Here is a 55,675-nt window from a genome sequence, read left to right as displayed (position 1 = left end):
GACTCCGCGGGGGAGCAGCCCTGCTATTGCCTTCAACGTCATGGACTTTCCCGAGCCAGACTCTCCGACCAGGCCGTATCGCACGCCGGGCCCGACCTCGAAGGAGACGTCACGCACCAAGGTGGCGTGGCCACCACCGCTGCTCGGTATGCCGATGGTCAGATGTTGCACACTCAGCAGCGGTTCGACCGTTCTCGACAGCGCGACGACACTCATCACTTCCTCCGTTCGGGGGACAGCAGATCGGTCAGGCCGTCGCCGATCAGCGAGAGGCCCAGCCCGGTGATGACCACAGCCACGCCGGGCACGACGGCCATCCACCACAGCGTCGTGATGAATTCCTGCGCGTCGGCGATCATTGAGCCCCATTCGGCGGTGGGTGGTGTGATTCCCAGCCCCAGGTACCCCAGGGTGACGATCACCATGATGTCCATGACGATGTCGGACATCGCGTAGGTGATGGCCTGGCTGATCACATTGGGTCCGATGTGCCGACCGAGCACGCGGGCGTTATTCAGCCCGCCGAGCCGCGCCGCCTGCACGTATTCCTGCTGTCTGGCGACGATTACCTCACCGCGCACAATCTTGCAGTAGGACACCCAGGACACCAGCGCGATGGCCAGGTAGATGCTGCTCTCACCGGGCCCGAGGACGAAGACAAGGGCGATCACCAGCAGGAACAGCGGAAACGCGTAGAAAACGTCGACAATCCGCATGATGATGATGTCGAGCCAGCCACCGAAGTAGCCGGCGATCGCACCCAGGATGGTGCCGACGACGAACGGGATGATCACCGCGAGGAAGCCGATCCTCAGATCGACCCGGGCGCCGTAGAGCAGGCGGGACAGAACGTCCCGACCCAGCTTGTCTGTGCCGAGCCAGTGTGCGCCACTCGGTCCCTGCAGCGCTTCGTTCAAATTCTGCTTAATCGGGTTGTAGGGAGCAAGCACCGGTGCCAGGACGGCCAGCAGGACCATGATGCAGACGATGACCAGGCCCGCCACCAGCGACCGGTTCTGATACCAGGGCCGTAGGCGCCGGGCGGCAGGGCGTGCCTCGCGTCGCGACGGACGGAACCGATGGGTCAAGGAGAAGGTCGTCATGCGTTCATCCGCTGTGTGAGGTCCACTCGAGGATCAAGCAGCGTGTAGACCACATCGGTCAGCACGCCGACCAGGACCACGAACACCGCGACGAACAGAGCGACCGCCTGAACGGAGGGGAAGTCGCGGGCGAATATCGATTCGATGAGCATCGATCCCAGCCCGGGTATCGCAAACACCTTCTCGATCACCAGTGTGCCTCCAACCAGATAACCGAGATTGACTCCGACGATGCTGACGGCCGGAATGATCGCATTGCGCAGGACGTGGCCAGCGAACAGCGACCGCCCGCCCGCGCCCTTCGACCTGGCGGTCGCCACGTAGTCGCTCTCCAGAACGTTCAACATCGAGGCGCGAAGGCTGCGAATAATGACCGGAGAGATCGAGATTGCGAGAGTCAGCGCGGGTAGGAACAGGTACCAGAGGTGATCCATCATGGTGTCCCCATATCCACCGACGGGGAACCAACCGGTGCCGACCGCGAAGACGAGCAGGAGCATCACTCCTACCCAGAACTGCGGCATACCCAGTCCGACGAGCGGTATGACGCGCACCGCGTGGTCGCGAACGTGACCTGGCCGGGAGGCGGCGAGCATGGACAGCGGGATGCTGATGATCAGCATCAGGACCACCGAGTACGCCACGAGGAGCAAGGTCACCGGAGCCCGTTGCCATACCAGCGTCAGCACCGGAACCTGGTAGGTGTAGCTCTCCCCAAGGTTGCCGTGCGCCAGGTTGCTTAGAAAGTGCCAGTACTGCTGAACCACGGGCTGATTGAGACCCATCTGATCTGTGAGTGCAGCCACTTTTGCCGGTGTCGCCTGGGCGCCAAGAATGGACTCCGCCGGGTTTCCCGGGATCAGATGAACCATGAAGAAGACCACGAGGGTCACCCCGAACGCGACCGGGACCGCTTGTAGGAGCCGCATCGGCACGAACTTGAGCCTGCTGAGCATGCTGTCGAACCTTCCGCTACCTTGCCGGGCTTCGAATAGGTCTCGGGGCTTCTACTTGCTCTTCCAGACGTCCGTCAACGGATAGTTTCCCAACGGCGTGACATTGAAATTCTGGACCTTGTCGGAGACGCCGTAGGCGTACGGTGCGTAGTAGAGGAAGGCGAACGGCGCATCGTGGGCGACGACGTCCTGCAACTGGTTGTAGAGCTCGGCCCGCGTCGAGTGATCGACCGACTGCTGCGCCTGCCGGTTGAGCTTGATCGCCTCGGCGCTGCGGTAGTTGGTGTAGGCCGACTTCGCTCCACCGTCCGGATCGATCGCGAAGCTCGTCCACTCGTCAGGGTCCGGAATGTCCATCGTCCAGGCCGACAGGCCCATGTCGTACTGCATGTTCTGCTGAGCGTTGTGGTTCGCGGTCGGGTCGAGCTGCTTGATCGTCACCTTGATGTTGTACTGCTGGAGGTCGTTCTGGATGATCTGCGCGGTGGACAGCTTGGATGCGTCACCAGAGGGGATGAGCAACGTGGTGCTGAAGCCCTTCGGCACGCTCGACGCGGCGAGCTCCTTCTTGGCCAGCGCGTCATTCTTCATGATCCCGGGCGTGCTCTTCTGGTAGAAGGGAACACCCGGCATGAGAAGCGAGTTTGCGGGCGTGCCGTTGCCGAAGAGGACGGCCTTGTTGATGGCGGAGCGGTCAATCATGGCCGAGATCGCCCGCCTCACGTGCACGTCCTGGAAGGGCTTCTTCTTCTCGTTGAACGCGAGGTAGTCCAGCTCGGTGGAGGGGAAGGTCTTCGCGATGACGTTGCTACCGGTGCCCAGCGACTTGAAAGTCGACCAGTCCGGGTACTCGTCGATGTCGGCCTGGCCGCCCTGGACCTGCAGCTTACGGGTGTTCGAGTCGGGCACCACGTTCCAGGTCACGGAGTCCAGGTAGGGCTTGCCCTTCTGCCAGTAGCCGGTGTTGGCCACGAGCTTGAGGTACTCCCCGCGCTTCCACTGCCCCCACTTGAAGGGTCCAGTGCCAACCGGTGCCTGGTAGAACTCCGCCATGGTCTTGCCGTCGTAGTTGTTCGGCACGATTGCGTTGGAGAAGAGCGCGAGGTCGGCGATGAGCGGTGCCCAGGCGTGCTTCAGCTTGATGACCACAGTGTATTTGCCGGCCGCCTGGACCTGCTGGATCGCGCTGTTGATGAAGCCCCACCCGGTGGATGCATGCTTCGTATCCTGGTCGATCGAGAACTTCACGTCGGCGGAGGTCATCTCCTTGCCTGTGGAGAACTTCACGCCCTTCCGGAGGTTGATCGTGTAGGTCTTCTTGTCTGCGGAGACCTTGTATCCCGTGGCCAGCAATGGCTTGGTGGCCTTCCCGTCCGCCGTGACGGTGAAGAGCGGTTCCATGATCTGCTCGAAGATGAAGATGGACGAGTTGTCGAAGGTCAGGATGTTGTTCATCGACTTGGCGTCCTGGGCCCGGGCGATCGTCAGGTTGCCACCATGCACCGGAGCGCCGGCGCTCTTCGAGGCGCCACCCGATTTGGTTGAGCTGCTTGCGCATCCGCTCAAGGCTGCTCCACTGACGGCCAGCGCGCCGACCGTGACCATGCTCACCAGTTTACGATTCACGGCTCACCGTTCCTCACCTCAAGACTTGCGTGGCCAACCGACCGGAAGGCTGCGTGCTTTCCAAAGTACGGAGACGGCCACTCAGTGCGCCATGATCGGGGAAGAGCGTTATCGAATCGTTATTACAGATATTTCACTGCAGCACTTTGACTAGCATCCTGTTACTGTTCATTCACGGGAGCTGAAAGCCCCGGGTGTGCGGAGCCTCACTCGGACCTCACGCATACAGAAGGAGAAAGCAGCCATGAACGTTGGCAATTCGTCGGCCGTATCTGCCCGGATTCACGAGCTGATGGACGATCTCAGCGAGGCTGAACGCCGCGTCGCCCGTGGCTTACTCTCCGACTACCCGGCGTCGGGGCTTGGCACCAGCCACTCGCTCGCGGAGGCAGTGGGGGTGAGCGCACCCACGGTGGTCAGGTTTGCGATTCACCTGGGGTTCGACGGATTCAGCGACATGCAACGGCAGCTCCGCACCGAGGTCTCAGCCAGTGCCAGCAGCCCCGTCCTGCGCACTCTCGCGCAGAGCTCCAAGCGCAAACCGTCCACGCCGTTCTCGGCGTCGATGCAGCGCCGGGAGGAGGCGATCCGTGCCACCTTGCAACTGACCCCGTGCTCCGAGCTCACTTCCGCCACGGTCCTCATTGCAGATTCGCCGAGGCAGGTGCTCGTGACGGGCGGCTTCTTCTCATCGTCGGTCGCGCGGATCATGGCGCTGCAGCTCTCCCAGGTCCGCAGCAACGTGCTCTTCGTCGAGGAGCCCCTTCGTCATGACGCCGGCTCGATCCTTGACGCCAAGAAGCGCTCGGTGCTCATCATGTTTGACCTGCGCCGTTATGAGCAATCCGCTCTGGAGCTCGCCAAGCAGGCCAAGGGGCGCGGCATCGACGTTATCCTGATCACCGACCGGTGGATGTCCCCGGTCGCCTCTGTTGCCGATGTGGTGCTCCCGGTCGATGTCGAGGCCGTCCCCTTCGACACCTTCGTCGCGCTGCTTGCGCTGGTCGAGAGCATTGTCGAGTCCGTCATGGCGCGCTGTGGGCCCAAGGGGCTGCGCCGGATGAAGGACTGGGAGGCGCAGGCGGTCGGCCACACCCGGCCCTGGGACGCGGGTCCGTCCACGCCCGCGAGCCCATCGCCGAACCACTAGTCGAACGAGAGGAAGCAGGCGCAAATGCCACGTGCACTGGATGGAAAGACCGCGGTCGTCACCGGGTCGGGAAATGGGATCGGCCGCGCGATCGCCCTGGCGCTGGCCGACGCCGGCGCCGGCGTCGTCGTCTCCGACGTGCTGGTCGACGACGGAAATCGAACGGTCAGCGAGATCACCGATCGTGGCGGTCGCGCGACGTTCGTCGCCGCGGACGTCTCGGACACCACCGAAGTCGAGTCGCTGATCACCTCTGCCGTCGAGGCATTTGGTGGCCTCGACATCCTTGTCAACAATGCGGGGATCGGAGGTGGGAAGGTTCGCCTGCACGAGATCGAGCCCGATGACTTCGACCGGGTGATCAACGTCAACCTCCGCGGCACCTATCTGTGCTCCAAGTTTGCGATCCCGCACTTCCTCGCCCAGCACGATGGCCGGATCATCAATACGGCCTCCACCTACGGACTCATCGGCGCACCGAACGCGGCAGCATACTGCGCATCCAAGGGTGCGATCATCAATCTGACCCGTCAACTGGCGGTCGACTACGGACCCGATGGAATCCGTGTCAATGCAATCTGTCCTGGTTACATCGACACGGGGCTCGGCCGACGTGCTGAACAGCTCACACCCGACGAATTCGATGCAGCCACCGCGGTGCGCGAGAAGGCTGCCGGGATGCAGCCACTGGGACGCCAGGCCCAACCAGTCGAGGTGGCCAACGTGGCACTCTTTCTGGCCACCGATGCCGCCTCGTTCATGACCGGTGCGATCATCCCGGTCGATGGCGGCTGCACGACCACGTTCAACTACGGAGAAGCGAGCAATTAGTCGGGCCCAGGTCCCTCTACACCGGTGGCTCTGGGTCGTACTGTATGTAGCGTCGCACCTCGCGGGCTCGATCTGCACCGGCCAGCCGCCGCACGAGGTGAAGGGCCATGTCGATACCGGCCGAGACACCGGCGGCCGTGATCACATCACCGTCGTCGACGAAGCGTGCGTCGCGGCGTAGGTCGATGCTCGGGTCCAGGTCGGACAGGACATCCAACGACGCCCAGTGCGTCGTGGCCGGACGACCATGCAGCAGACCCGCGGCCGCGTAGACCAGTGATCCCGTGCACACGCTGGTCATCAGCGGCACCCGCTCGCGCTGCGCGCGCACCCAGTCGAGCTGTTGCTCGTCGTCCAACTGCGGCCGAGTGCCCTGACCGCCTGGGTAGAGCAACACGTCGAGCTCAGGTGCATCGGCGTAGGAGTTGGCCGCCTGCACGACCAAACCCTTGGCACACTCGACCGAGCCACCCTCGCGCGACAGCGTTGTCACCGCATACCCGTCGCCCGGGAACTGCCTTGTCCAGAACGCCAGCACCTCCCACGGGCCGATCGCGTCGAGCTCTTCCGTGCCTGGAAACAGCACTATGCCAATAGCCTTGACCATCCGATTCCCTTCGGTGTCTCGCTCACTCGTTCCTGATGCGCCGCCGAAGCACGTTCTTCTGGATCTTGCCGGTAGAGGTGCGCGGCAGCGGCCCGAAGATCACCTGACGTGGAGCCTTGAAGGTGGCGATCTTCGACCGCACGAAATCGGTCAGCTCGGCGGCAGTCACGCGCTGCCCGCTGCGCACCGTCACGTAGGCGATGGGGATCTCGCCCCAGTGCTCGTCGGGGGCGCTGACCACCGCGCTCTCCACCACGGCCGGGTGACTGTCGAGCACCCGCTCGATCTCCAAGGACGCGATGTTCTCGCCGCCGGAGATGATGACGTCCTTGAGCCGATCCCGCACCTCCACATAGCCGTCGGGGTGCATAACCGACAGGTCACCGGTGCGGAACCAGCCGTCGATCTCGGCGGCATCCGTGGCTTCCTGGTCTCGGTAGTAGCCGAGCATCAGGTCGTTGCCCTGCATGACGAGCTCACCGATGGTGATCCCGTCGGCCGGCACGTCCCGGCCGGAGAGATCCACGACGCGTGTCGGGCTCGCAATCACGTTGGCGACCCCCTGCCGCGCCTTGAGCTCGGCGACTTCCGTCTCCGACAGCGAATTCCATTCCGGCTGCCACTCATTGACGACCGCCGGACCGAAAGTCTCGGTCAACCCATAGAGGTGGGTCACATGCATATTGAGCGCATCCATCCGGCGCAGGATCGTCGGCGTCGGCGGTGCCCCACCGGTGGAGACCTCGACCGCGCGTGGGAGTCGCTCACCCCGTGCCTGCGGATGCTCGGCGATCATGGTCAGCACCGTGGGAGCCGCACTGAGATGGGTGACGCCCTCCCTCAGACGCTGCCAGATCTCGCCCGGATCGACCGCGCGCAGGCAGATGTGGGTGCCGCCCGAGGCGGTGACCGCCCAGGGGAAGCACCACCCGTTGCAGTGAAACATCGGCAGGGTCCACAGATATTGCGAGTCCGGCCGGAGGTTGACGTGATAGGCCATCGCGAGCGCCTGCAGGTAGGCGCCCCGGTGGTGATACATGACGCCCTTCGGGCGGCCGGTCGTGCCACTCGTGTAGTTGATGGCAATCATGCTGCGCTCGTCCTCCACCGGCAGGCGGGCGGGCTCGCTCTGCGCCAGCTCGGCCTCATACTCCCGGGTCTCCGCGTGAATGACCGGGATCTTGGCCAACTCACCCAGGCGGGCAGCCAACGCCGAGAACTCGCCGGTGGCCACCAGCACCGTGGCTCCGGAATGCTCCAGCACGTAGTGCAACTCCCCCTCCGACAGCCGGATGTTGAGCGGCACCAGGACCGCTCCACGCATCGGCACACCCTGATGCAGCTCCAGCATGGTGTGACTATTGGTGCACAGTGCGGCAACCCGGTCGCCGGGCAGAATACCGCGGGCGGCCAGCAGCCCGGTCAGCGCCTCCGAGCGCTTTGCAAACTCGGCGTAGGTGAACCGCTGCAAACCGTCGATGATGGCCGTGCGATGCGCAAACACTCTGGCCGAACGGTCCAGGAAGTGCACGGGTGAGAGGGACTCAAAGATCTGCAGCACGATGGCCTCCTGGACGAGTCGCGGGCTACTACCAAACCACCGTAGTGGCCGGACACCTCGTAGGCTGAGGAACACAGTTACGCGTCCGTAAGGAGCTCAGCATGAAGATGGTTCGAGTGGTTTCTCGGTTGCTGACGGGTTCGGCGTTTGCCGTGCTCGGGTTCGACGCCCTGCAGACGCCGGGCGGTCGGGTCGACCAGGCCGCCTCGACACTCGGCGTGCTGCGGAACGTGGTGCCACTACCCGAGAACGACGAGCTGCTCGTTCGTGCGAACGGCGCGGCACAGACCGCCGCCGGCGTTGCGCTCGCACTGGGTCGGTTCCCGCGGCTGTCCGCCCTGACGCTGGCGGGCTCACTCATCCCGACGACGTATGCCGGTCACGCCTTCTGGAAGATCGACGACCCGGCGCAGAGCAAGGCGCAGCGTGTGCAGTTCCTCAAGAACGCAGCGATGCTCGGTGGACTGTTGCTGCTCAGCATCGACGGTGACTGAGACCCGCCACGTCACTCCACGTGATCATGGCACCACTGGGGCCAGGTCAACCGCCCACTCCTGCTCTCCGTCGACGATCCGGCCCGTGACCCGCATACCGAGGTGACGTGAAACGGCTTGCGACGCCTGGTGATCGGGATGGACGTGGGCGATGACGCGGCTGATTCCAGCGTCCCGCAGAGCCATGAGCAGGGTACGTGCGGCCTCCCGGGCATAGCCGCGGCCCTGCCAGCCCGTGCCAATGACCCAGGCGACCTCCGCCTGGTCCGTCTGAACGTCCACGGTTGCCTGCACCGTCCCGACGGTCTCTCCGTCCTGCCGCCGGTGCACGATCCAGTTGCACCAGAGCTGCGCACCATCGGGTGAGCGACCGGCGGACTGCCGCCGATAGCGCTCCCTCAGCTGCGGCAGCGATGGCGGGTCGCCACCCGTGAACTCATACAGTGCTGGATCAGCCAGGACCTCGACCATCCGATCGGCCGCGCCGATGGACAACGGCTCCAGCCTCAGCCGATCGGACTGCAGCGGTGCGTGCAGGGCCTGACCCCCGACGACCCACTCGGGTTGGTAGTACAAACGGGAGCCATGCATCCCGTGTGTACTACCACCCTCAGTCATCTGCGCGGGAGCAGCCGACGAGGAGCATCAGGGTGTCGGTGAGCTCGTCGATCGCACGCGTCCTCGCCCGTCCCGTCAGGCGACCGCACCACGTCGGGGCCTGGGTCATCGCCGCGTGCATGCACTGCAGGGTGACGTCCGTGGAGATGGCGTCGAACTCGCCAGCCCGCACGCCGCTGTCAATCACGTCACGGAAGATCGCATCATGCCGAGTGCGCATCGCCTTGATGGACCGGGCCTGCGATGCCGGCCACTCGCGGGGCACCAAGAAGAGCCGCAGGGCCGCCGGATAGTCGCGCACCGCGATCATGATGTGCTCGTGCAGGAGAGCCCGCAGCCGCCCGACGTCGGACCCATCGTACGCCGCGGACAGCTCCTCCAGCCGCTCCATCCACCCGTTGCCCAGCGTCTCGAGTGCGGCAGTGCAGAGCTCGTCCTTGCCGGCGAAGTAGTAGTACAGCGACCCCTTGGTGACATCGAGCCGCTCGGCGACGTCGTCCAGGCTCACCGCGTCGTATCCCCGCTCGGCGAAGAGATCCGCCGCCGTGCGCACGATCTCCTGCACCCGCTTGTCGCGCTTGCGCTCTATCCGCGGGGACGGCGCACTACTCACCTGCCCTGGCACCCCTGGCCTCCTCTACGTGGTCTCTTCTTGATCGTTCACTTTATCTTTTACGTCAACTATTGACTACGTAGTCAAACTTCTCCATCATAGTCAATGTACCGCATACACGGGTCTAGGAGAGGACATGGACTTCGGGTTCGACCCTGACGAAGAGGCCTACCGCCAGGCACTTCGACAGTTCGCACTCAAGTCATTGGCGCCGCACTACCAGGGCGATGACAAGGCCGCACGACTGCGGCCGGGACTCGTCGCCGACATGGCGCACATGGGCCTCACCGGACTGCGGATACGGGAGGAGTACGGCGGGCAGGAGGCCGGCGCGGTTGTGGCAGGAATTGCCGCTGAGGAGGTCAGCCGCGCCGACTTCAATGCCGCCTACGTCATCGTCATCACGGCGCTGATCAGCGACGTCATCGAGCGCAATGCCAGCACTGCACAGCGTGCCTCCTGGCTGCCCCCCATCGCCTCCGGCGAGACGCTGCCGGCCCTCTGCGTCACCGAACCGGGCCACGGGACGGATGCTGCGCAGCTCGAGATGCGGGCCGTGCGCGACGGGGAGCAGTGGCGACTCGATGGCGAGAAGACCTCCATCACCCTGGGCATGAGCGCCGACACGGCCATCGTCCTGGCCCGGACGGGCGGCGAGGGCGCCCGCGGCGTCAGCGTGTTCTACGTCGACCTGGACGAGCACCACGTCAAACGCACCCAGTTCGACGATCTCGGCGCCCGGTCGATCGGCCGGGCGTCCCTCTACTTCGACGGGCTGCCGGTTCCCGCAGACCGGATGATCGGCGGCATTGGCGAGGGATTCGTCTCGGTCATGGAGGGATTCGACTACTCGCGCGCCATCATCGGCCTTGCCTGCCTCGGCGCGGCGCAGGTTTCACTCGACGAGGCATTGCAGTGGGCCCGCGACCGGCAGGCCTTCGGGCAACCCATCGGCCAGTTCCAGGGAGTGTCATTCCCGCTTGCCGAATACGCGACCTACCTTCGCGGCGCCCGGCACGTCTGTTACGAGGCCCTGTGGCGCAAGGACAAGGGTATGCCGCACAGCACCGAGGCGGCGATGGCCAAGTTCTGGGCGCCGAAGCTTGCCGTCGAGGTGATCCACCAGTGCCTGCTGACCTTCGGGCACCTGGCCTACTCCACAGAGAGTCCGATCGGGCAGAGGTTGCGCGATGTCATCGGCCTCGAGATCGGCGACGGCACTGCCCAGGTGTCCAAGCTGGTGATCAGCCGGCAACTGTTGGGCCGGGAGTTCGCCTCCTGACGAAGGGACTCGGAATGGCACGACTACAAGACAAGATCACCATTGTGACTGGCGCAGGCCAGGGCATCGGCCGCGCCATCGCCGAGAAGATCGCCGCCGAGGGTGGCGTCGTCGTGGTCAGCGACCGCAACGAGGAGACCGCACAGCGGACGGCCGCGGCGCTCGGCGGGAGCGCCATCGGTATACGCACCGATGTGACCGACCGCGCATCCGTCGAGACGATGGTTGCGCAGGTGCGAGATCAGCACGGTCGCATCGACGTGCTGATCAACAATGCCGGCTGGGACAAGGGTCAGCCGTTCCTCGAGTCGAGCCTGGACGACTGGGATCGGGCGATCCAGGTCAACCTCTACGGCGTCCTGCATACCTGTCATACGGTCCTGCCGGTCATGTCCGACCAGGGCGGTGGCGTCGTGGTGAACATCGGGTCCGACGCCGGTCGCGTCGGTTCGTCCGGCGAGGCCGTCTACTCCGCCGCCAAGGGCGGAGTCATCGCCTTCACCAAGACCATCGCCCGCGAGATGGCTCGATACGGGGTCCGCGCCAACTGCGTCTCCCCCGGGCCGGCCGACACCGCGCTCTTCGACACGGTCACCGGGGGCAACCCGAAGTTTCGCGAGGCGCTGATCAAGGCCATCCCGCTCCGCCGGCTGGCACAGCCGGCGGACCTGGCGAATGCCGTGGCGTTCCTGGCCTCCGACGAGGCTGCCTACATCACCGGCCAGACCCTCAGCGTCAGCGGTGGCATGACCATGAGCTGAACCCCACGAAGTTCCCCGCTCGGTCCGGCACAACCACCTGCGAACCCGCCCGCACAGAAGGAGAGTCAGATATGGACCTTGCCGACTACCAGCAGCTGACGTTCGAGCGTCGCGCGAACGGCGTGCTGCTCATCACGCTGAACCGGCCGGAGAAGTACAACGCCACCGACGAGGCGATGCACGGGGAGCTGGCGCGGGTGTGGGCCGATGTCTCGCGTGACGCCGAGACCCGCGTCGCCGTCGTGACAGGTGCCGGCAAGGCGTTCTCCGCCGGCGGTGACCTGGCAATGGTGCAGCGCCTGGCGGGCGACAGCGAGCGGGTCGCGCACATGCTGTCCGAGATGTCGGACATGGTCTACAACATCATCAACTGCGAGAAGCCCATCGTCTCGGCGATCAACGGTGTTGCCGTCGGGGCCGGCACCGTGGTGGCGCTCCTGTCCGACATCTCCATCTGCGCCGAGGATGCCAAGATCGGCGACGGCCATGTCCGACTCGGAGTTGCGGCCGGGGACCACGCGGCGATCCTGTGGCCGCTGCTGTGTGGGATGGCGAAGGCTCGCTACTACCTGCTGACCGGCGAGATGCTGACGGGAGCGGAGGCCGAGCGGATCGGCATGGTCAGCAAGGCGCTGCCGCGTGACCAGGTGCTCGACGAGGCGCTGCGCATTGCCGAGACCCTTGCGACCGGCGCGCAACCCGCGATCCGGTTGACCAAGCGGGCACTGGGCAACTGGCTGAAGATGGCGGGTCCGATCTTCGACCAGTCGGCCGCCTACGAGATGCTCACCTTCATGGGCCCCGACGTCCTCGAAGGCGCCGCCGCCCTCGGCGAGAAGCGCTCGCCCGTCTTCCCGTCCGCGAACCCAGCAAGTGCCTGACCCCACCAGGAAGTGATCGGCATGACCGTCTACGACCCCACCGCATACCGCCAGTACTTCGAGCATGAGTTCACCTACCTGGCCGGATTTCGACGCAACACGCACCGGTATGCCGAGCGGGTCGCCGTGCGGGATCCGGCAACCGGCACCACCCTGACGTATGCCGAGCTCGGCGACCGTGTCGACCGGCTGGCTACCGGACTTGCCGACGCCGGAGTCAAACCGGGCGACTTCGTGGTCTATCAGCTCTACAACAGCGTCGAGTTTGCGATGCTCTACCTCGCCACCCAGGCATGCGGTGCGGTCGGCTCCCCGATCAACTTCCGGCTGGCACCGGGCGAGACCGCATACGTGCTGGATGACAGCAAGCCCGTCGCCTTCATCTTCGACGGGACCCAGTCGGATGAAGCGATGGCTGCGCTACAGCACGCCGATCACCGTCCCGCTGTCATCGCCTCCGTCGGATCGGCCGACCCGCCCTCCGGCGCAGTCCGGTTCAATGAGCTGTTCGCCGACGAGGCCCGCGCACTGCAGCCCGCCGCATCGGTCTACGACGAGACGACCCGGCTCTACACCTCGGGGACCACGGGCATGCCCAAGGGAGTGCCGCTGAGCAGCATGGTCGAGATCTTCTCGGCACACGACGTGATCATGCACTTCCCGATGTCACCCGAGGACCGCACCCTCAACATGACCCCGTGGTTCCACCGCGGCGGCCTCTACTCCGGCGGGCCCAACCCGGTCTTCTACATCGGCGCCTGCGCTGTGCCGCTGCGCGCCTTCGACCCGCGCCGCTGCCTCGACCTGGTCGAGCAGGAAGGACTGACCTTCCTCATCGGCGCCCCGACCAACCTGGCGATGCTGGCCGCCGAGCAGCAGAAGCAGCGCCGGGACCTGACCACGCTACGAGGCGTCGTCACCATGGGTGCCCCACTGGAGCGGGACGCCTGCCTGCGCTATCAGGACCTGCTGAGCGCGCGGATCTTCAATGGTTATGGGACGACCGAGGCGTTCTGGAACACGTTCCTCCGACCAAGCGACCTGCCGGACCATGCGGGGTCGGCCGGGCGCGCCTGCACCGACGACGACGTCGCGGTGGTCAAGGTCTACCCGGACCGGCTTGCCGACCCGACGGACTACGTAGCCAAGGATGGCGCCGACGTGGGCGAGGTTATTGTCCGGTCGCCCAAGTGCGGCATGGTCTATGCGAACTCGCCGGAGCAGCAGGAGGCGAAGTTCCACCAGGGCTGGCTCTACATCGGCGATCTGGCCACCTGGGACGCCGGTGAATACGTCTCGATCGTCGGGCGCAAGGACGACATGATCGTCACCGGCGGCGAGAACGTGCACCCCGTGCAGGTCGAGGAGGCACTCAACGCCCATCCAGGAGTGGCCGACTCGCTGGTGGTCTCGGTCGCGGACGAAACCTGGGGGCAGCGCGTGGTGGCGTTCGTCATCCGCTCGGACGACTCTCTGACCATCGAGCAGCTCGACGCTCACTGTCAACAGCACCCGATGCTGGCCGACTACAAGCGGCCCCGCGCTTACCGCTTCGTCGAGGAGCTGCCGCTTACCGCCACCGGAAAGAAGGTCCACTACCGGGCACGTGAGCAGGCGGTCACCGACCACGCCGCAGGGCGCTTCGAGTCTGTCGGCTGACAGGTTTCGCCGCTGCGCTACGCCGTCCCGCCACGCAGGTTGTCGTCCCGAAACTCGGTTGGTATGCGGTGTCCCGCCTCCTGCTCCTCGCGGTGGCGCAGTTCGACGCGCCGGATCTTGCCCGAGATGGTCTTCGGCAGCTCCGCGAACTCGATTCGTCGGATCCGCAGATACGGCGGCAGGTGGTCGCGGGCGTACGCCAGGATCGACATTGCCGTCTCCTCCGTCGGCTCGTGACCGTCGACGAGCACGACGTAGGCCTTGGGCACGGCCAGCCGCACGTCATCCGGGGCGGGCACGATCGCCGCCTCGGCGACGGCCGGGTGCTCGATGAGGACGCTCTCCAGCTCGAAGGGGCTCACCTTGTAGTCGGAGGCCTTGAAGACGTCGTCGGTGCGACCGATGTAGGTGATGTAGCCCTGCTCGTCTCGCGACGCGACGTCACCGGTGTGGTAGAAACCGCCCGCCATCGCCTGCGAATTGCGCACCTCGTCGTCCTGGTATCCGGTCATCAGCGTCAGCGGGTGCTGAGCCAGGTCGAGGCAGATCTCACCCTCGCCGACCCCGTCGACCTCCTCACCCGTCGTCGGCTCGACGAGCACGACGGGCACGCCGGGCATCGGACGGCCCATCGATCCGGCCTTCACCGGCTGGCCCGGTGAGTTCGCCACGGATGCAGTGGTTTCCGTCTGACCGTATCCATCGCGGATCGTCAGGCCCCAGCGCCGCTCGACCTGCGAGATCACCTCCGGGTTCAACGGTTCACCGGCCCCGATCGCCTCTCTCAGGCTCTCCGGGCGCTGCGCCAGATCGGCGTTGATGAGCATCCGCCACACCGTCGGCGGCGCACAGAACGTCGCCACGTGCTCGCGCTGTAACTGGTCCAGCAGTGCTGCCGGATCGAATCGCGTGTAGTTGTAGAGGAACACGGTGGCCTCGGCCAGCCACGGTGCAAAGAAGTTGGACCAGGCGTGCTTGGCCCACCCCGGTGACGAGATGTTCAGGTGCACGTCCCCGGGCCGCAGCCCGAGCCAGTACATCGTCGACAGGTGACCGACCGGGTAGGACCGGTGCGTGTGCTCGACGAGCTTCGGGCGGCTGGTCGTGCCCGAGGTGAAATACAGCATCATCCGGTCGGTGGTCGCGTTACCGGGGTGCGGCAGCTGCTGTGCCGGCCGGTCGTAGGCCATCGCGTGGTCGAGCCATCCGTGCGCACCGCCGACCGCGAACCGCACGTAGTCACCGGGAACCTCCTCGAACTTAGGAGCGTCCGTGGCATTGCACACCACGGCCTTGGCACGGCCACGCGCCATCCGGTCGACCAGCTCCGCCGGACCGACCGCCGTTGTGGTCGGCATGACCACCGCACCGACCTTGATGACCGCAAGCATCGTCTCCCACAGCTCGACCTGGTTGCCGAGCATGACCACGACACTGTCACCACGGCCTACGCCCTGCGCGATGAGCGCGGCAGCGACCTGATCGGAGCGCGTGACCATCTGGCCGAAGGTGTAGGCCGCTCGGGATCCGTCCTCCTCGACCAGCACCAGGGCGGGCCGGTCGTTGCCGCGCGCCCACGTGTCGAACCAGTCGTGCGCGAAGTTGAACGTGTCGCCGACGTCCGGCCAGTCAAAACTCGCGGCAGCCTCGTCGTACGAGGCGCGCAGGCGCAGCAGCTGGTCCCTCGCCTCACGGAGAGCAACACTGGGTTCGGTCATGATGAAGGGTCCTTCCGGGCATCGGTGAGCGGCTGATCCTCACGCTAGTCCGGACGCTCCGCGAGTGGTGCAGAACGGCAAAGACGGGCGGCCCCAGACCGCGATCGCCGGCAAGTGGCTTTCCTCTACCGACGGTGCACGCCCACGGCGAGTCGCACGTGGCCGCCACGCCGTCCTCACCCACTGCCTGGCCCAGCATCGGCAGGCTCAGCCCGGTGCCGCATCCCACATCCAGCACCCGGTCACCGGGCCGCAGCCCAAGGTGCGAGATCACCTGCGACCTGCCCGTTCGATGAACAAGCCCCTCCATTGACAGCAGGTCATACCACCGAGCTCCGGGGCCGTATCGGCGAGGCCACCGGCGGGCACCCGCGCCACTCATCGCCTACCTCCACCTGCTCACCCCTGCAACCGTAGACCGGGATCGAAACGGCGGAATATCAATCCGCCTCGCCCATCCCTTCCTCGCGATGGCAGAGGTCGACTGGGCGGTGGAATCGGTCACTCCGGTAGTTCACGACACGAGGCGGCGGCATTCATCCGAGTGCTCGACACCCTTGTTGGGCGGCTATCGCCGCACTGACCTCCTTCCACATCCCCACCTGGAACGTTGACGAGTCACCGCAACGCCGGCCGGCTGAGGGGTCGCAAGGCCTACTCGCGTCTCGTGTCAGAGCCGAGGGAACAGCTCTTTACCAACCGCGATCGTAAACGCAAATGGCCCGAGGAGGCCGAGCACGAAGCCCTGAATGCCCGTCCAGCGATCCCGGCAACGGGCGCACTCGCTCCCGACAACCTCAGCGACCTCACGGCACCCTCGGATCGCGAGTCAGTACATCCACGGGGTGGCCGGCCGGAGCACTGCTGCAACCTGCGTCAAAATCGTCGCCCTCTGCGGCACGGGGATGACCTCGTCAGGACCGATGCGAATACCGCGGTCCACCGCGAGATAAAGGGTGCGCAGCGTGTGCAGGGTGTTCGACACCTGCGGCGGCACCGGACCGGGTTCGCCGTCGGACAGCAGACGGGCGACGGGGTCCAGCCACGCTGTGGCCTCCCGTTCGTCCAGGTCTGGCCGCGTCAAGACCTTGCCCATCGCGCAGGCCAAACGATCTGGCTCCTGGTCGTGCCAGACTGCGTCGGTTGGTGCCACCATTCGAGCTGCTGCCAGGTCCAGCATTCGGCCTGGGCCAACGTCCTTTCGCCGACCGGCGTCGCCCAGCAGGTCAGCGCCGTGCGCGACGGCGTGCAACCAACCCAGGCCGGTGTCATGGCCGCGAAGATCCTGCTCCGAGGCATACCACCGCTCGAATGCATCGACCCAGTCCGGTTCACACACTCCCCGGCATGACACGATCACGTCCAGCACGAGTGGTGCGAAGGTTCGCGCCTGCACGCGCCGATCCTGGAATCGCTCCGCCATCTGCGCGCCCAGGTCACGCAGCTGCGCGTCCGTGAGCACCCCGTCGTCGATCCAGGTCGCCACTGCGGAGAAAGCGATCTCATCTCGGATCGTCGGATCCGGCGAGGCGAGCATCTCGACCAGTTCCGCAACCAGATCAGTCACCGACTCCCCACCGGGAACGGCAAAACCGCGATCACGTATCTGCTGCCACTGTGTCATGTCCGCATTGTGCAGGCCTGCGGCCGCCCGGTCGAACTCCTTACTGCAGGATGGACAACTGTGACGGATGCAGGCAACGACATCGACGTCCTGGTCGTTGGTGGCGGCCAGGCGGGTCTGGCCATGGGCTACTACCTGCGGCGCACCGACCTGACCTTCGCCATTCTCGACGACGCTCCACACGCCGGCGGTTCGTGGCAGCACATGTGGGACTCGCTGCATCTCTTCTCCCCCGCCGAGCACTCACCGCTTCCCGGATGGTGGATGCCGCGCCAGACAGGTGAGCCCTACCCCACTGTCGACCACGTGGTGCACTATCTGCACGACTACGAGGAGCGCTACGCCCTGCCCGTCCACCGCCCGGTGCGTGCGCTCGGAGTGCACTCGTGTGAAAACGGATTCACCGTCAAGACCGATTGCGGATCCTGGCACGCCCGCGTCGTGGTCAACGCGACCGGCACGTGGGACTCTCCGCACCTGCCTCACTACCCGGGCGCGCAGGAGTTCCGCGGGTGTCAGCTGCACACGGTCGACTATCAGCGCCCAGAACCGTTCATCGGTCAGGGGGTGGCCGTCGTGGGCGGGGGCAACTCCGCCGCCCAGATCCTGGCGGAGGTGTCGCGCGTCGCCGAGACGACCTGGGTCACAGCCCGTCCGCCACGCTTCATGCCCGACGATGTCGATGGCAGGGTGCTCTTCGACGTGGCCACCAAGAGTCGAGCGGCCGGTGGCCACGGGGTCGGGAATCTCGGGGACATCGTGATGGTGCGCAGTGTCCGTGAGGCGCGAGAGCGTGGAGTGCTGCACGCGCGACCGATGTTCGACCGGATGAATCCGGATGGGATCGCCTGGGACGACGGAGGCCGACTGGCCGTTGACTCCGTCATCTGGTGCACCGGCTTTCGGCCGGCGCTCGACCATCTCGCGCCACTCGACCTGACCTGGGCAGACGACAGACCCGTGACGAACGGCACCGCCTCCGTGGATCATCGGGGACTCTTCCTCGTGGGGTACGGCAGCTGGACCGGTCCCGCGTCCGCGACTCTGATCGGCGTCGGTCGCACCGCCAAGGACACCGTTGCCCAGGTCCGCGCTCACCTCGGACCTGCCGGCCGCTGGCCCGCGACACATTAACCGGAGGTTTCCTCCGTTTTATGGTAGGCTTCGACCGGTCGTGCCGACGCTCGGAGTGAATGTGGCTTCGCGTCCCACGGCACCCACGGACCGCAAAGGAAGCAACGCATGTCACCGGAAGACCGTTCCAACACCAGCACTCAGCCTGCTCCTGGCGGCACCGCCGACCTCGCCGGGAAACCCGTCTCGCGAATCGGCTTCGGCGCGATGCAACTGCCCGGACCGCGCGTATGGGGTCCGCCCAAGGACCGCGAGATCGCGTTGGCCGTGCTCCGGCGCGCCATTGAGCTCGGAGTGAATCACATTGATACCGCTCGATTCTATGGCGACGGCGTTTCGAACGAGCTGATCCACGCCGCGCTGCACCCCTACCCCGATGACCTGGTGATCGTCAGCAAGATCGGCGCTGACCGCGATGCACAGGCTGCATGGATCCCCGCGCAACGGCCGGATCAGCTGCGCGCGGCCACCGAGGCGAACCTTCGCTCGCTCCAGGTGGACCGGATCGACGTCATGAACCTGCGCCTGCACGGGCCGTCGGGAGGTGAACACGACACGGACCAGCACGTCGATCTGGACAGCCAGCTGGCCGAGATGGTCGCGCTGCGCGAGGAGGGCAAGATCGGCGCAATCGGCATCAGCACCGTGACAGCGGAGCAGCTGATACAGGCCCTGCCCGCGGGCATCGCCTGCGTCCAGAACGCCTACAGCCTGCTGGACCGGTCCGGTGAGTCCGTCCTGGAGATCTGCCGGGAGAATGACATCGCCTGGGTGCCGTACTTCCCTCTGGGGTCGGCGTTTCCGGACATTCCCAAGGTGACCGACCACCCGGCGGTGGTCGAAGCCGCGCATGGTCTGGGCGCGACTCCGGCGCAGGTGGGCCTGGCGTGGCTGCTGGCACACGACCCGCACACGCTGCTGATCCCGGGGACCTCCAGCGTGCAGCACCTGGAGGACAACCTGGCCACCGCAGACGTGCACCTGGACGCCGAGACGATGGCCACCCTGGACGCCATCGGCTGACTCGGCGCGGCCAGGTCACCACCCGAGCGGCTGCACCGCATACGCTCACGGTGAAAGGAGTGATCGAGATGGTCTTTGAAGCAGAGAACGTGAGGGACTGGCGCGACCACGACGTCGTGGATGCGTCCGGGGACAAGGTGGGCACGCTGGAGGCGATCTACTTCGACACCGGCACCGACGAACCGGCCTTCGCCAGCGTGACGATCGGCATGCTCGGTCGCAAGCGCCTGGCCTTTGCGCCACTGACGGGCGCGGTGGTCTCGCCCGACTACCTGAAGGTGACGGCGACCAAGAAGCAGATCAAGGACTCACCGTCGATCGACACCGACGGTGAGCTGACCAGCGAGCAGGAGCCGGAGCTCTATCAGCACTACGGGCTCGAGTACCAGCCCGGCGTGGGCGGCGAGCGCCGTCTCGGTCGGCGCTGACCCGGGCCCCCGCGCTTGGTGCAGACGGGTCGGGACCTCAGTCCCGGGCAAGCAGCTGGGCGACCGCCCAGTCCTGCACGGCGACTCCCACCGACTTGAACACCGTGCGCCCGGTCGCTGCGGCGCCCGAGAGGAGCGCCGCGCCGATCTCGGTCAGCTCGCTCTCGGCGAGCGCTCCCGCCGCGATCGCGTGGATGACCTCACCGGACTCCTGCAGGACCGGCTCGACCTCATCGACGTAGACCGTGGCGTCGGCCAGGATCGGGTCCGGCAGCTCCCGCATGGTCGGCCGGTAGGAGCCGATCGCGTTGATATGCACCTCCGGTCGCAGCTGCTCCAGCTCGAAGAGCGGCTCCGTCGACGTCGTTGCACAGCAGACGAGGTCGGCGTCACCGAGCACGTCTCGCACGTCGGTCCCCACCACCACCGAGACCCGTGGCAGCTCCTCGGCAAGCTGATTCGCCAGGGCCTGGGCGCGGCCGGCCGAGCGGCCGACGATCGTGAGCCGCTGCAACGGGCGTACGGCATACATCGCACGTGCCTGGTCCGCGGCCTGCGCACCCGCTCCGATCAGCAGGCAGTGTGACGCGTTGGGGGGTGCGAGCAGATCGGTCGCCACCCCGGATGCGGCTCCGGTGCGCAGCGTGGTCACGGCGGCGGCATCCGCGACGAGGTGATCGGTGCCGGCAAGGTCGCTCCACACCACGGTCCCGTCGATCGCAGGCACCCGACCCTCGAAGTTGAGGCTCAGCGTCTTGACCATGGCCGTCGCGGTCGGCCGGTGGTGCACCGACATCACCAGGAACCGGCCGTCGCACAGCGCCGTGCGGACCGGCACCTCGAAGTCGCCGCGGGCGAGCCCGATGAACCCGTCCCGCACGGCCGCGATCGCCTCCGCCATGCCGATCGATGCGCGGACCTGCTCCGCGGAGTATATGCTCGTGCCCACGTCCTGCTCCCTCGGTCGACGACCCTCCCGAGTGTGCCATTTACGCGGTGCGTCCGAATCAGTCGCAGCCTGCCGATGACTGCACCGGCGACGCGGGAGGGGCTACGGTGGGTCACACAGTCACTCGTGGATCGGAGTGGAAGCCGTGCACCTCATCGCCTCACTGATGAGCCTGCAGAGCGCTCTGCTGCTCGGGCCCGGCCACGACGGTCTGCTCCCGCTGAGTATGTTGGCCGCCGCAGCCGTCACCCTCGCCCTTGCGTCGGTGCTGGCACGCGAGCTCCTCCGCAGGCTGATCCCGTTGGCAGCGCCGATCAGCCCTTCCGCGGCACGTGACCGCAGCGGGCAACACCTGGCGGCGGTCCCGCAACGCGACCCGGACGCACGGGGTCGCACGCGTCCCAGAGCACCGACCTCCGGCCGGCGACAGCCGGTGCCTGGCGAAGCGTTCGCCTCCGCTGCGGCGATACCCGTCGCCTGAGCGCGCCCGGCTGACTCGCCTCCCACGACATACCCATCCCGTCGTGACCCTGGAGGTCCCCCATGTCCCTTCTCGCTGTGCTCGATCCCGCTGTCTCCCTGGCCTTTCACGCTGTCGAAGGCCTTTCCCAAGTCATCCCGACCAGTCTGGCCATCGTGGTCTTCACTGTGATCCTGCGGCTCGCACTGTTTCCCCTGACCCGAGCCGCGACTCGCGGCGAGCGGGCCAGCGCGCAGCTGGCCCCCCGTGTCGCCGAGCTGCAGAAAAGGCACCGGTCCGACCCAGAACGCCAAAGGCAAGAAGTGACCGACCTCTATCGCCGGGAGGGTGCTTCGCCGCTGGCCGGGTGCCTGCCTCGGCTCGTCCAGGCACCGTTCTTCACGGTCATGTATCGACTCTTCACGCTGTCCGTGATCGCCGGGCACGACAACGTGCTGCTCGAGCAGACGGTCTTCGCTGTCCCGCTCGGCGATCACCTGTTCACCGCGGCGACCATGCCGCACCTGCTGGTCTTCATCCTGATCTACCTCGCCATCGGCGGCGTCGCCTACCTCACCTGCCGACAGCTCAGGGCCGGCGGGCCGAGCCCCAGCGCGGCCGGTGCACCAGCTCTCCTGGCCAAGATCGGGCCGCTGCTGCCGTTCGGCACCGTGGTCGTCGCAGCCTTTCTGCCCCTGGCCGGAGCGATCTACCTGTTGACCTCGACCGCCTGGACGTACGCCGAGCGTCGAGTGCTGACCGCCGCGCCGGCGCCTGCCTGAGCGCCGGCCTACCGGGAACCGTCCGGACCGTCGGCGCGCACCTCGTCGACGGCCGTCAGCGCGTCGCGCAGCCGCTGCACCCAGTCGCTCTCGTGCTCGGCGACCAGGCGCACACACCAGCCGAGCGCGTCAGAGCGCGATCGCGCGACACCGGACGCGACCAGGGTTTCCAGGGTGCGCCGCTCCCGCTGCCGCAACCGGGTCATCACCGGCACCGACATCATGGTGAACAACGTGGTCGTCTCACCGCACGACGCTCCCCAGGAGACCTTCCGGCGGAAGAGATCCTGGGCGTCGTCGGCGATCGCCATGCGGTCTCGCCGGGTGTCGCTGCGGAAGCTGTCGATGGTCGCCTCCGCGGCAGCTTCCGAGGTGCTGTCCGCCCCGGCCGGCAGGGGACAGAGGACCAGGATCTCCTCCCGGTCAACAGTGACTACGGGCGAACCGGTCAACCACTCGGCCGGTACGTGGTCCTCGAACCAGCGCTCGACTTCTTTCATGAGTTGATTACATCATTACATTGATTACATAGCAATAGGTCATTCGGCAACGCGCCCTCGCCCCCGCTTGGTCTCGCCGCGCCGCTTCTTGGCGGTGATGCGCCGCTCCTTCGACCCACGGGTGGGCTTGGTCGGTCGACGTCGCGGCGGCGGGGGCGCGGCGGCCTCTCGCAACGCCTGCGCCAGCCGCTCGCGTGCCGCCCGCCGGTTTGCCAGCTGCGCACGATGCTCGCTGGCGGTGATCGTGATGACGCCGGCCACCACACGAGGACGCAGGCGCTGCATCATCCGCTCGCGCAGATCGGCGGGGATCGACGCGGACTCCGCGAGATTGAAGGACAGCTCCACCCGGCTGTCCGCGGTGTTGACGCCCTGCCCGCCCGGCCCCGAGCTGCGCGAGAACCGCTCGGTCAGCTCACCGGCGGGGATCACCAGCCGGTCGCTGACCACCAGGTCTTCCGCCACAGGCGCGAGTATGCCGCACACCGGCGACGCGTAGGTGCGCGGCGCAACTCCTCCCCGAGAGGCATACTTCCATTGCGAGCGGTCCACCAAATTTGTATGCCGCTCAGTGAGTTCGTATGCCTCTCGGCGAGTGGCCGTAGGCTCAGCGCCATGATGACCGCTACCGCCGCCCTTGTCGACGACCTCGCGCCCACAGGTTCGCTGCGCGCAGCGATCAACCTCGGCAACCCCGTCCTCGCCCAGGGCACGCCCGCGGACCCTACCGGCGTCACCGTCGACATCGCTCGCGAGGTTGCGCGCCGGTTGGATGTGCCCGTCGAGTTCGTCTGCTTCGACGCCGCACGCAAGTCCTTCGAGGCAATCACGGCTGGTCGGGCCGACATCGGTTTCCTCGCCATCGAACCTGTCCGCGCGGCCGAAGTCGCCTTCACCCCGCCGTATGCCGTGATCGAGGGCGTCTTCGCGGTGCCCGACGACTCGGCGCTCCGATCGATGCCCGAGGTAGACCGCGCAGGGGTTCGCATCGGCGTCAAGGAGGGGTCGGCCTACGACCTGTTCCTGACGCGCACGCTGGCACATGCAACGCTGGTGCGCGGCCCGGAGGGATCCGAAGTCTTCCTGAGCGAGGGACTTGAGGCCGGCGCCGGCATCCGACAGCCGATGACGGCATTCGTCGCGGCGCAGCCGGGCGTGCGGCTCGTCGATGAGGCCTTCATGCAGATCCAGCAGGCGATGAGCACGAGGAAGGACCGGGCGCCGGAGACGCTCGAGCTCCTGGCTAGCCTCATCGAGGAGCTGAAGACCAGTGGCTTCATCGCGGACGCCCTCGAACGCTCCGGGCAGGACGCTGGTCTGGTCGCGCCACCCGCCTGAGCCCGACGCCGTCAGTGGCTCGAGGCATCCTTGCCCCGTGAACTCACATGACACCGTCGTCGACCTGGTCACCGAACTGGAACCACTCGACCACCTGGCAGACGCCCATCGCCAGGAGACACTCGACTGGCTTGCAGAGACCAAGGACATCTGGCGGCGGCGCAAGCCGGCGACACCCGACCCGCACCTGGTGTCCTATTTCCTGCTCGTGGATAGCGAGGCCCGGCAGGTTCTGCTCTGCGACCACCGCCTCTCCGGGCTCTGGCTGCCCACCGGCGGCCACGTCGAGGTGGGCGAGCATCCCGCCGACACAGTGCGCCGTGAAGCGGGCGAAGAGCTCGGGATCGCTGCACAGTTCGACGCCGAGCTGGGCGAGCGTCCGTTCCTCGTCACGATCACCGAGACGGCCGCCGACCCACCTGACCGGCATACCGATGTGAGCCTCTGGTTCGCTCTGACCGGTGCGGTCGGTATGCCGCTCGTACCCGACCCGCGCGAGTTCCAGGGAGTGCGCTGGTGGACGCCGGCGCAGATCCACGCCGAGGACCCGTCGCACTTCGACCCGCATACGGCTCGAGCCCTGCGGCGGCTCGGACTCGACTGACACGACGGCCCCCTCCGCCACGGGGTCTTGTGCGAGGGTGGACGGGTGAGCGATGTCAACGACGACCTGACAGCCCTGCTGAACGTCCGACAGATCGTGGCGCTGGATCTTGACAGCGACGGTCGGGTGCTGGCGGCCGGCGACGAGCGAGGAAGCCTGCAGCTGGTCGAGATCGCGACTGACGGCGCCATTCGCGACCTGACCGATCTGCCATCGCGGTGCGTCGGGCGCTACGTGCCAGGCGGCCGCGATGTCGTCGTCATGCACGACAACGGTGGCGACGAGAAGTGGCAGCTGTCCGTGCTGGACGCCGACCGCACCACCCCGGCATCGGCCGACGATCTTCAGCCGCTCGTCCACGATCAGCGCTTCCACCACGTGCTGCACGACGTCACCGCCGAGAGCATCGCGTATGCCACCAACCGGCGCAACGGCACCGACATGGACGTCGTTGTGCGCGACCTCACCACCGGTGCCGAGCAGGTGGTGATGCGGGATGCCGGTTACGTCGATGACATCGCGATCTCGCATGACCGGACGTCGTGCGCGGTCTCGGCCCTCACGCTGCAGCCGACAGGCACGCAGATCCTGGTCTCCGGCCCGCATGCGCTCAGCGACGGTACCGTCACCGCACCGAACGAGCACGCCAACCACGCGCGCCCACAGTGGACTTCCGACGACGGTGCCCTAGTCCTGTCCTCCGACCACGACCGCGACTTCCACGCCGTCCACCGGGTGAGCCTCGAGGGGCAGGACTGGCAGGTGCTGGTCGCCGACGACGGTCACGACGTCAGCGCCGTGCTGAGCCACGACGGCAGCCTGATGGCCGTCATTACCCACCTCGACGGCACCGACCGGCTGGCGATCCACAACATCGAGGGATCGCTGCACTGCCCGGTCGATCTCACGCCCGCTGTGATCGGACCGCTGCGCTGGGCGGCCGACGACAGCACGCTCATGGTCAGCGCCAGCGGCCCGGCCGACCCAGGCTCCATCATCACCGTGGACGCCGCCACCGGCAGCACGACCACGGTGCTCGACGGCCGCGGCCTGCTGCCCACGGGCCTGCGGGGCAGGCTGTGCATCCCGGAGACCGTGCGCATCCCCACCCTGACGGTGAGCGCATCCCGTGCTTCGTGTACCGACCTACTCTGGCCGGTAACGGTGCGAGTGTCGTCAACATCCACGGCGGTCCGGAAGCCGCTGCCACGCAAGCTTTCTCGCCGGTGATTCAGGCCCTGACACTTGCCGGCTATACGGTGCTCCAGCCCAACGTCCGCGGTTCGGCCGGTTATGGCAAGCGCTGGGTCAGCCTCGATGACGTGGACAAGCGCCTGGACTCGGTGGCCGACCTGGCGGCGATCCACGCGTGGCTGCCCGGTGCGGGGCTCGATCCGGCGCGCAGCGCACTGTGGGGCGGGTCGTATGGCGGTTACATGGTGCTCGCCGGTCTGACGATGCAGCCCGACCTGTGGGCGGCCGGCGTCGACATCGTCGGCATGTCGTCCCTGGTCACCTTCCTGGAGAACACCTCGGACTACCGCCGCGCCTACCGCGAGCGTGAATACGGCACGCTCGCCGATGATCACGCGTTCCTCGTGGAGGCCTCACCGCTCACGCATCTCGACAACCTCAAGGCGCCACTGTTCATCATCCACGGCGCGAACGATCCACGGGTCCCACTCACGGAGGCCGAGCAGATTGCCGCCAGTATGCAGGAGCGGCGGATCCGCTGCGAGCTCAAGGTGTATGCCGACGAGGGCCACGGTCTCGCCAAGCGTGCCAACCGGCTCGATGCGTTCCCCGCCGCATTCGACTTCCTCGCGTCGGTGATGGACGCCGCTACAACAGAGTGACTTCGACCACAAGGTTGGTAGTACAGACGGGGTGTACAGCTCCCGCCTGTACTACCAACCTGTCTGCGGGGCTCACCCTCCGATTTCACCAGTCATGCACCGTCCCGTCGAGGCGACGATTCACCGGCAGGTATGCCGGCTCATAGGCGAACGAGCCGGCCGCGTCGTCGTCGTACTCCACACCGAGTCCGGGAGTCTCGCCCGGGTCGAGCAGCCCATCGGTGAAGGTGTAGCTCGTCCGGAACACCTCGAGGGTGTCGGCCGAGTGCTTCATGTATTCCTGGATCCCGAAGTTGTGCAAGGCGACCCCGAGGTGCAGGTGAGCGGCCTGCCCAACCGGTGAGATGTCGGTGGGGCCGTGGAAGCCCGACTTGATCTGGTAGATCGCGGCGAAGTCGAGCAGCTTCCTCAACGCCGTGATGCCACCGGCGTGCGTCACCGCGGACCTGACGTAGTCGATCAGCTGCTCGGTGATCAACGTCTGGTAGTCGAAGACCGAGTTGAACACCTCGCCGATCGCGAGCGGTGTCGTGGTCTGTGCACGGACCCGGCGCAGTGCCTCCTGGTTCTCTGCGGGTGTGCAATCCTCGAGCCAGAACAGGTCATACGGCTCGAGGCTCTTGCCCAGAGTCGCCGCCTCGTTCGGTGTCATCCGGTGGTGGCCGTCGTGCAGCAGCGGAATCTCGGGCCCGAACTCGGCTCGCACCGCCTCAAACACGGTCGGTACGTGGCGTAGGTAGGCGCGCGTGTCCCAGGACTCCTGCGCCGGAAGCGCCTGTCGTCTGGCCGGTTCGTAGTCGTAGCGCTCACCCGGCTTCTGGTCGGTGGCCACGCCGTAGACCTGACCCAGACCAGGCACTCCCGTCTGCACCCGAATCGCCTGATAGCCGGCTTCGAGGTGTTCGCGAATCGAGGCGAAGAGTGTGTCGATCGAGCTGCCCGATGCGTGGCCGTAGGCCAGGCACCCGCGGCGGGATCGGCCACCGAGCAGCTGATACAACGGCATACCAGCGGTTTTCGCCTTGATGTCCCACAGTGCCATGTCGACCGCTGCGATCGCGGCCATCGTCACCGGCCCTCGCCGCCAGTAGGCGCCGCGGTAGAGGTACTGCCAGGTGTCCTCGATCCGCGCCTCGTCGCGGCCGGTGAGCAGTGGGGCCACGTGGTCGCGCAGGTAGGACGCTGCGGCGAGCTCGCGCCCGTTGAGGGTGGCATCCCCGAGCCCGGTCACGCCGTCCTCCGTCGTCAACCGAAGGGTGACGAAGTTGCGGCCCGGGCTCGTGACGAGCACTTCAGCCGATGCGATTGCCATGATTCTCCTTCGTACCTCAGCGGATTGATCAGCAGTGCGGTGCCGCGTATGCCGTAAGCGCCAGTCGGTGGGCAAGGTCGACCATCGTGTCCAGCGCTTTGCCCATATCGAGCCGACCCCCTGCCACAAGTTTGGCCAGGTAACCAGCATCGATGCGACGGGAGAGGTCGTGGCGCGCGGAAATCGAGGCGAACGCCCTCGTGTCGTCCACGAATCCGCTGGTGTTGTAGAAACCGGCCGTCTCAACGGCCGACTCGCGAAAGCGGCGCATCTGCTCAGGACTGTCCAGGAACCACCACGGCGCACCCAGCCGGACCGACGGGTAGGCACCGGCGAGCGGCGCGAGCTCGCGCGAGTAGACCGTCTCGTCGGTCGTGAACAAGATGCAGCGGAACTGTCGGCTCAGGCCGAGGGCTTCCAGGATCGGGCGCAGACTGCGGGTGAACTCGACACCGACCGGCACGTCGAACCCCTGGTCGGGCCCGTGCAGGCGATAGATCTCGCTGCTGTGGTTGCGCAGCACGCCCGGATGCAGCTGCATCACCAAGCCGTCCTCGGCAGACATCGCTGCCATCTGGTAGAGCATGTGTGCCGAAAATGCTTGTGCGTCAGTCGGGCACACCTGACCGCGCCGCGCGTCACGGTAGATCCGTTCGGCCTCCGTCGTGGGCAGCGGCGAGGTGTCGGCGCTGAGGTGCCCGTGATCGGTCGCACGTGCGCCTGCCTCGATGAAGGCCCGCCGGCGTAGGCGCAGCGCCGCCAGAAAGCCGGAATAGTCGCCGGTGTCAACTGCCGCGACCTCGGCGCCCGTCCCGCTCCGTGATCTCCACGGTATTCCCGCCGTCGCGGCGCGCGACGCCGAGTTCCGCGTGCCGATAACCCTGTGACACCAGCATCCGGATCAGATAGTGGTCGGGCGTGATGAACAGCTCTGCCGGGTCCCCGAACTGCTGATTGTCCGCGAACAGACCCACGTCGACGTGCCCGTGCATGGACACGAGGGGCAGCGTGGCCGCGTGCCGGTAGATGGTGCGTGCCAGATTGCGGGTATTCGGCTCGGCGGGAAGTGCCCGATCGGGGTCGAGCCGCCACTCCTTGGCCATCTCAACCTCCTGATTGAACGCTCTGCGAGCGATTGCACAGATCACTATTGCCGCCGATGCTGGGCGAGTATGCAGCAGGTTCGAAACCTGCCTCGCAGACCGCCCGTCCATGACCGCGAGATCGTTGACACCGAACTCTCCGGCTGCGATGAGTTTCGGGCTGCGCGTCTGACATGCTGACGACGTGCAGCCACCCCAGATGAGCGAACCTCCCCACTGGTTCACCGCCGCCCTGGCCGCGCCGGTCGAGCAGGGCATCACCGAGTTCGACGGCGCCACCATCGCCTACCGCGCCTGGGGCAGCCCCGGCGGCCAGGGCATCGTCCTGGCGCATGGCGGCGCCGCCCACTCGCGGTGGTGGGATCACATCGCACCCCTGCTGGTCGAGGGCCGACGACGAGTTGTCGCCCTGGACTTCTCCGGCCATGGGGACAGCGCGCACCGGGACACCTACAGCCTCGACACCTGGGCGGGCGAGATCCTTGCCGTCTCCGAGGCCGCCGGGATCGCCACCCCTCCCGTCGTGATCGGGCACAGTATGGGCGGCTTCGTCACCCTCCGCGCGGCTACCTTGTACGGCAGCAGGCTGACCGGCGCCGTCGTCATCGACTCACCCGTTCAGGACATCACCCCCGAGGAGGCCGCCGCCCGTGAAGAGCGCGCCTTCGGGCCGTTGCGGGTCTACGACAGCATCGAGCAGGCGCTGTCCCACTTTCACCCGGTGCCGGATCAGTCCGCGCTCGACTACATCGCGGCTCACGTCGCAGCCACGTCGATTTGCCGCGTCGCCGGAGGCTGGAGCTGGAAGTTCGACCCGCGCGTCTTCGGGCGGGGTCCGCTCACACCATCGCTACTGACCAGGCTCGAGTGCCGGGTGGCACTGTTTCGCGGGGAGCACGGCATACTCTCCCAGCAGATGAGCCAGGTGATGTATGACCGCCTGGGCAGGGCGGCGCCGGTCATCGAGATCCCCGATGCGGGACACCACGTCATGCTCGACCAGCCACTGGCGCTGGTGACCGCGCTGCGCACACTCCTGTCCGACTGGGACCACTCACAGCCGACGACGGACCCGCACTAGCGACGGCACCAACCGACTCATTCCGACTTGCGAGGAAGCAACCTTGCCCGACACCGCCGGCCCCAGCCCGCGACCGGCCGCAGCCCGCGGGCGGTCGCATCGACTGCTGCCGCTGCAGGCGAGGGACCCGCACGAGGAGGGCCGGGGCTCCTCACCATTGGAGCTGCTCTTCGACCTGACCTTCGTGATCGGCGTCGGGGTCGCCGCCGAGAGCCTGACAGACCTGGTAGCGGGCGGCCGCGCCGGCCCCGCGATCGTCGGTTTCGTCTTTGCCATGTTTGCGATCCTGGCCGGCTGGATCAACTTCTCCTGGTTCGCCTCCGCGTTCGACAGCGACGACTGGGGCTACCGGATCTGCACGATGATCCAGATGATCGGCGTCGTGGTGCTGGCGCTCGGCCTTCCGTCCACCTTCCACAGCATCGAGGTCGGCAGGCACGTCGACGTGCGCCTGCTGGTCGCGGGGTATGTCGTGATGCGCGTGGGCATGGTGGCGCTCTGGTGGCGCGCGGCCCGCGGCTCCAGCACCTACCGCCGAGTCGCGACCCGGAACGCCTCGGCGATCCTGGTCGTCCAGGTGTGCTGGGTGGTCTTCGCGCTCGTCAACCTGTCGCTGCTGCCGACCTTTGTCGTCATCGCGGCGCTCGGCACGCTCGAACTGCTGATCCCGGTGTTCGCCCAGGGCCGGGCCAGCGGAACCCCATGGCACCCGCATCACATCGCGGACCGGTACAGCGCCTTTGCGATCATCGCCCTCGGCGAGGGCGTTGTCGGGACCGTCGCCTCCTCACGCAGCGCCCTCGGCGGCTCGAACGGCCTGCACTGGGACGGCGCCGCTGTGCTAATCGTGATCGCGGGTGTTGGACTCACGTTCGCGATGTGGTGGACCTACTTCCTCACGCCGTTCGGGGACCTGCTGCATCACCGGCCGGCGCGCGGCTACCTCTTCGGCTACGGCCATATCCCCGTGCTGATGGCCATCGCCGCAACCGGTGCGGGCCTGCACGGCGCCGGCCTCTTCCTGCAGGGTGACTCACATCTGAGTGGCACCGAGGTGATGTTGGCGGTCGCGGGGCCGGTCGCGATCTACCTGCTCGGCGTCTACGGACTGCATACGCTGTTGTTCGGCACCGCGGATGGATTCCATCTCGTGCTGATGGCGGCGACGCTGACGCTGCTCGCGATCTCCGTCGCCGGGACCGCAGCAGGTCTGGCCATGCCGGTGGCACTGCTCATCGTGACCACAGCGGCATTCATCCCCGTGGTCGGCTATGAGTGCGTGGGCCACCGCCATCAGACGGAGATGCTCCGGTCACTCGCGAAGGACTCCCAGTCCTCCTGACCCGCGGTCAGGCGGCGAGTGCGGCGACCAGTGCCCGCACCGTCGGTACCGGTATGCCGTGTGCCTGGGCCGCGCGCAGCACCGCACCCCCAATGGCGTCCAGCTCCATCTGTCGACCCGCCTCCAGGTCGCGCAACATCGAAGTCTTGCCATCGGCATTGAACCCCTCGAACATCCCCAGGATGTGCTCGGCGTCGCCCGGTCCACCGCACGCCCCGCTGACCGCGGCAACCTCACGCGCCGTCGCCTGCAGCTCATCTCGGTGCTGCGTGCGCACCAGCCCCATCGTGGCCCGATAGCGCGCGGTGAGCAGCGCGGCCGTCGCAAGGAACGACAGCTTGTTCCACAAGATGGTGGTCTCGTCCGAGTCGGCGATCACCTCGAAGCCCGCCGCCGCGAGATCACCGGCGACGCCATCGATCCGCTCGACGGGCGCAGAGTCACTGGCCAGCGAGATACGGGCAAAGCCGCTGCCGTGCTCGATCACCCCGGTGGACACCCGGGTCGACTCCACGTGGATCACCCCGGGCAGCACGCGGGCCGGGTCGTATCGCTCGCGCAGCAGCGCGACATGGTCCACCCCGTTGAGGAAGGGCACCACCAGCGCATCCCCTACTGCCTCACGGGGTATGCGGGTCAGGGAGTCGGTCAGCGCGGTCGCCTTGACTGCTACGAAGCAGGCATCGACCGGTCGGTCGAGCGTCGCCACCGCATCAATCGGCACCACCCAGTCACCAAAAAGGCTGCTACGCAGGCTGATTCCGGTCGCTTGCAGCCAGCTCGCGGTCTCCTCGCGCGCAATACAGGTCACCTCGTGCCCGTGCTTCGCCAGGACCGCTGCGAGAAGTCCACCGACACCACCTGGTCCGAGCACGGCATACGACGTCATGGGACCACGATGCTCCGACCAGGCATCAGAGGCAACACCGAAAACTAGTTCGCGCCCTCGTCGTCGCAGGCGCGAGCCGTTGTCGCGGTGACGAGGTTGCGCTCGAGCTGCTCGAGTATGCCGAGCGCGGAGCTGTGATCGGCCGGGTCGAGTGGACCGACGGTGAGCTGCTCCAACTGCTGCCAGATCTGCTCGATCTGCTCGCGCAGGTGCCTGCTGGCCGGCGTCGGCTCGATGAGGCTGGCACGCGCATCGGTGGGGTCGGGGCGCCGGCGCACGAATCCCGCCCGCTCGAGCCTCTGCACCGTGCGCGTCACGGTCGGTGCATCGGAGTCCAGCACACTGACCAGCTGGGACTGCCGCTGCGGCCCGTGGTCCCAGAGGTGCATCATGAGCAGCTCTTGGCCCGGGTAGAGACCGGTTGGCCGCAGCAGCGAGCCGGCGAGCATCCGGTGCAGACGGGCCACTCGGAAGATGGCGTGGCTGACGGGACCACCGATCGCCGCACTCGGCTGCTCCACTGCCTCGCCTCCCTGTCGTCGACCCACCGTACCTGTGCGCACAACTGTGCTCCCAGTGGAGTGATTGCATCGCTGGGAATAGAGCACGTTGGATCTTAGTTGTTCGAACATATACCAATCGAAGGAGATGTGATGACGGATACGACGGAAGACGGCCATGAGGACTTCATCGCCTGGACCATCCGAGAGTTCCGGGAGAACCACGGCAAGGTCGGCGGACCCTTCGAGGGTGCACCCCTGCTGCTCCTGCACACGCGCGGAGCCAAGACCGGGCAGCCACGGATCCACCCGATGATGTATCTCGCCGACGGGCCGCGCTACCTCGTGTTCGCCTCGAAGGCGGGAGCAGACCGCAACCCGGCCTGGTATCACAACCTGCTCGCCCACTCGACGTCCACCATCGAGGTCGGCGACCGGCGCATCGATGTGACGGCCACCGAGCTGCATGGTGCCGACCGCGACCGCCAGTATGCCGAACAGGCCCGTCGCTACCCAGGTTTCGCCGGTTACGAGCGCAAGACCCAGCGCGTCATACCCGTCATTGCCCTCACACCCGTCCAGTCCTCCGCCACCGATCAACCGGAAGGGGACTCGGCCTGATCGCCACCAACAGGACTCGCCGCGCCAAGGTCGGTCCGCAACTGCGGCATGCCGCGGCTCACGACCGGTAGGCGGGCTCGACACCCGTTGGTGGGACGTCTTGACGGCGTCGGATCACTCCGGGGCGGCGCCGAGCTCCTGCTCCTCCAGCTCCGCCTCGGCGACCGACTGGGCGATGTGCTCCTGCACCCGTTCCCGGTCGAGCGCCGACCACTGGGAGATCGCATAGACCACGACGGACAGCACGAACAGGATCGGGATGGAGACCCCGAAGCCGAGCGTGCCGGTACCACCGCCGTAGTCGCCCAGGTAGGAGACCAGCGTCAGCAGGGCCAGCCACGGGAGGTACCACGAGGCGCCCGACTTGAGGTCCATCGGCGGGGTCCCGTTGCGCATCTGGAAGAAGACCAGCAGCACCAGGCCGAGCAGCACGGCCACCATCAGCTTCCAGACCGTCGTCCAGCCCGACCAGTAGACGATCAGGTTGGACGACCAGAACGCCAGCACCGGGATGATGTGCCCGCCGGGGATCTTGAAGGGCCGGTTCTGCTCGGGGATCTGCTTGCGCATTGCCGACAGGACCAGCGGGCCGGACGCGAACGACATCACGGTCGCCGACGTGATGAACCCGACGAGCTGCTGCCAGCTGGGGAAGGGCAGGAAGACGATCAGGCCGACGACGAATGCCACGAGCAGGCTGACGAACGGCACACCGCGGTCGGTCGTCTTCGCGAGCGACTGCGGGGCGTTGCCGTTCTTGCCCATGGCGTAGGAGATGCGCGAGCTGACCGTCGTGTAGATGAAACCGGTGTCGCCGGGCGATGCGATCGCGTCGATGTAGAGCAGGACGGCCAGCCACCCCATGCCCAATAGGCTCGCCAGTGCGGCCAGCGGGCCGAAGTCGTTCTCGAAGGACAGGTTTGCCCACGTATGACTCTTGGCCAGGATGTCGGGGCCGAGCGCGCCGATGAACGCGGCCTGCAGTGCCACATAGATGACGCCGGTGATCAGCACCGACCCGATCACGGCGAACGGCACGTTGCGTTTGGGGTTGTCGGTCTCGCCCGCGAGCTCGATGCCCTGCCGGAAACCGAGGTAGGAGAACACGATGCCGGAGGTGGCGATCGCGGTGAAGATGCCATGCCAGCCCTCGGGCTTGAAACCGCCCATCGCGGTGAAGTTGCCGGGGTGGAATGCGGCGGCGAAGAACGCGATCACCACCAGGACGATGATGAACAGCTTCCACCAGACCAGGACGTTGTTCACCCGGGCGAACCAGCGAATGCCGAAGTAGTTGATGACGACGAAGACGGCCATCAGGATCACGGCCGTGAGATAACCCAGCGTGGTCAGCGTGTGGACGATCTCGCCGTTCACGGTGTGCTTCGTGGTGAACCCGGCGTACTTCGTCGCGTACTGCAGCACCGCCTCCACCTCGATCGGTGCGGTGGTCACGACGGCGACCCAGGTGATCCACCCGGTCAGGTAGCTCGCAAAGGAGCCGTAGGACATGTGCGGGAACCGCACGACCCCGCCGGACAGCGGAAACATCGTCCCCAGCTCGGCATACACCAGGGCGATCAGCCCGATCATGATCGCGCCGATCGGCCACGAGATGATCGATGCCGGACCGGCCTGTTGGGCAGCGTTCAGTGCACCGAACAGCCAACCGGATCCGATGATCGAGCCCACGCTCGCAAACAGCAGTCCGGTGCGCCCGACGTGTCGGCGCAGTCCGTGCGAATCGGCCGCCTCGGCCTCGGTTGGTGACGTCACCAGGGTCTCCCTCCACTCGGTTTCCGTGCAACCTACCTGCCGCTCGGACCGTTTGGTGCTCCCCCGCCCGAGCGATCTGCTACCCGGGCGCGCGCCGGTAGCTGCTCGGGGTGAAGTCCAGCGCCCGGCGAAACTCACCCGCAAGATGCGCCTGATCGGCATACCCGAGCTCGGCCGCCAGACCCGCCAGGTCGGTGTCCGGCTCCGCCCTCAGTCGGGCCGCCGCCTCCTGCAGTCGACGCCGCCGGATCATCGCGGCCGGCGTCACCCCTACATAGCGGCGGGCCAGCCGCTGCAGCGTGCGCACCGAGACCCCGACCTCGTCGGCGACCTCACCAACCCGCAGCATCTCGACGTCACCGTCGATGACCTGCGCCATCCGGTTGGCCAGCAGCGCCTCCCCGCCGGGCGGCGGCACAGACTCGACCAGCCAGTCGGTGAAGGCGTCCACCGCGGCCGCCCGGCGCTCTTCGCCGGACTCGGCACCCTGCATACAGGCCACGACGCGGCCCTGCAGATCGGGCAGATCCAACGGGACATAGGCATCACGCACCGTCGCGGGGTCGTCGACGAACGCGCGCACTGCGGCGGGGTGCAGCAGCGCACCGACCGCCCAGCCATCGCCGTCGAGGTCTCGGTGGGAGGCACGGGTCGTCGGCCCGGAGATGCCGACCAGATCGGGTTCGACAACGACGTTGCAGGCCGGATAGCTGATGAGATGCTGGCGTGACGTGCGGCCCGGCGCGAGATGCCACTCGGGAATCCAGAACCACCGCACCAGCGACGCGACGGTCGCCGGCGGGGGTATGCGGTGGAAGGTCGGCAGGCGTGCCGGGTAGAGCGGTCCTCGACTATCGGTCGTCGTCTCATCGTCCACACCGCACCATCCAAGGTGTCGCAAATCTCCAAGCCCTGCCACCGGTTCGCATCCTACGGTCGACCAATGACGCAGACACCCGCATCCCAGACCACCCCTGCCGACGGCGCACACACCACCAACGGCACGCCGCACGGCGTCACAAGCCTGACGCCGTTCCTGTCCGTCCCGCGAGCGCAGGAGGCGATCGCCTTCTACCGCGACGTATTCGGCGCCCGCGTCGTCGATGTCACCGAGATGGGCGGGGTCGTCGCCCACGCGGTGCTCGACTTCGGCGACGGCCTGCTGCAGCTCGGTGAGCCCAATCCGGCCTACCACCTGGTGCCACCGCCCAGCGGCGACGACTCCTGCTACTCCATGGGGTTCTACTGCCCCAATGCCGATGAGGTCGTCGCGCTAGCCGAGGCAGCGGGCGCGACGGTGCGAGAGCCGCTGACGACGTTCGTCAGCGGCGACCGGTTCGCCAGCATCACGGACCCGTTCGGTGTGCGCTGGTCGGTGATGACCCGCGTCGAGGACCTGTCCGAGCAGGAGAGCGCCAGCCGCGTGGCGCAGTGGGCCAAGAAGCAGCTGGGCTCCTGAGCGCAGACTGACAGCCCCGCATATCGGCACCAGCGAAGCCCAAATGCGCCACCCACACCCTGACAACCCCGCATATCGGCGCCAGGGAGGCCCAAATGCGCCGAGCCGACGCCGCTCAGGCCGCGTGCACCGGACGCGACAGCTCGCTGCGGTAGGCCCGCAGCTGCGGGACTCGAGCCATGACCACGGCCACCGCGGCGACGCAGCTGAGACCGCCGATCGCCATCGCCGGCCCCGCACCGGCGAGGGCCGCGACGACCCCCGCCCGGAAGTTGCCGACGTCGGGTCCGCCGGCCCCGATGACCTGCTCGAGAGCGCTGATCCGGCCGCGCAGGTGGTCCGGGGTGCCGGACTGGATGACGGTCCCACGACTGACCACCGACCAGGTGTCGGCCATGCCGGCGACCGCCAGCGCGATGAGCAGGACGGGCAGCAGCGTCGCAAGCCCGGCGACCGTCAGTGCCGCGCCCCAGGTCAGCGCACAGGCGGTCATGGCCAGACCCGGCCGGCTGCGCCGGGTGATCGTGCCGCTGAGCGCCGAGCCGAGCACACCGCCTACCGCGACGGCCGTGGTGAAGAGTCCGAGGGTCTCGGGATCGCCGCCGAAGCGGGCCTGGTTGATCGCCGGAAACAGCGCCATGGGCATCGCGAGCGCCGTGGCGCCCAGATCGCACAGCAGCGCGCCCCGCACGACGGGGGTGTGCGCGGCGAACCGCAGGCCGTCGAGCGCGGCACGGTAACCGCGGGCCGCAGTGTCGGTCGATGCTGCCGTGCGGAGTCCGCGCAGCCCGAGCAGTCCGGCGCCGAAGCTGACCGCGTCGACCACGAAGCAGGTGGGGACACCGACCTGGCCGGCCAGCAGCCCTGCCAACCCGGGCCCGACGAGCATGGCCACCTGGAACGACAACGAGTTGAGCGCGTAGGCCGCGCCGAGCTCGCCCCGGGGCACGACGCTCGGGATCAGCGCTCGCCGGGCGGGTCCGCCGAGCGCGCCGAGGCCGGCGCCGCCCGCGGTGAGCAGCATGATGCTCACGACGCTGCCTGCCGCGGCCGCGGCAGCAAGACCGAGCGCGGTGCCGATCTGGCCGATGTTGACCCAGCGGGCAAGGGCCGCCCGGTCGACGCTGTCGATGAACGTCGCGCCGACCAGGGCGATCACCAGCAGCGGGATCGCGGTCACGATGCCGAGCGACCCGACGGCGAGCGTGGAATGGGTCAGGGTCCACACGGCATACATCGCGGCGAACACGGTGAACTGGCCACCGACCGCCGACACGGTCGAACCGATCCACAGCCGCCGAAACGCCGGCCGGCGGCGCACCGGGCCCAGGTCGACGAGGACCTTCACTCGGGTGCCTTGGCCAGTTGCTCCGCGAGGTTCTGCTGCAGCCGGTCCGCGAACGAGACCTGCTTCAGGGCCTCGAGCGCCTCTCGCACCGCCTGCATCAACGGGTAGGCCAGCTCGTCGTCGAGGGCGCGAACGGTCGCCTCGGTCGCACGCCACTCCGCCTGCAGCAGCGGCATGATCCGGCGCGCCTGCGCGGTCGGCGAGACCACTCGGGTGCGCGCGTCCTGGCCGGGGTCGATCGTGACCAGTCCGGCCTTGGCCATGGCCGACGCGGTCTGGCTCATCGCAGAGTGGGTGACCTCGCGGGCTGCGGCCAGCTCCTTGACCGGCAGCGGCCCGCGCTGCGACAGGGTGATGAGCGGCCCGACGAAACGGGACGAGATCACGCGCGACTCACCGCGGTCGGCATACAGCGCCAGGATGTCGCGGTCCATGTCGTGCAGCAGCTGGAACAAGGGTCGGTAGTAGCTGCTTTGGAGCAGGTCGATCTCGGTCATTCGAAAACTATAACAGCACTTATATAACTACTGTTACATCACGAGGAAGGCCGCGCGCACCCCGCAACTGGGCGCGACACCCGCGCGCCGGATACTCGCGAGTCCAGCGCCATCGTGGCAGGCTCAGGTGCGTGGCTCACTCATCCCGCTCGACCCTCTCCCGCATCGCCATCGTCAACCGTGGAGAGGCCGCGATGCGCCTCATCCACGCGGTGCGCGATCTCAACGCGCAGGCCGGGCCCGGTGGGCACCGCATCGAGACCGTTGCTCTGCATACCGACGGCGAGAAGCACGCGATGTTCGTGCGCGAGGCTGACCACGCCTACAACCTGGGCCCGGCTGCGGACCGCCCCTACCTCGACTACGCCATCCTCGAGCGGGCGCTGACCGAGTCCGGCGCCGATGCGGCGTGGGTCGGCTGGGGCTTCGTCGCCGAGGACCCGGGTTTTGCCGAGCTGTGCGCCCGCATCGACGTCACCTTCATCGGCCCGAGCCCCGGGGCGATGCGCAAGCTCGGTGACAAGATCGGCTCCAAGCTCATCGCCGAGGAGGTCGGTGTCCCCGTCGCGCCGTGGAGCGGTGGTGGCGTCGACACCCTCGAGGACGCCAAGGCGGCCGCCGCGCGCATCGGGTATCCGCTCATGCTCAAGGCAACCGCCGGCGGCGGCGGCCGCGGGATCCGCATGGTGACGTCCGACGCGGACCTCACCGACGCCTACGAGCGCACCCGCGACGAGGCACAGCGCGCGTTCGGGTCCGGCGTGGTCTTCCTCGAGCGGCTCATCACCGGCGCCCGGCACATCGAGGTCCAGGTGATCGCCGACGGGCAGGGCACCGCCTGGGCCCTCGGGGTGCGCGACTGCTCGGTGCAGCGACGCAACCAGAAGGTCATCGAGGAGTCGGCCTCTCCGGTGCTGCAGGCCGATCAGATCGACGAGGTGAAGTCCGCCGCCGAGCGACTCGCCGTCGCCGTGGGGTATGCCGGGGCCGGGACCGTGGAGTTCCTCTACCACCCGGGTGATCGGATCTTTGCGTTCCTCGAGGTCAACACCCGCCTGCAGGTCGAGCACCCGATCACCGAGATCACCACCGACACCGATCTCGTGCGAGCACAGATCCACATCGCCTCCGGCGGCACGCTGACCGGCAGCAGGCCGACCGAGTCCGGGCACGCCGTCGAGGCGCGGCTCAACGCCGAGGACCCGGACCGTGACTTCGCGCCCGCACCGGGGCGGATCGAGCTGCTCGCACTGCCGGCCGGTCCGGGCATCCGGGTCGACACCGGCGTCAGCGAGGGCGACTCGATCCCGGCCGACTTCGACTCGATGATCGCCAAGATCATCGCGCACGGCAGCACTCGCGACCAGGCGCTCGCCAGGCTGCGCCGTGCGGTCGCCGAGACCTCGGTGGTCATCGAGGGCGGCGCCACCAACAAGAGCTTCATCCTGGATCTGCTCGACCAGCCGGAGGTCATCGACGCGAGCGCGGACACCGGGTGGATCGACCGGGTGCGGCTCGAGGGCCGCCTGATGTCCGAGCGGCACTCCGGCATCGCGCTGATCACGGCAGGCATCCAGGCCTACGAGGACGACGAGCGCGTCGAGGTGGACCGCCTGCTGCAGATGGCACGCGGCGGGCGTCCGCAGGCTCAGCACGGCGCGGCCCGGCCGGTCGACCTCAAGCTGCGCGGCCGGGTATACCGGGTCGCGGTCTCCCGAGTCGGCGCCAGCCGGTTCCGGATCACCCTCAATGACAACGATCAGCAGCACGTCTGCGACGCCGACGTGGAGCCGATGGGCCGAGACCGGCTGCGGCTCACCGTGTCCGGGCAGAGCTTCCGGGTGCTCACCGCGATGCACGGTCCGATGCACTTCGTGGAGGTCGACGGCGTCGCGCACCGGGTCAGCCGCGACGAGGGCGGGATGATGCGCGCCCCCGCCCCCGCGCTCGTCGTGGCGACGCCCGTTGCCGCGGGCCAGGAGGTCGCGGCGGGTGCGACGGTCGTCGTCCTGGAGTCGATGAAGATGGAGACCCGCCTGGTCGCTCCCTTCCCGGCAATCGTGCGCGACCTGCAGGTCTCGGCCGGCAGCCAGGTCGAGGCCGGAGCTCCGCTGCTTCGACTGGAGCCGGTCACTGACGAGGCCGACGAGGAGCCGGGCGCCGCCGACAGCATCGACCTGGGCCTACCGGCCCCCGGCGGCCAGTGCGATGACCCGCTCCTGCGCGGCCTTGGCGACCTGCGAGCCGTCCTGCTCGGTTATGACGTGGACCCCGGCGACAACGGCCACACGCTCGAGCGCTACATGACCGCCCGCGAGGGCGCCACGGCCCAGGGCACGGACGTCCTACCCGGCGAGCTCGATCTGCTGCGACTCCTCTCCGACCTCGCCGACCTCAGCCGCAACCGACTGGTGGACAACGAGATGCACACCGAACTGCGGGTGCACAGCCCCAAGGAATACTTCCACAGCTATCTGCAGACGCTCGACATCGAGCGCAGTGGCCTGCCGGACAGCTTCAGTCGGCGACTCGAGTCGGTCCTTGCCCACTACGGCATCACCGAGCTGGACCGCACGCCTGCGCTGGAGGAGGCCGTATTCCGGATCTTCCTGGCCCAGCAGCGCTCTGCCCCGGACCTCGGTATCGTCACCGCGCTGCTGCAGCGGTGGCACACCGAGCCCGCCCCGCAGGGCGACGCCGCCGCAACGTCCCGCGAGGCCCTGGACCAGTTCGTGCTGGCCACGCAGCTGCGCTTCCCCGCCGTCGGCGACCTGGCCCGCAGCGTGCGGTTCCGCTGGTTCGACGAACCGGTGGTGGCGGCCGAGCGCGCATCCGTGCTGACCGGTCTGCACCACGAGGTCGAGGCGCTGGCGGCCGACCCGGACGCCGGCGACCGCGCCCGGCGGATGTCCGCGCTCGCGGCCATCCCCGAGCGGATCGTGACGATCCTCGCCGAACGGCTGGAGCACGGCATACCTACCAGGGAACCGCTGCTCGAGGTAATGATCCAGCGGCACTACCGCGAGTTTGCACTCACCGGTCAGCGTGCGATGCAGATCGACGGCCGACCGTTCGCCGTGGCGGACTATGTGCTCGATGAGCGCCCGACCCACCTGGTCACCTCCATCGGCAGCCGCGCCGAGCTCGAGCCCGGGACCGGCCTCACGCGCGCCCTGGCCGATCTGGTCGCGGATCGGTCGTCGCAGCAGGACGCGGTCGTCGACCTCTACCTGTCATGGCCCGACCTGCCCGAGGATCCCCAGGTTGCCTCCGCCGCGCTCGCCCGGACCCTGTCGTCGTTGGCGTTGGAGGTGCGGCGCATCGCGGTCGCCGCCTGCCCCGGTGGCGACCGCCCGGTCACCTACTTCACCTTCCGGCCCGGCGAGGACGGCCTGCAGGAGGACGTTCTGGTGCGCGACCTGCACCCGATGGTCGGCCGGCGGCTCAACCTGTGGCGCCTGCGCGAGTTCGACATCACTCGGGTCGAAGCGCCCGAGGATGTGCTGCTCTATCACTGCGTGGCCAAGAACAACGAGGCGGATCAGCGCCTCGTTGCCATGGCCCAGGTGCGCGAGCTCGCCCTCATTCGTGACGAAGACGGGCACGTCAGCTCCCTTCCTCAGGTGGAACGAGCAATCGCCAACTGTGTAGAGGGAATTCGGCGCGGGCGGTCGTCACTGCGCACCCCGAGGATCGCGCTCGACATGAACCATGTCTGGGTGCACGTCTGGCCGACGATCGACGCCGAGCTCGACCAGCTCACTGCTCTGAAGCGCGGCATCGCACCCATCACCGCGGGCGCAGGGATAGATGAGGTGATCGCCCAGGGCCAGGTGTCCGCCCCCGGCGGTGAGGTCGTGCCGCTCGCGGCCCGGTTCTACTACCGGCCCGGTGCCGGCGTGCAGTTCCGGATCGAGGACCCGCCGACCGAGCTGCTGAAGCCGATGGACGACTACGCGCAGAAGGTCGTTCGGGCGCGGCGGCGGGGCATGGTCTACCCCTACGAGGTGCAGTCGATGGTCGCCGGAGACGGCGGCGCGGTCCGCGAGCACGACCTGGATGACTCGGGGCGGCTCGTCCCGGTCGACCGTGCGCCCGGCCTCAACAAGGCGGGCATCGTCGCCGGCGTGGTCACCACTCCGACCAGCCTGCATCCGCAGGGGATCACTCGGGTCATCCTGTGCGGCGACCCGACCATGTCGCTGGGCGCGGTCGCCGAGCCGGAGTGCTCACGGATCATCGCCGCGATCGACCTGGCCGACGAGATGCGCGTCCCGGTCGAGTGGTACTCACTGTCGGCGGGGGCCCGCATCTCAATGGACTCGGGCACCGAGAACATGGACTGGGTTGCGCGCGCGCTGAAGCGGATCGTGGAGTTCACGCAGGCGGGCGGCGAGATCAACGTCGTCGTCGCGGGCATCAACGTGGGCGCCCAGCCATACTGGAACGCCGAGGCAACGATGCTCATGCACACCAAGGGTGTGCTCGTGATGACGCCGGTCAGCGCGATGGTCCTGACCGGCAAGCAGTCGCTGGACTTCTCCGGTGGCGTATCGGCCGAGGACAACTTCGGCATCGGCGGCTACGACCGAGTCATGGGTCCGAACGGGCAGGCACAGTACTGGGCGCCCGACCTGAAGAGCGCCCGCGACCTGCTGATCCAGCACTACGACTACAGCTACGTGGCTCCCGACGAGTCGTCGCCCCGCCGGGCCACGACGACCGACCCGAGCGACCGGGACATCACCGTGCTACCGCATGACATCGCCGACAGCGAGTTCCGCACGATCGGTGACATCTTCTCGGCGGCGACGAACCCGGAGCGCAAGAAGCCGTTCGACATCCGCACGGTGATGCGGGCACTGGTCGATCAGGACCAGCCCACGCTCGAGCGCTGGGCGGACATGGCCGACGCGAGCACCTCGGTCGTGTTCGACGCCAATCTTGGTGGCTGGCCGGTGAGCCTGCTCGGCATCGAGTCCCGGACCACCCCGCGGCGGGGCTTCCCTCCGACGGATGGACCGGACACCTACACGGCGGGCACGCTGTTTCCGCGGTCGTCGAAGAAGGCAGCGCGGGCGATCAACGCCGCGAGCGGCAACCGTCCGCTGGTGGTGCTGGCCAACCTGTCCGGATTCGACGGGTCACCGGACTCGATGCGCAACCTGCAACTCGAGTACGGCGCCGAGATCGGGCGGGCCATCGTCAACTTCGACGGGCCGATCGTCTTCTGCGTGATCTCCCGCTATCACGGTGGTGCGTTCGTGGTCTTCTCGAAGGTGCTCAACCCGCGGATGACCGTGCTGGCCATCGAGGGCTCGTATGCCTCGGTGCTCGGCGGCGCGCCGGCCGCGGCCGTGGTCTTTGCCAAGAAGGTCGACACGCTCACGTCCACGGATCTGCGGGTGGCCGCGTTGGAGGCGCAGCTGCAGCAGGCCACGGAGTCCGAACGGGCCCCGATCGCCGCCGAGCTCACTGAGGTGCGAACTGCTGTGCGCGCGGAGAAGATCGGCGAAGTTGCCGCCGACTTCGACGGCATACACAGCATTCACCGCGCGGTCGAGGTCGGGTCGGTGGATGCCGTGATCGAGGCCAGCGAGCTGCGTCCGCAGATCATCTCGGTGCTCGATCGGGAGGCCGCTCGCTGACCGCGGTTGCAGTGCGCGTTGGCTATAACTTCCGCGTCCACTGCACTCCACGGCCTCACCGACGGTTGCAGTGGATCCGTTGGCTATAGCGGCCGTGTTCACTGCACTCGACCACCTCAGTCGAGCTGCGGTATGACGTCGGCGGCCAGGCGCTCCAGCTGCTCGCGGTCCTCGGCGGCGTTCCTGCCGAGCGGATGCAGCAGGATCATCTCGGCCCCCGCGTCCCGCACTTCACGCAACCCCGTTGCCACCTCCTGCGGTGTTCCGTAGACCGGCGCCTCCTCGATGCCCGGCATCTGTCCGTAGGTGCGGTGCAGGCCGGTCAGCACGTGCTCGCGCGCCCGCTGCGGGTTGTCGTCCACCGCGAGATAGACCCGCTTGCCGATGGTGAACCCCGCCGGGTCCTTGCCCTGTCGGCCCAGCTCCGTGCGCAGCGTCGCGACATTCTGCCTGAACGCCGCCGTGCTCGATGAGCCGGCGCCGAGGAACGCGTCGCCGTGCCGGACGGCCCGCGCCAGTGCCTTGGGCGCGTTGGCACCGAACCAGATCGGCGGGTGCGGGCGTTGCACCGGTTTGGGCTGGATCGGCAGGTCATCCACCCGCCGGAACCGTCCGTCGAAGCTCACCTTCGACTCGTCCGACCAGGCCGCCTTCATCAGCTGCAGACCCTCGGTGAAGCGGGCGACGAAGGTCTGCCGATCCACCCCGAATGCCTCGAACTTGCGGAAGCCGCCGCCCGGGGCCACGCCGACATCGAGGCGCCCGTGACTGAGTCGGTCGACGGCCGTGATCGCAGACGCGAGCTGCAGTGGGTCGTGCAAGGACGTGACCAGCACCGCCACGCCGAGCCGGATCCGGGTCGTGCACGCCGCGGCATACGCGAGCAGCTCCAGCGGTGCGATGAACGGGGTCTGGCCGACTGCCTGCTCCATGACCCAGCCGCCCTCGAAGCCCAGCTCCTCGACGCGGGCGAGGTAGGCCTGCACCCCGTCCGCGTCGAAGCTGTCGACACCGAGTTGAGGAATGGAGATCGACCAGCGCATCTCTTGAGGCTACTCCGGCGTGCTGGACCTACGCCCGACTCGAGTCCTGTTGGTGATGCGCGAGGTCCATGCGCCAGGGCCACCCTCGAACGGGCGGCCAACCACCAGTGCGACCGGGACGAATGCAGCGAGCGCCGCGAGGATGCCAAGCCCTCCCGCGACCACTCCGCCGGTGCTGCCGCACACCACGAAGACCACCGCCGCGACAGCCCAGATCGGCACCCGCCGTGCGCGCCGCAGACCGATCAGCAGCAGCACGCTGCCCAGCGTCAGCCCGACGATGAAGAGCACGATCAGCAGCACCAGCATCGGGTAGCCCTCCGAGGCGTGATCCAGCGCAGCGAGCGCGGGCTGAACGCCGGTGCGACCGGCTCGGGCGGGTTCGGGCTGCGAGCACTGTTTCCGATCGATCGGGCAGATCGATGATTCGGGTGCCAGCGGCTTCCTGCTCAAGGACGTGCCCCGCGAGCAGCGGATCAGCGCGGTGCGCATGGTGGCTCGCGGTGACTCGATCTTGTCGCCGGCGCTCACCCGCCGGTTCATCGAGCGCTTCGTCGCCTCGCCGCCGCCGTCGAACGGGCTGCCCTCCGCACTTGCACCGCTCAGCAGACGGGAGCTGGAGGTCTTCGACCTGCTTGCTCGCGGCTCATCGAACGCTCAGATTGCGCAGCGGCTCTTCCTCGGCGAGGCCACGGTCAAGACCCACGTGGCCCAGATCCTTGCCAAGCCCAGCATCCGCGATCGGGTGCAGGCCGTGGTGCCGGCCTACATGAGACCGGCTACCTCCAGGCCGGATCCACCCGTCCCCCGCCAACGGCAACCGGATGAGCTAGATCAGCTTGCGTCGCTCTCGGCGCTCCCGCGCCGCCACCTGGCGCCGCTCCAGGTCGCGCAGGTAGCTGCGGAACGACAAGCGGGCCACCACCAGAAAGAGCACGCCCACCACGACAAGCACCGACCCGGCGATCCACAGCGCACGCTCACGGGTGCCGAACGCCGTGACGATCAGCACCAGCAGTCCGCCGACCACCCCGATCCCGCCGACCACCGCCGAGCCGGCACCCATCATCCGCACGAAGATGTGATCGAGCATCTTGTCCAGATCGATCTGTCGGGAGCGCGCCATGCCACCATCGTGGCAGACGGCCGGGAAGGCTGGCGGCGGCCGGCCCGTCAGCGCGTGAGCAACCGGGCCGGGATCGCGGACTCGACGGCGCTGTCCCCCACGCGGTGCACGCGATAGACCGGCCGACCCGGCTGCTCGCAGATCGCCTCGGCGACCTCGCCGTCGTGCCACACCAGGGCGGCATACTCATCGACCGCGTAGCCATCACCGAGGACTCCGGTGGCCACCCAGTCGAGGTATTGCTGCCGCCGCTGCACCTCGCCGAGGTAGTGCGGGCAGGCGCTGCCGGGCAGGAACCCGAGCCCGTCGCTCAACGGTGCCAGCGGCCCGAACGAGTCCGTGGACGAAGACTCGAACCAGCAGTTCATCCCGGCACTGATCCCCGCGAGCACCGTCCCGTCCGCCGCTGCCTGCTGCAGCAGCTCGGGCAGTCCGTGCAACCGCCAGACCACGAGCAGGTTCGCCGTCGAGCCGCCGCCGACATAGATGAGGTCCTGGTCGAGCAACATCGACGGGTCCGTGTATCCCCATGGATCGCGGCAGAAGAGCGACAGGACCGAAGTCTCGGCGCGACCGGCGAACGCCGCTTCGAACCGCTCGCTGTAGTCCGGTGCATCGCCACTTGCCGTGGGAATGAAGCAGATCCGCGGTCGGCTCTTGCCGGTCAGTTCAAGCAGGTGGTCGTCGATCGGCGAGCTGCCGTCCTCCGACATCGAGAACCCTCCGCCGCCCAGCGTGACGATCGTTCCCCTCATGATCTACTCCTTCTGGGTGGCGGTGCCGGCTGCGAGCCAGATTCTGCCACCCGCCCTTATCCGGTGGCCTCTCGCCGCCCCAAGTGCTCTACTCGACCTATGAGTGATGTGCCCGTGTCTACGACACCCGACGCGGACGACTTCCGCGCGCTGGCGCAGAGCTCGCCGTGGCTCTTCACCACGCTGCACTTCACCCATGCGAACTACTCTCGCGGCGGGGTCGAGACGGAGCCGGTTGAGGCCTGGCTCGATCGGGCCTCCGGGCGGGTCACCGTGCGCGGCGTCGATGGGGTCGACGTTGCTGAGGGGGTGCCATACGGCGGGTCACCTGCCGCGTTGCATGCCGTCGCCGAAGGTGACTCGTGCGAGTCTCCCTCCGACGCCGACCAGCTCGGCCCGACCGGCCCTGTCCGTCGACCCGACGGTCTGGTCGCGGAACGGCCGAACGGCTGGCACTTCGAGCACGGCGATCCGATGTGGCGCGACTATCAGTGGACCGCCATGCTCGACCCGCTGGAGCTGCATCATGGGGTGCAGATCGATGACGTTGCGGCCACGACGCGTGGCGGCCGAGAGACCTGGTCGGCCACCTGCCGTCCGCTGATGGGCGCCGGAGAGGACTGGGACGGTGGTTACGACCCGCGGTGCGGGTGCTGCCCCCTGCTCGACAGCACGGCGAGCCGGACCCTCGAATACGGGGCCGACGACCCGCTGACGCTCGACACCGAGCTGCCCACCGCCTACCTCGTCCACCTGGACGTGCAGACGGCCGTCGTCGTCGAGGTGAGAGCCCTCGACGGCCGGGGAGGTCTCGTCCTTCGCAACGACATCGACGCCGTCGACCAGCCGCTGGACGCACCGCAGCCACGCCGGCGCCGATGACGATCGCGGCCAACCGCCGCTCGGAGTCAGACCGGGCCGGCCAGGTCCCAGCCCTCGGCGTGGACGGTGCGGTCCACATCCCGCGCGTGGACCACTTCGCCGCACGTGGCGCACACAACCTGCGAGCGCAGCTCGTGGTCTCGGTGCATGAGCGTCAACGGCGCGTCGTGCACCGCCCACTTGTCACCCCACTCCAGCAGGGTCCGCAGCACCGGTGCCAGCTCACGACCGGCCTGCGTCAGGTGGTAGTCCGAACGCGGCGGTGAGTCCTGGTACCGGCGACGTTCGAGGATGCCGATCTGCACCAGCTCCTTGAGCCGGGCAGCGAGCCGGTCTCGCGGGGCTCCGGTGTTGCGTGCGATCTGGCTGAAGCGTCGATTGCCGAACGTCACCTCCCGCACCGCGAGCAGCGACCACCGGTCACCGACGAGATCCAGAGCCGCGGCCACCGAGCACGGGCGGCCCGGAACGTCGACCGATACCAGAGGCGAGTGCTGAGCAGACATACCTCTAGGTTTGCATATCAAACCACGAGGCGCTACCGTCAGGGCATGTCAGTTGGAGATTCAAACCATCGACGATGGCTCGTCATCACCGTGATCGTCGCTGCCGTGTTCATGTCCAACCTGGATCTGTGGATCGTCAATGTCGCCTTCGTCGACATGGGTCGCGGCTTCCACGCCTCACTCTCGAGTCTTTCGTGGGTGCTGAACGCGTATGCGGTCACCTTGGCCGCGCTGCTGATCCCCGGCGGGCGCCTCGGTGACCGCATCGGGCACCGTCGCGTGTTCCTCGTGGGAATCACCGTCTTCACGTTGGCCTCCGTGGCCTGCGCGCTCGCCCCGAACGTCGGCGTGCTGGTGTTCGCGCGAATCGTGCAGGCTGCGGGGGCCGCCGCTCAGCTGCCGACGTCACTGGCCCTGCTGCTCGCCGCCGTGCCCGAGTCCGCGCGCACCTCCGCGGCCCGCGGCTGGTCGGCGGTCGGCGCACTGTCGGCCGTGGCCGGACCGGTGCTCGGAGGCCTGCTGGTCAGCATCAGCTGGCGGTGGGTCTTTCTGGTCAACCTCCCGGTCGGGGTGCTGACCGTCATCGCTGGTCGGAGCGTCCTGCCTCATCCACCGGCCCGCGAGCGCGAGCCGCTCCCCGACCTGGTGGGCAGCGTCCTGCTGATCGTCGCCGTCGCCTCGCTCACCGGCGCGCTGGTCCAGGCACCGACCTGGGGGTGGACGGCGCCACGGACCGTGGGCCTGGTCGCCGTCGCGGTTGTCGGTGCGGTCGCGTTTGTGCGGCGATGCATGACGCATCCGCATCCGATGGTCGAGCTGCCCCTGCTGCAAATCCGACGGTTTGCCATGGCCAACGCCGCGACCGTCCTGTTCAGCGTCGCCTTCGGCATCATGCTGCTCTCCAACGCCTTGTGGTGCCAGGACGTTTGGCACTACTCGGCATTGCGGACGGGGCTGGCGATGGCGCCCGGTCCAGCGATGGTCCCCATCGTCACCTTCGCCTCGGCCCGGTTGGTCGCCCGGATCGGCTCGGGACCAGTTGCCGCCATCGGCAGTGTGGTCTTCGGCGCCGGGCTGGCCTGGCTGGTCGCACTGGCCGGTACGACACCGGACTACCTGCGTGAGCTGCTGCCCAGCATGATCATCGGTGGCATCGGCGTTGGCCTCGCGCTCAGCACGTTGATCGCCGCGGGAGCGACGGCGCTACCCGACCACCGTGCTGCTACTGGGTCCGCGTTCATCAACTCCGCCCGCCAGATCGCGTCGGCGCTGGGCGTCGCGGTGCTGGTCACGATCCTCGGCAGTCGCGCGAGCGTGCTGCACAACTACGACCTCGCGTGGACTGTGGCAGCCGCTCTGGCGGTGGTCTGCGCCGCGGTCAGCCTTGCCCTCCCCGCCGCGTCACCGGCAACGGACGAGGCCCGAGCGGTTACCGTAGTGCGGTGACGCAGCCCCGCTCCACCACTCAGGCGCCCTCAGACATCCGGACGACTTCCCCACTCGATCGTCGGTTGATGCTCGTCCATGCCCATCCGGACGACGAGAGCAGCTCCACGGGCGCCACCATGGCCCGGTATGTCGCAGAGGGCGCGGCGGTCACGCTCGTCACCTGCACGCTCGGCGAGCTCGGCGAGGTGGTCGTTCCCGAGCTTGCGCACCTGGCCGCTGACCAGGAGGGCACCCTGGCCGCCCACCGGCAGGAGGAGCTGGCGGCGGCGATGGCCGAGCTGGGGGTCACCGACTTCGTCCGCCTCGGCGGTGACGGACGATGGCGCGACTCCGGCATGGCCTACGACGAGAAGCGCGGGGTCGTGCCGATGCCGGACACCCATGACGAGAGCTTCTGGCGGGCCGACCTGCTGGAGGCGGCGAACGAGCTGGTCGCGCTGATCCGTGATCGGCGACCGCAGGTGCTGATCACCTACGACGAGAACGGCCACTACGGCCACCCCGATCACATCCAGGCGCACCGCGTCGCGATGTATGCCGCGTCGCTGGCCGCCGTGCCTTCGCACCGGCGCGATCTCGGTGAGCCGTGGGCTGTCCAGCGCATCCTGTGGATCGCGATGTCGGAGAGCATGATCCGCACGATGATCCGCCAAGCACGCGAGGCGGGCGAGTCGAACGACTTCTTCGACTCCTTCGACATCGACTCCGACGAGCCTCCGATGATGAGCGTGCGGGACTCCGACATCGACGTGCGGGTCGACGGATATCCCTACGCGGCGCAACGTTTCGCGGCGCTGCGGTCGCACAAGACGCAGATCGCCGCGGATGAGTTCTTCTTCAAGTTCGAGGATGCCCCGGCCGGACCGCTGTGGGAGGAGTGCTACCGGTTCGCCGGCGGCATACCCTTCGACGGCCCCTCCGACGACCTCTTCGCCGGTCTCGACCGGTAGCACGTCGCGGGAGGCGGTGTGCCGGTCCGTTAGTCTCGGCACATGTGGATCAGGGTCGTGGTGCTGCTCGTGGTGGTGGCCGTCATCTACCTGGCGATGCGCCGACGCAGAGCACCCGAGGTCCCTGCCGAGCGGATCGAAGAGTTCGACCTGCGGCTGTCACATGACGCGCGGGTGGCGATCGGCACGGCCATCGCCAGACACCGGAAGATCCTGGCGGTCAAGCTCTACCGTGCGGACACTGGCGCCGACCTCGCGACCAGCAAGGCTGCGATCGACAAGTGGTACAAGGGGATCCACGGATAGTTTCGCGGCGTCTAGGTGATCGGTGTCGAGATCGCGTCATCGGCTCCGTCTCAGAGGTATGAGCGGCCACAATGGCTGCCAGACCACAAAGGAGCACCGCCATGAAGTATCTGCTGCTGAAGCACTACCGCGGCAACCCGACCCCCGCCGTCGACTTCGCGCCGATGGACCAGTGGACACCGCAGGAGGTCGATGCGCACATCACGTTCATGCATGACTTCGCCGCTCGCCTGGAGCAGACCGGCGAGTTCGTCGACGGCCAGGCGCTCGCCCCGGAAGGGGCCTTCGTGCGGTATGACGGGGCGGGTCGCCCACCCGTTGTCGACGGCCCCTTTCCGGAGACCAAGGACCTCATCGCCGGCTGGATGGCCATCGACGTGGAGTCGTGGGACCGCGCGGTCGAGCTCGCCGGCGAGCTGTCCGCGGCGCCGGGGCCCGACGGGAAGCCGATCTACGAGTGGCTCGAGGTGCGGCCCTTTCTTGCCGAGCCGCCCACGGTCACCGAGTGAACGAATCGCTGCTGCGGGAGCTGACCCCTGCAGTCATCGGCGTCCTCGTCCGGCGCGGAGCGGATTTCGCGTCGGCCGAGGACGCCGTGCAGGAGGCGCTGGTCAAAGCACTCGCAACCTGGCCCGACGATCCGCCACGCGACCCGAAGGGGTGGCTGGTCACGGCCGCCTGGCGCAAGTTTCTGGACCACACCCGCTCCGAGATCTCTCGCCGCGACCGCGAGCTGGCGGTCGAGGTCGAGCCGCCCGCCGGCCCTGCGGCAACCACCGACGACACGATGCGGCTCTACTTCCTCTGCGCCCACCCGACCCTGTCTCCCGCGTCGGCGGTCGCCCTGACCCTGCGGGCGGTCGGCGGCCTGACCACCCGACAGATCGCCACCGCGTACCTCATCCCCGAGGCGACGATGGCCCAGCGCATCAGCCGAGCCAAGCGCCGGATCGCTGGCGTGCCACTCAACCAACCGGGTGACCTCGCGACGGTGCTGCGCGTCCTCTATCTCGTCTTCAACGAGGGCTACGGCGGCGACGTGGATCTGGCCGCCGAGGCGATCCGCCTGGCTCGCCAGCTGGCCGCCCTGACCGACGAGCCGGAGGTGGAGGGGCTGCTTGCCCTGATGCTGTTGCATCACGCCCGGCGGGCGTCACGCACCGGGCCGGACGGGCGTCTCGTGCCGCTCGCCGAGCAGGATCGCGCACTGTGGGACACCGCGCTGATCGTCGAGGGCGTCGAGGTCCTGCAGGCGGCACTGGCCCGTGACCGGCTGGGCGAGTACCAGGCCCAGGCGGCGATTGCCGCGCTGCACGCCGATGCCCAGGATGTGTCCGAGACCGACTGGGTCCAGATCGTCGAGTGGTACGACGAGCTGGTGCGACTCACCGACAGTCCCGTGGTGCGTCTCAACCGGGCGGTGGCCGTGGGTCAGGCGGATGGACCGCAGGCCGGACTGGCCGCGCTCGCCGACCTCGATCCTGGGCTTCCCCGCTACGTCGCGGTGACGGCATACCTGACCGAACAGTCCGGCAGCCGGCAGGACGCGGCCAAACTGTATGCCGAGGCCGCCCGTGCCGCGACCAGCGTTGCCGAGCGCGACCATCTGACCCGGCAGGCCGCGCGGGTGCGCCAACGGCCATGAGCCTGTCGGCTCGCTAGTCTGTGCGACATAGGTGGCCGTGTCCGGCCACGCGGGTCGGAGGGAGTGCGCGATGCGCCTGGCCGATCGGCTGCCCCGCCTCGCCGCGGCCCCGTTGCATGACCGGGCTCCCCTGTCTCGATTCGAGACCTTCCTGTTCAGTGCGGTCGCCACGGTGCTGATCACCCGCGCCTACCTCGCGGCCACCGGCTACCCGCAGGTCGGCAGCGGGAACCTGCACATCGCGCACGTCCTGTGGGGCGGCCTGCTGATGGGCGTGGCAATTGTGGCGCTGGTGATCGTGCCGGGCGGCGCAGTCAAGATGCGCGCCGCACTGATCGGTGGCATCGGTTTCGGGCTGTTCATCGATGAGGTCGGCAAGTTCCTGACCAAGGATGTGGACTACTTCTTCCAACCCGCGATCGCCGTCATGTACGTCGTATTCGTCGTCTTCTATCTCGTGGTCCGGGCCGTGCTGCAGCGCCGCAAGCTGACCGACAGGCTGCGGCTGGCCACGGGTTTGGATGCCCTGTCCGATCAGGTGCGGGGGCAGTTGAAGCAGTCCCAGCGCACGCTCGTGATCGCGTTGCTGGACGAGATCACCGACCCCAGTCTGCGAGCGGTGTCGGTGCAGGTGCGGACTGCGCTGGCGGACGATGCGTTGGGTGAGACCGGTTTCGAGCATCGGCTGACGGTGTGGCGTGATGGCCTGAGTCGGATCGTGGAGAGAGTCCTCGCGGACCGTGCGGCTCAGCGGATCGTCCTGGGGTTCTTTGTGTTGCAAGCAGCGCTCTCGGTGACCGACATCGTCTACGTCCTGGTGACTCACTCCGCCCGCACAGGTGAGGCGGCGGCCGGGCCGGCGGCGACGATCTCCGGCGGAGTCGTCACCGTCATGGTGATCGTCGGTGTGACGCTGCTGCTCCAGGACCGCCATCTAGCTGCTCTACGCGTGCTGCACGCCGCGATCGTGATCAACCTTCTGGTCGGTCAGGTGTTCCTCTTCGCCAGTCAGCAGCTCGGCGCGCTCGCCGGGTTTGCTCTGGCGCTGGTCATGCTGGCCGTTCTGCGCACCGCGATCCGGCAGCAGGAGCTGGCGCAATAGCGGTCAGAGTCTCGCGCGCAGGAACTCGAAGTCGGCTCGATGCTCGTCGACACCGCCGGGGGTCTCGCAGACGACCGGCGCTCCCGCATCCCGGATGACCGCAGCAAGCTCGTCCGGGTCCAGGTGTCCCTGTCCGAAGTTGGTGTGCCGGTCGGCACCGGAGTCGAACGTGTCGCGGCTGTCGTTGGCGTGCACGAGGTCGATCCGACCAGTGATCGCGTGGAGCTGCGCGACCGCGTCGCTCAGTGCGATGCCGCCGGCCCAGGCGTGGCAGGTGTCGAGGCAGAAGCCGACCTGCTCGTGCCCGTCGGCCTGCGAGATCGCGTCCCAGACTGCCTGCAGGCGATCGAGACGTCGCGCCATCGCGAAGTCGCCCCCGGCGGTGTTTTCGAGCAGCAGCGGGATCCTGCAGGTGGTCGCCTCGACCGCCTTGCGCCAGTTGTCGAAGCCCTTGGCCGGGTCGTCCGGTTTGCTGACGTGACCGCCGTGCACGATCAGCCCCTTCGCGCCGATCTCGGCCGCGGCGTCCAGGTGCTGCTGCAGCAGCTTGCGGCTCGGGATGCGGATCCGGTTGTTTGTCGAGGCAACGTTGATGATGTAGGGCGCGTGAACGTAGAGGTCGATGCCCGCGTCCTCGGCGGCGGACCGCAACGCGGCTGCGCCGCCCGCATAGCGCACCTCGGGGCCCTTGTACCCCTGCGGGTCGCCGAGGAAGAACTGCGCGAGCGTCGCCCCGCGAGCCTGGGCCTCGGCAACCGGGTCGGTCTGGTCCACGTGCGCGCCGATCGAGATCGTCATGGGACCAGCCTACGGAATGGGCCGCTGCGTCCTGCCCGACTCCCATCGCGAGGAGTGCCGCCCAATGGATCGTGGCTCGACGCCCTGGTCTAGGTCTAGGTCTAGGTCTAGGTCTACGGCTACGGCTACGCGTCCCACCAATGACTTCGACACGGCCTCGCAAGCTCACCCTACTCAATCCAAGGATTGAGTAGGGCCGAAGAGCAGCCCCCGCCACCCGCCGCGGTATCCGACACCACCGGCAGAGCAAGCGACGCTCTCCCACGCTGGTTGAGTCTAGGGCGAGGAACGAGCCCGTATCGAAACCCCTTGACGCCCAATGGGATCGAGGCTCGACGTCCTGGTTGTGGGCGCACTTCTCCCCTGGAAGGCTCAGGCGGTTTGTGCTTGGTCCGGTGGTGCGCCTGGCCCGTAGGCCAGCGGGTCGTCCGGCGGTAGCGGCTGGGTGGGCATTCGCCCGGGTACCAGGTCCCACACGACCTCGGTGTCGCCGATCCACGGGAGATACCCCTTGGAGTGCACGATGTGATGATGGCGACTACAAAGAAGAGTGCCGTTGGCTAGATCACTGCGTCCGCCCACCCACCACGGGACGCCGTGGTGCGCCTCGCACCAGGGCGCAGGCCTATCGCATCCAGGGAAGGTGCATCCCCGGTCTCGTTTGACGATCGCCGCCCGGGTCGCGGGCCGGAAGCACCGGGAGGCTTGGCCCACGTCCAAGGGTTGCGACTGGGTGCCGATCACCATCGGCACCAACCGTGCCGTGCACGCCAACGCCCGCGCGGTCCCCGCATCAATGATCTGCCCCAACGCGGTGACCGCGTGCCCCGCGTTGACCAGCGACCCGATCAACACCGACAGCGGGATGGTGATCGTGGCCTTCACCGACACGCGACCCCCATCCTGCTCGCTCGCACGAGTGCCCGCGTTGATCAGCTCCATCAACGCGTCGGCGCGGCGCTTACCCGGGGAGCGCTGA

General features: G+C 67.6%; 58 protein-coding genes and 1 pseudogene (1 of these 59 cut by a window edge). 29 read left to right on the top strand and 30 right to left on the bottom strand.

Going from position 1 to position 55,675, the window contains the following annotated elements:
- The 4 genes in view from FGL98_RS19610 to FGL98_RS19595 are tightly spaced (at most 51 nt apart) and all read right to left on the bottom strand, a layout consistent with a single transcriptional unit that may run on beyond the window.
- Window positions 1-216, bottom strand: the start of a protein-coding gene (locus FGL98_RS19610; protein WP_146319629.1) for an ABC transporter ATP-binding protein. Its footprint begins 798 nt before the window's first position; the window shows 216 of its 1,014 coding nt (coding positions 1-216); it begins with the start codon at window positions 214-216; the stop codon falls past the left edge of the window.
- The gene (locus FGL98_RS19605; RefSeq protein WP_146319627.1) at window positions 216-1,103 is read right to left on the bottom strand and encodes an ABC transporter permease; all 888 of its coding nucleotides are present in this window, start codon (window positions 1,101-1,103) and stop codon (window positions 216-218) included. The genes FGL98_RS19610 and FGL98_RS19605 overlap by 1 nt, the downstream gene beginning before the upstream one ends.
- Complete coding sequence (locus FGL98_RS19600; protein WP_146319625.1) at window positions 1,100-2,059, bottom strand: ABC transporter permease; 960 nt, start codon at window positions 2,057-2,059, stop codon at window positions 1,100-1,102. The genes FGL98_RS19605 and FGL98_RS19600 overlap by 4 nt, the downstream gene beginning before the upstream one ends.
- A 51-nt stretch (window positions 2,060-2,110) precedes the next feature.
- Window positions 2,111-3,664 carry an ABC transporter substrate-binding protein gene (locus FGL98_RS19595; protein ID WP_246136655.1) on the bottom strand — a complete coding sequence of 518 codons (1,554 nt, stop codon included), beginning with the start codon at window positions 3,662-3,664 and terminating at the stop codon, window positions 2,111-2,113.
- Between the two features lie 265 nt (window positions 3,665-3,929).
- Here FGL98_RS19595 and FGL98_RS19590 point away from each other — a divergent pair, with 265 nt between their 5' ends.
- Both FGL98_RS19590 and FGL98_RS19585 read left to right on the top strand, forming a co-directional pair.
- Entirely contained in the window at window positions 3,930-4,835 is a 906-nt protein-coding gene (locus tag FGL98_RS19590; protein WP_146319621.1) for a MurR/RpiR family transcriptional regulator, read from the top strand.
- A gap of 24 nt (window positions 4,836-4,859) precedes the next feature.
- Entirely contained in the window at window positions 4,860-5,666 is an 807-nt protein-coding gene (locus tag FGL98_RS19585) for an SDR family NAD(P)-dependent oxidoreductase (RefSeq protein ID WP_146319619.1), read from the top strand.
- Between the two features lie 16 nt (window positions 5,667-5,682).
- On the opposite strand, the gene FGL98_RS19580 is transcribed toward FGL98_RS19585, so the two are convergent.
- Both FGL98_RS19580 and FGL98_RS19575 read right to left on the bottom strand, forming a co-directional pair.
- Window positions 5,683-6,273 carry a DJ-1/PfpI family protein gene (locus tag FGL98_RS19580; protein WP_146319618.1) on the bottom strand — a complete coding sequence of 197 codons (591 nt, stop codon included), beginning with the start codon at window positions 6,271-6,273 and terminating at the stop codon, window positions 5,683-5,685.
- 22 nt (window positions 6,274-6,295) lie between these two features.
- Entirely contained in the window at window positions 6,296-7,834 is a 1,539-nt protein-coding gene (locus tag FGL98_RS19575; RefSeq protein WP_246136652.1) for an acyl--CoA ligase family protein, read from the bottom strand.
- A gap of 101 nt (window positions 7,835-7,935) precedes the next feature.
- Between FGL98_RS19575 and FGL98_RS19570 the strand changes: the two genes are divergently transcribed.
- The gene (locus tag FGL98_RS19570) at window positions 7,936-8,328 is read left to right on the top strand and encodes a DoxX family protein (RefSeq protein WP_146319616.1); all 393 of its coding nucleotides are present in this window, start codon (window positions 7,936-7,938) and stop codon (window positions 8,326-8,328) included.
- Window positions 8,329-8,352: 24 nt separating this feature from the next.
- Here the strand turns inward: FGL98_RS19570 and FGL98_RS19565 are convergent, their stop codons facing one another.
- Together FGL98_RS19565 and FGL98_RS19560 are read right to left on the bottom strand one after the other, a co-directional pair.
- The gene (locus FGL98_RS19565) at window positions 8,353-8,919 is read right to left on the bottom strand and encodes a GNAT family N-acetyltransferase (protein ID WP_146319614.1); all 567 of its coding nucleotides are present in this window, start codon (window positions 8,917-8,919) and stop codon (window positions 8,353-8,355) included.
- Window positions 8,920-8,938: 19 nt separating this feature from the next.
- A complete protein-coding gene (locus tag FGL98_RS19560) occupies window positions 8,939-9,559 on the bottom strand; it encodes a TetR/AcrR family transcriptional regulator (protein ID WP_222432276.1) in 621 nt (206 codons plus the stop codon).
- A gap of 136 nt (window positions 9,560-9,695) precedes the next feature.
- Here FGL98_RS19560 and FGL98_RS19555 point away from each other — a divergent pair, with 136 nt between their 5' ends.
- From FGL98_RS19555 to FGL98_RS19540, 4 genes are all read left to right on the top strand, one after another.
- A complete protein-coding gene (locus FGL98_RS19555; RefSeq protein WP_146319610.1) occupies window positions 9,696-10,841 on the top strand; it encodes an acyl-CoA dehydrogenase family protein in 1,146 nt (381 codons plus the stop codon).
- Between the two features lie 14 nt (window positions 10,842-10,855).
- On the top strand, window positions 10,856-11,602 hold the full coding sequence (locus FGL98_RS19550; RefSeq protein ID WP_146319608.1) for an SDR family NAD(P)-dependent oxidoreductase: 747 nt from the start codon (window positions 10,856-10,858) through the stop codon (window positions 11,600-11,602).
- Between the two features lie 71 nt (window positions 11,603-11,673).
- The gene (locus FGL98_RS19545) at window positions 11,674-12,483 is read left to right on the top strand and encodes an enoyl-CoA hydratase/isomerase family protein (protein ID WP_146319606.1); all 810 of its coding nucleotides are present in this window, start codon (window positions 11,674-11,676) and stop codon (window positions 12,481-12,483) included.
- A gap of 21 nt (window positions 12,484-12,504) precedes the next feature.
- A complete protein-coding gene (locus tag FGL98_RS19540; protein ID WP_146319604.1) occupies window positions 12,505-14,142 on the top strand; it encodes a class I adenylate-forming enzyme family protein in 1,638 nt (545 codons plus the stop codon).
- 17 nt (window positions 14,143-14,159) lie between these two features.
- On the opposite strand, the gene FGL98_RS19535 is transcribed toward FGL98_RS19540, so the two are convergent.
- The 3 genes from FGL98_RS19535 to FGL98_RS19525 all read right to left on the bottom strand — a co-directional run bounded on the left by FGL98_RS19535 (window position 14,160) and on the right by FGL98_RS19525 (window position 17,484).
- Window positions 14,160-15,860, bottom strand: a complete 1,701-nt coding sequence (locus tag FGL98_RS19535) for an AMP-binding protein (protein ID WP_146319602.1) — start codon at window positions 15,858-15,860, stop codon at window positions 14,160-14,162.
- Window positions 15,832-16,170: a class I SAM-dependent methyltransferase gene (locus FGL98_RS27215; protein WP_425461011.1), complete on the bottom strand. Its 339-nt coding sequence runs from the start codon at window positions 16,168-16,170 to the stop codon at window positions 15,832-15,834. The genes FGL98_RS19535 and FGL98_RS27215 overlap by 29 nt, the downstream gene beginning before the upstream one ends.
- A gap of 519 nt (window positions 16,171-16,689) precedes the next feature.
- Window positions 16,690-17,484, bottom strand: coding sequence for a DUF2785 domain-containing protein (locus tag FGL98_RS19525; RefSeq protein ID WP_146319598.1), 795 nt, complete (start codon window positions 17,482-17,484; stop codon window positions 16,690-16,692).
- A 60-nt stretch (window positions 17,485-17,544) separates the two neighbouring features.
- Here FGL98_RS19525 and FGL98_RS19520 point away from each other — a divergent pair, with 60 nt between their 5' ends.
- From FGL98_RS19520 to FGL98_RS19510, 3 genes are all read left to right on the top strand, one after another.
- Window positions 17,545-18,618, top strand: a complete 1,074-nt coding sequence (locus FGL98_RS19520) for an ArsO family NAD(P)H-dependent flavin-containing monooxygenase (protein WP_246136651.1) — start codon at window positions 17,545-17,547, stop codon at window positions 18,616-18,618.
- A gap of 108 nt (window positions 18,619-18,726) precedes the next feature.
- Window positions 18,727-19,641: an oxidoreductase gene (locus tag FGL98_RS19515; protein WP_146319596.1), complete on the top strand. Its 915-nt coding sequence runs from the start codon at window positions 18,727-18,729 to the stop codon at window positions 19,639-19,641.
- Window positions 19,642-19,709: 68 nt separating this feature from the next.
- Entirely contained in the window at window positions 19,710-20,069 is a 360-nt protein-coding gene (locus FGL98_RS19510; RefSeq protein WP_146319594.1) for a PRC-barrel domain-containing protein, read from the top strand.
- A 37-nt stretch (window positions 20,070-20,106) separates the two neighbouring features.
- Here FGL98_RS19510 and FGL98_RS19505 read toward each other — a convergent pair whose 3' ends face one another.
- The gene (locus FGL98_RS19505; RefSeq protein ID WP_222432274.1) at window positions 20,107-21,018 is read right to left on the bottom strand and encodes an ornithine cyclodeaminase family protein; all 912 of its coding nucleotides are present in this window, start codon (window positions 21,016-21,018) and stop codon (window positions 20,107-20,109) included.
- A 166-nt stretch (window positions 21,019-21,184) separates the two neighbouring features.
- Between FGL98_RS19505 and FGL98_RS19500 the strand changes: the two genes are divergently transcribed.
- Both FGL98_RS19500 and FGL98_RS19495 read left to right on the top strand, forming a co-directional pair.
- Window positions 21,185-21,499 (top strand): DUF6412 domain-containing protein, encoded by a 315-nt coding sequence (locus FGL98_RS19500; RefSeq protein WP_146319592.1) that lies wholly within the window; start codon window positions 21,185-21,187, stop codon window positions 21,497-21,499.
- 62 nt (window positions 21,500-21,561) lie between these two features.
- Complete coding sequence (locus FGL98_RS19495) at window positions 21,562-22,260, top strand: YidC/Oxa1 family membrane protein insertase (RefSeq protein ID WP_146319590.1); 699 nt, start codon at window positions 21,562-21,564, stop codon at window positions 22,258-22,260.
- 8 nt (window positions 22,261-22,268) lie between these two features.
- Here the strand turns inward: FGL98_RS19495 and FGL98_RS19490 are convergent, their stop codons facing one another.
- Entirely contained in the window at window positions 22,269-22,760 is a 492-nt protein-coding gene (locus tag FGL98_RS19490; protein ID WP_146319588.1) for a hypothetical protein, read from the bottom strand.
- 39 nt (window positions 22,761-22,799) lie between these two features.
- Window positions 22,800-23,225: an alternative ribosome rescue aminoacyl-tRNA hydrolase ArfB gene (gene arfB, locus FGL98_RS19485; RefSeq protein ID WP_146319586.1), complete on the bottom strand. Its 426-nt coding sequence runs from the start codon at window positions 23,223-23,225 to the stop codon at window positions 22,800-22,802.
- A gap of 150 nt (window positions 23,226-23,375) precedes the next feature.
- Between arfB and FGL98_RS19480 the strand changes: the two genes are divergently transcribed.
- From FGL98_RS19480 to FGL98_RS25905, 4 genes are read left to right on the top strand one after another with little or no spacing between them, the layout of a single operon-like run.
- Window positions 23,376-24,098, top strand: a complete 723-nt coding sequence (locus tag FGL98_RS19480) for a transporter substrate-binding domain-containing protein (RefSeq protein ID WP_222432273.1) — start codon at window positions 23,376-23,378, stop codon at window positions 24,096-24,098.
- Between the two features lie 37 nt (window positions 24,099-24,135).
- Window positions 24,136-24,702: an NUDIX hydrolase gene (locus FGL98_RS19475; protein ID WP_146319584.1), complete on the top strand. Its 567-nt coding sequence runs from the start codon at window positions 24,136-24,138 to the stop codon at window positions 24,700-24,702.
- A gap of 45 nt (window positions 24,703-24,747) precedes the next feature.
- Window positions 24,748-25,932, top strand: a complete 1,185-nt coding sequence (locus tag FGL98_RS19470) for a TolB family protein (protein WP_222432272.1) — start codon at window positions 24,748-24,750, stop codon at window positions 25,930-25,932.
- Window positions 25,929-26,558 carry an alpha/beta hydrolase family protein gene (locus FGL98_RS25905; protein WP_222432271.1) on the top strand — a complete coding sequence of 210 codons (630 nt, stop codon included), beginning with the start codon at window positions 25,929-25,931 and terminating at the stop codon, window positions 26,556-26,558. The genes FGL98_RS19470 and FGL98_RS25905 overlap by 4 nt, the downstream gene beginning before the upstream one ends.
- Window positions 26,559-26,643: 85 nt before the next feature.
- Here the strand turns inward: FGL98_RS25905 and manD are convergent, their stop codons facing one another.
- Genes manD through FGL98_RS26465 form a run of 3 tightly spaced genes read right to left on the bottom strand, consistent with a single transcriptional unit; the run spans window position 26,644 to window position 28,973 of the window.
- Window positions 26,644-27,870: a D-mannonate dehydratase ManD gene (gene manD, locus FGL98_RS19465; RefSeq protein ID WP_146319582.1), complete on the bottom strand. Its 1,227-nt coding sequence runs from the start codon at window positions 27,868-27,870 to the stop codon at window positions 26,644-26,646.
- Between the two features lie 28 nt (window positions 27,871-27,898).
- Window positions 27,899-28,624 (bottom strand): glucuronate isomerase, encoded by a 726-nt coding sequence (locus FGL98_RS19460; protein ID WP_246136654.1) that lies wholly within the window; start codon window positions 28,622-28,624, stop codon window positions 27,899-27,901.
- Window positions 28,625-28,655: 31 nt separating this feature from the next.
- Window positions 28,656-28,973: a glucuronate isomerase gene (locus FGL98_RS26465; protein ID WP_246136650.1), complete on the bottom strand. Its 318-nt coding sequence runs from the start codon at window positions 28,971-28,973 to the stop codon at window positions 28,656-28,658.
- A 199-nt stretch (window positions 28,974-29,172) separates the two neighbouring features.
- Between FGL98_RS26465 and FGL98_RS19455 the strand changes: the two genes are divergently transcribed.
- Window positions 29,173-30,054, top strand: a complete 882-nt coding sequence (locus FGL98_RS19455) for an alpha/beta fold hydrolase (protein ID WP_146319580.1) — start codon at window positions 29,173-29,175, stop codon at window positions 30,052-30,054.
- A 43-nt stretch (window positions 30,055-30,097) separates the two neighbouring features.
- Window positions 30,098-31,396 (top strand): low temperature requirement protein A, encoded by a 1,299-nt coding sequence (locus tag FGL98_RS19450; RefSeq protein WP_222432270.1) that lies wholly within the window; start codon window positions 30,098-30,100, stop codon window positions 31,394-31,396.
- A 7-nt stretch (window positions 31,397-31,403) separates the two neighbouring features.
- On the opposite strand, the gene FGL98_RS19445 is transcribed toward FGL98_RS19450, so the two are convergent.
- Both FGL98_RS19445 and FGL98_RS19440 read right to left on the bottom strand, forming a co-directional pair.
- The gene (locus FGL98_RS19445; protein WP_146319578.1) at window positions 31,404-32,285 is read right to left on the bottom strand and encodes a ketopantoate reductase family protein; all 882 of its coding nucleotides are present in this window, start codon (window positions 32,283-32,285) and stop codon (window positions 31,404-31,406) included.
- A 44-nt stretch (window positions 32,286-32,329) separates the two neighbouring features.
- The gene (locus FGL98_RS19440) at window positions 32,330-32,806 is read right to left on the bottom strand and encodes a MarR family winged helix-turn-helix transcriptional regulator (protein ID WP_222432269.1); all 477 of its coding nucleotides are present in this window, start codon (window positions 32,804-32,806) and stop codon (window positions 32,330-32,332) included.
- Between the two features lie 132 nt (window positions 32,807-32,938).
- On the opposite strand from FGL98_RS19440, the gene FGL98_RS19435 reads away from it, so the two are divergent.
- Entirely contained in the window at window positions 32,939-33,406 is a 468-nt protein-coding gene (locus FGL98_RS19435; RefSeq protein WP_146319574.1) for a nitroreductase family deazaflavin-dependent oxidoreductase, read from the top strand.
- Window positions 33,407-33,520: 114 nt separating this feature from the next.
- Here the strand turns inward: FGL98_RS19435 and FGL98_RS19430 are convergent, their stop codons facing one another.
- Both FGL98_RS19430 and FGL98_RS19425 read right to left on the bottom strand, forming a co-directional pair.
- Window positions 33,521-35,182: an APC family permease gene (locus FGL98_RS19430; RefSeq protein WP_222432268.1), complete on the bottom strand. Its 1,662-nt coding sequence runs from the start codon at window positions 35,180-35,182 to the stop codon at window positions 33,521-33,523.
- Window positions 35,183-35,261: 79 nt separating this feature from the next.
- On the bottom strand, window positions 35,262-36,059 hold the full coding sequence (locus tag FGL98_RS19425) for a helix-turn-helix transcriptional regulator (protein ID WP_146319572.1): 798 nt from the start codon (window positions 36,057-36,059) through the stop codon (window positions 35,262-35,264).
- Window positions 36,060-36,125: 66 nt separating this feature from the next.
- Between FGL98_RS19425 and FGL98_RS19420 the strand changes: the two genes are divergently transcribed.
- Complete coding sequence (locus FGL98_RS19420) at window positions 36,126-36,641, top strand: VOC family protein (RefSeq protein WP_146319570.1); 516 nt, start codon at window positions 36,126-36,128, stop codon at window positions 36,639-36,641.
- A 115-nt stretch (window positions 36,642-36,756) separates the two neighbouring features.
- Here the strand turns inward: FGL98_RS19420 and FGL98_RS19415 are convergent, their stop codons facing one another.
- Together FGL98_RS19415 and FGL98_RS19410 are read right to left on the bottom strand one after the other, a co-directional pair.
- The gene (locus FGL98_RS19415; RefSeq protein WP_146319568.1) at window positions 36,757-37,989 is read right to left on the bottom strand and encodes an MFS transporter; all 1,233 of its coding nucleotides are present in this window, start codon (window positions 37,987-37,989) and stop codon (window positions 36,757-36,759) included.
- Window positions 37,986-38,486: a MarR family winged helix-turn-helix transcriptional regulator gene (locus FGL98_RS19410; protein WP_146319566.1), complete on the bottom strand. Its 501-nt coding sequence runs from the start codon at window positions 38,484-38,486 to the stop codon at window positions 37,986-37,988. The genes FGL98_RS19415 and FGL98_RS19410 overlap by 4 nt, the downstream gene beginning before the upstream one ends.
- A 131-nt stretch (window positions 38,487-38,617) precedes the next feature.
- Here FGL98_RS19410 and FGL98_RS19405 point away from each other — a divergent pair, with 131 nt between their 5' ends.
- Window positions 38,618-44,134 (top strand): ATP-binding protein, encoded by a 5,517-nt coding sequence (locus FGL98_RS19405; RefSeq protein ID WP_246136649.1) that lies wholly within the window; start codon window positions 38,618-38,620, stop codon window positions 44,132-44,134.
- Between the two features lie 116 nt (window positions 44,135-44,250).
- On the opposite strand, the gene FGL98_RS19400 is transcribed toward FGL98_RS19405, so the two are convergent.
- On the bottom strand, window positions 44,251-45,177 hold the full coding sequence (locus FGL98_RS19400; RefSeq protein WP_146319564.1) for an LLM class flavin-dependent oxidoreductase: 927 nt from the start codon (window positions 45,175-45,177) through the stop codon (window positions 44,251-44,253).
- 9 nt (window positions 45,178-45,186) lie between these two features.
- Window positions 45,187-45,720 (bottom strand): hypothetical protein, encoded by a 534-nt coding sequence (locus FGL98_RS19395; protein ID WP_186526264.1) that lies wholly within the window; start codon window positions 45,718-45,720, stop codon window positions 45,187-45,189.
- On the opposite strand from FGL98_RS19395, the pseudogene FGL98_RS27210 reads away from it, so the two are divergent.
- Window positions 45,668-45,925, top strand: a pseudogene (locus tag FGL98_RS27210) (response regulator transcription factor); the annotation flags it as partial. The gene FGL98_RS19395 and the pseudogene FGL98_RS27210 overlap by 53 nt on opposite strands.
- Window positions 45,926-46,006: 81 nt before the next feature.
- Here the strand turns inward: FGL98_RS27210 and FGL98_RS26460 are convergent.
- Window positions 46,007-46,303: a hypothetical protein gene (locus tag FGL98_RS26460; RefSeq protein WP_246136648.1), complete on the bottom strand. Its 297-nt coding sequence runs from the start codon at window positions 46,301-46,303 to the stop codon at window positions 46,007-46,009.
- A gap of 47 nt (window positions 46,304-46,350) precedes the next feature.
- Window positions 46,351-47,058 carry a Type 1 glutamine amidotransferase-like domain-containing protein gene (locus FGL98_RS19385; protein ID WP_146319560.1) on the bottom strand — a complete coding sequence of 236 codons (708 nt, stop codon included), beginning with the start codon at window positions 47,056-47,058 and terminating at the stop codon, window positions 46,351-46,353.
- A gap of 99 nt (window positions 47,059-47,157) precedes the next feature.
- Here FGL98_RS19385 and FGL98_RS19380 point away from each other — a divergent pair, with 99 nt between their 5' ends.
- Complete coding sequence (locus FGL98_RS19380) at window positions 47,158-47,940, top strand: hypothetical protein (RefSeq protein ID WP_146319558.1); 783 nt, start codon at window positions 47,158-47,160, stop codon at window positions 47,938-47,940.
- A 26-nt stretch (window positions 47,941-47,966) separates the two neighbouring features.
- On the opposite strand, the gene FGL98_RS19375 is transcribed toward FGL98_RS19380, so the two are convergent.
- The gene (locus FGL98_RS19375) at window positions 47,967-48,446 is read right to left on the bottom strand and encodes a winged helix-turn-helix transcriptional regulator (RefSeq protein WP_146319556.1); all 480 of its coding nucleotides are present in this window, start codon (window positions 48,444-48,446) and stop codon (window positions 47,967-47,969) included.
- Window positions 48,447-48,491: 45 nt separating this feature from the next.
- Between FGL98_RS19375 and FGL98_RS19370 the strand changes: the two genes are divergently transcribed.
- The 6 genes from FGL98_RS19370 (at window position 48,492) to FGL98_RS19345 (ending at window position 53,898) form a co-directional block, all read left to right on the top strand.
- Window positions 48,492-49,892 carry an MFS transporter gene (locus FGL98_RS19370; RefSeq protein WP_146319554.1) on the top strand — a complete coding sequence of 467 codons (1,401 nt, stop codon included), beginning with the start codon at window positions 48,492-48,494 and terminating at the stop codon, window positions 49,890-49,892.
- Window positions 49,893-49,960: 68 nt separating this feature from the next.
- Window positions 49,961-50,845, top strand: coding sequence for an N-acetyl-1-D-myo-inositol-2-amino-2-deoxy-alpha-D-glucopyranoside deacetylase (gene mshB / locus FGL98_RS19365; protein ID WP_146319552.1), 885 nt, complete (start codon window positions 49,961-49,963; stop codon window positions 50,843-50,845).
- A 42-nt stretch (window positions 50,846-50,887) separates the two neighbouring features.
- Entirely contained in the window at window positions 50,888-51,151 is a 264-nt protein-coding gene (locus FGL98_RS19360) for a hypothetical protein (protein WP_146319550.1), read from the top strand.
- A 101-nt stretch (window positions 51,152-51,252) separates the two neighbouring features.
- Complete coding sequence (locus tag FGL98_RS19355; RefSeq protein ID WP_146319548.1) at window positions 51,253-51,660, top strand: YciI family protein; 408 nt, start codon at window positions 51,253-51,255, stop codon at window positions 51,658-51,660.
- Entirely contained in the window at window positions 51,657-52,796 is a 1,140-nt protein-coding gene (locus tag FGL98_RS19350; RefSeq protein WP_146319546.1) for an RNA polymerase sigma factor, read from the top strand. Before FGL98_RS19355 ends, FGL98_RS19350 begins: the two co-directional genes overlap by 4 nt.
- Window positions 52,797-52,866: 70 nt before the next feature.
- Entirely contained in the window at window positions 52,867-53,898 is a 1,032-nt protein-coding gene (locus tag FGL98_RS19345; protein WP_146319544.1) for a hypothetical protein, read from the top strand.
- A 3-nt stretch (window positions 53,899-53,901) separates the two neighbouring features.
- Here FGL98_RS19345 and FGL98_RS19340 read toward each other — a convergent pair whose 3' ends face one another.
- The gene (locus tag FGL98_RS19340; protein WP_146319542.1) at window positions 53,902-54,696 is read right to left on the bottom strand and encodes a deoxyribonuclease IV; all 795 of its coding nucleotides are present in this window, start codon (window positions 54,694-54,696) and stop codon (window positions 53,902-53,904) included.
- A 372-nt stretch (window positions 54,697-55,068) separates the two neighbouring features.
- Window positions 55,069-55,675, bottom strand: a 607-nt coding sequence (locus FGL98_RS19335) for an HNH endonuclease signature motif containing protein (RefSeq protein WP_146319540.1), incomplete at its 5' end; no start/stop codon positions are given.

It is taken from the genome of Leekyejoonella antrihumi (genome assembly GCF_007845645.1).
Classification (GTDB): domain Bacteria; phylum Actinomycetota; class Actinomycetes; order Actinomycetales; family Dermatophilaceae; genus Leekyejoonella; species Leekyejoonella antrihumi.
Note: the sequence above shows the minus strand (reverse complement) of the source record. Positions and strands in the feature narration are given on the sequence as shown.

Bases quoted from the DNA above. Each gene is read 5' to 3' on its own strand.
- FGL98_RS19550 (WP_146319608.1), top strand. From the start codon at position 10,856: ATGGCACGACTACAAGACAAGATCACCATTGTGACTGGCGCAGGCCAG.
- FGL98_RS19545 (WP_146319606.1), top strand. From the start codon at position 11,674: ATGGACCTTGCCGACTACCAGCAGCTGACGTTCGAGCGTCGCGCGAAC.
- FGL98_RS19420 (WP_146319570.1), top strand. From the start codon at position 36,126: ATGACGCAGACACCCGCATCCCAGACCACCCCTGCCGACGGCGCACAC.
- FGL98_RS19565 (WP_146319614.1), bottom strand. From the start codon at position 8,919: ATGCATGGCTCCCGTTTGTACTACCAACCCGAGTGGGTCGTCGGGGGT.
- FGL98_RS19410 (WP_146319566.1), bottom strand. From the start codon at position 38,486: ATGACCGAGATCGACCTGCTCCAAAGCAGCTACTACCGACCCTTGTTC.
- FGL98_RS19535 (WP_146319602.1), bottom strand. From the start codon at position 15,860: ATGACCGAACCCAGTGTTGCTCTCCGTGAGGCGAGGGACCAGCTGCTG.
- FGL98_RS19375 (WP_146319556.1), bottom strand. From the start codon at position 48,446: ATGTCTGCTCAGCACTCGCCTCTGGTATCGGTCGACGTTCCGGGCCGC.
- FGL98_RS19600 (WP_146319625.1), bottom strand. From the start codon at position 2,059: ATGCTCAGCAGGCTCAAGTTCGTGCCGATGCGGCTCCTACAAGCGGTC.
- FGL98_RS19605 (WP_146319627.1), bottom strand. From the start codon at position 1,103: ATGACGACCTTCTCCTTGACCCATCGGTTCCGTCCGTCGCGACGCGAG.
- FGL98_RS19555 (WP_146319610.1), top strand. From the start codon at position 9,696: ATGGACTTCGGGTTCGACCCTGACGAAGAGGCCTACCGCCAGGCACTT.
- FGL98_RS19385 (WP_146319560.1), bottom strand. From the start codon at position 47,058: ATGAGGGGAACGATCGTCACGCTGGGCGGCGGAGGGTTCTCGATGTCG.
- FGL98_RS19490 (WP_146319588.1), bottom strand. From the start codon at position 22,760: ATGAAAGAAGTCGAGCGCTGGTTCGAGGACCACGTACCGGCCGAGTGG.
- mshB (WP_146319552.1), top strand. From the start codon at position 49,961: ATGCTCGTCCATGCCCATCCGGACGACGAGAGCAGCTCCACGGGCGCC.
- FGL98_RS19400 (WP_146319564.1), bottom strand. From the start codon at position 45,177: ATGCGCTGGTCGATCTCCATTCCTCAACTCGGTGTCGACAGCTTCGAC.
- FGL98_RS19595 (WP_246136655.1), bottom strand. From the start codon at position 3,664: ATGGTCACGGTCGGCGCGCTGGCCGTCAGTGGAGCAGCCTTGAGCGGA.
- FGL98_RS19395 (WP_186526264.1), bottom strand. From the start codon at position 45,720: ATGAACCGGCGGGTGAGCGCCGGCGACAAGATCGAGTCACCGCGAGCC.
- FGL98_RS19500 (WP_146319592.1), top strand. From the start codon at position 21,185: ATGAGCCTGCAGAGCGCTCTGCTGCTCGGGCCCGGCCACGACGGTCTG.
- FGL98_RS26460 (WP_246136648.1), bottom strand. From the start codon at position 46,303: ATGGCGCGCTCCCGACAGATCGATCTGGACAAGATGCTCGATCACATC.
- FGL98_RS19355 (WP_146319548.1), top strand. From the start codon at position 51,253: ATGAAGTATCTGCTGCTGAAGCACTACCGCGGCAACCCGACCCCCGCC.
- FGL98_RS19435 (WP_146319574.1), top strand. From the start codon at position 32,939: ATGACGGATACGACGGAAGACGGCCATGAGGACTTCATCGCCTGGACC.
- FGL98_RS19585 (WP_146319619.1), top strand. From the start codon at position 4,860: ATGCCACGTGCACTGGATGGAAAGACCGCGGTCGTCACCGGGTCGGGA.
- FGL98_RS19495 (WP_146319590.1), top strand. From the start codon at position 21,562: ATGTCCCTTCTCGCTGTGCTCGATCCCGCTGTCTCCCTGGCCTTTCAC.
- FGL98_RS19510 (WP_146319594.1), top strand. From the start codon at position 19,710: ATGGTCTTTGAAGCAGAGAACGTGAGGGACTGGCGCGACCACGACGTC.
- FGL98_RS19455 (WP_146319580.1), top strand. From the start codon at position 29,173: ATGAGCGAACCTCCCCACTGGTTCACCGCCGCCCTGGCCGCGCCGGTC.
- FGL98_RS19515 (WP_146319596.1), top strand. From the start codon at position 18,727: ATGTCACCGGAAGACCGTTCCAACACCAGCACTCAGCCTGCTCCTGGC.
- FGL98_RS19380 (WP_146319558.1), top strand. From the start codon at position 47,158: ATGAGTGATGTGCCCGTGTCTACGACACCCGACGCGGACGACTTCCGC.
- FGL98_RS19345 (WP_146319544.1), top strand. From the start codon at position 52,867: ATGCGCCTGGCCGATCGGCTGCCCCGCCTCGCCGCGGCCCCGTTGCAT.
- FGL98_RS27215 (WP_425461011.1), bottom strand. From the start codon at position 16,170: ATGGAGGGGCTTGTTCATCGAACGGGCAGGTCGCAGGTGATCTCGCAC.
- manD (WP_146319582.1), bottom strand. From the start codon at position 27,870: ATGGCAATCGCATCGGCTGAAGTGCTCGTCACGAGCCCGGGCCGCAAC.
- FGL98_RS19340 (WP_146319542.1), bottom strand. From the start codon at position 54,696: ATGACGATCTCGATCGGCGCGCACGTGGACCAGACCGACCCGGTTGCC.
- FGL98_RS19525 (WP_146319598.1), bottom strand. From the start codon at position 17,484: ATGACACAGTGGCAGCAGATACGTGATCGCGGTTTTGCCGTTCCCGGT.
- FGL98_RS26465 (WP_246136650.1), bottom strand. From the start codon at position 28,973: ATGGCCAAGGAGTGGCGGCTCGACCCCGATCGGGCACTTCCCGCCGAG.
- FGL98_RS19445 (WP_146319578.1), bottom strand. From the start codon at position 32,285: ATGACGTCGTATGCCGTGCTCGGACCAGGTGGTGTCGGTGGACTTCTC.
- FGL98_RS19370 (WP_146319554.1), top strand. From the start codon at position 48,492: ATGTCAGTTGGAGATTCAAACCATCGACGATGGCTCGTCATCACCGTG.
- FGL98_RS19360 (WP_146319550.1), top strand. From the start codon at position 50,888: ATGTGGATCAGGGTCGTGGTGCTGCTCGTGGTGGTGGCCGTCATCTAC.
- FGL98_RS19570 (WP_146319616.1), top strand. From the start codon at position 7,936: ATGAAGATGGTTCGAGTGGTTTCTCGGTTGCTGACGGGTTCGGCGTTT.
- FGL98_RS19590 (WP_146319621.1), top strand. From the start codon at position 3,930: ATGAACGTTGGCAATTCGTCGGCCGTATCTGCCCGGATTCACGAGCTG.
- FGL98_RS19480 (WP_222432273.1), top strand. From the start codon at position 23,376: ATGATGACCGCTACCGCCGCCCTTGTCGACGACCTCGCGCCCACAGGT.
- FGL98_RS19540 (WP_146319604.1), top strand. From the start codon at position 12,505: ATGACCGTCTACGACCCCACCGCATACCGCCAGTACTTCGAGCATGAG.
- FGL98_RS19580 (WP_146319618.1), bottom strand. From the start codon at position 6,273: ATGGTCAAGGCTATTGGCATAGTGCTGTTTCCAGGCACGGAAGAGCTC.